Source organism: Lacticaseibacillus suihuaensis, assembly GCF_054785075.1.
Genome location: NZ_BAAGBJ010000011.1, coordinates 1 through 57164, shown reverse-complemented (window position 1 = coordinate 57164; position 57164 = coordinate 1). Strand labels below are relative to the sequence as shown.

The 57164-nt window shown below is 62.3% G+C and carries 52 protein-coding genes and 2 tRNA genes (1 of these 54 running past the window's edge); 42 read left to right on the top strand and 12 right to left on the bottom strand.

Annotated features, from left to right (window positions below):
• Positions 1-450: the beginning of a cation-translocating P-type ATPase gene (locus tag ACYVRZ_RS10160; protein ID WP_461226581.1), read on the bottom strand. The gene continues 2337 nt to the left of window position 1, outside the view; 450 of the gene's 2787 nt are visible here — the first part of the coding sequence; the start codon lies at positions 448-450; its stop codon lies off the left edge, out of view.
• A 300-nt stretch (positions 451-750) separates the two neighbouring features.
• Here ACYVRZ_RS10160 and ACYVRZ_RS10155 point away from each other — a divergent pair, with 300 nt between their 5' ends.
• From ACYVRZ_RS10155 to glmS, 5 genes are all read left to right on the top strand, one after another.
• Positions 751-1212, top strand: a complete 462-nt coding sequence (locus ACYVRZ_RS10155; protein WP_461226579.1) for a hypothetical protein — start codon at positions 751-753, stop codon at positions 1210-1212.
• A gap of 179 nt (positions 1213-1391) precedes the next feature.
• Positions 1392-2237, top strand: coding sequence for a diadenylate cyclase CdaA (gene cdaA, locus ACYVRZ_RS10150; protein ID WP_461226577.1), 846 nt, complete (start codon positions 1392-1394; stop codon positions 2235-2237).
• Entirely contained in the window at positions 2234-3313 is a 1080-nt protein-coding gene (locus ACYVRZ_RS10145) for a CdaR family protein (RefSeq protein WP_461226575.1), read from the top strand. The genes cdaA and ACYVRZ_RS10145 overlap by 4 nt, the downstream gene beginning before the upstream one ends.
• A 27-nt stretch (positions 3314-3340) precedes the next feature.
• Positions 3341-4696, top strand: a complete 1356-nt coding sequence (gene glmM / locus ACYVRZ_RS10140; RefSeq protein ID WP_461226573.1) for a phosphoglucosamine mutase — start codon at positions 3341-3343, stop codon at positions 4694-4696.
• Between the two features lie 214 nt (positions 4697-4910).
• A complete protein-coding gene (glmS, locus tag ACYVRZ_RS10135) occupies positions 4911-6722 on the top strand; it encodes a glutamine--fructose-6-phosphate transaminase (isomerizing) (RefSeq protein WP_461226571.1) in 1812 nt (603 codons plus the stop codon).
• Between the two features lie 95 nt (positions 6723-6817).
• Here the strand turns inward: glmS and ACYVRZ_RS10130 are convergent, their stop codons facing one another.
• Together ACYVRZ_RS10130 and ACYVRZ_RS10125 are read right to left on the bottom strand one after the other, a co-directional pair.
• Complete coding sequence (locus tag ACYVRZ_RS10130) at positions 6818-7558, bottom strand: YebC/PmpR family DNA-binding transcriptional regulator (RefSeq protein ID WP_461226569.1); 741 nt, start codon at positions 7556-7558, stop codon at positions 6818-6820.
• Between the two features lie 78 nt (positions 7559-7636).
• Complete coding sequence (locus ACYVRZ_RS10125) at positions 7637-8131, bottom strand: VanZ family protein (RefSeq protein WP_461226567.1); 495 nt, start codon at positions 8129-8131, stop codon at positions 7637-7639.
• A gap of 89 nt (positions 8132-8220) precedes the next feature.
• Between ACYVRZ_RS10125 and ACYVRZ_RS10120 the strand changes: the two genes are divergently transcribed.
• Positions 8221-10017 carry a M3 family oligoendopeptidase gene (locus ACYVRZ_RS10120; protein ID WP_461226565.1) on the top strand — a complete coding sequence of 599 codons (1797 nt, stop codon included), beginning with the start codon at positions 8221-8223 and terminating at the stop codon, positions 10015-10017.
• A gap of 86 nt (positions 10018-10103) precedes the next feature.
• Here the strand turns inward: ACYVRZ_RS10120 and ACYVRZ_RS10115 are convergent, their stop codons facing one another.
• The gene (locus tag ACYVRZ_RS10115) at positions 10104-10697 is read right to left on the bottom strand and encodes an ECF transporter S component (RefSeq protein ID WP_262316051.1); all 594 of its coding nucleotides are present in this window, start codon (positions 10695-10697) and stop codon (positions 10104-10106) included.
• A 107-nt stretch (positions 10698-10804) separates the two neighbouring features.
• Here ACYVRZ_RS10115 and ACYVRZ_RS10110 point away from each other — a divergent pair, with 107 nt between their 5' ends.
• The 14 genes from ACYVRZ_RS10110 to ACYVRZ_RS10045 all read left to right on the top strand — a co-directional run bounded on the left by ACYVRZ_RS10110 (position 10805) and on the right by ACYVRZ_RS10045 (position 26365).
• Positions 10805-11401 carry a TetR/AcrR family transcriptional regulator gene (locus ACYVRZ_RS10110; RefSeq protein ID WP_461226563.1) on the top strand — a complete coding sequence of 199 codons (597 nt, stop codon included), beginning with the start codon at positions 10805-10807 and terminating at the stop codon, positions 11399-11401.
• A 283-nt stretch (positions 11402-11684) separates the two neighbouring features.
• Complete coding sequence (locus ACYVRZ_RS10105; protein WP_461226561.1) at positions 11685-13163, top strand: peptide MFS transporter; 1479 nt, start codon at positions 11685-11687, stop codon at positions 13161-13163.
• Between the two features lie 234 nt (positions 13164-13397).
• Complete coding sequence (locus ACYVRZ_RS10100; RefSeq protein ID WP_461226559.1) at positions 13398-14210, top strand: metallophosphoesterase; 813 nt, start codon at positions 13398-13400, stop codon at positions 14208-14210.
• Between the two features lie 84 nt (positions 14211-14294).
• Positions 14295-14375: transfer RNA gene (locus ACYVRZ_RS10095), tRNA-Tyr, on the top strand.
• 257 nt (positions 14376-14632) lie between these two features.
• Positions 14633-15430, top strand: a complete 798-nt coding sequence (gene proC / locus ACYVRZ_RS10090) for a pyrroline-5-carboxylate reductase (RefSeq protein ID WP_461226557.1) — start codon at positions 14633-14635, stop codon at positions 15428-15430.
• 83 nt (positions 15431-15513) lie between these two features.
• Complete coding sequence (locus tag ACYVRZ_RS10085; RefSeq protein ID WP_461226555.1) at positions 15514-16215, top strand: GntR family transcriptional regulator; 702 nt, start codon at positions 15514-15516, stop codon at positions 16213-16215.
• A 282-nt stretch (positions 16216-16497) separates the two neighbouring features.
• Positions 16498-17958, top strand: a complete 1461-nt coding sequence (locus ACYVRZ_RS10080) for a nicotinate phosphoribosyltransferase (RefSeq protein ID WP_461226553.1) — start codon at positions 16498-16500, stop codon at positions 17956-17958.
• 58 nt (positions 17959-18016) lie between these two features.
• Positions 18017-18847: an ammonia-dependent NAD(+) synthetase gene (nadE, locus tag ACYVRZ_RS10075; RefSeq protein ID WP_461226551.1), complete on the top strand. Its 831-nt coding sequence runs from the start codon at positions 18017-18019 to the stop codon at positions 18845-18847.
• Between the two features lie 363 nt (positions 18848-19210).
• A complete protein-coding gene (locus tag ACYVRZ_RS10070; protein ID WP_461226549.1) occupies positions 19211-21868 on the top strand; it encodes a cation-translocating P-type ATPase in 2658 nt (885 codons plus the stop codon).
• 55 nt (positions 21869-21923) lie between these two features.
• Positions 21924-22361, top strand: coding sequence for a hypothetical protein (locus ACYVRZ_RS10065; protein ID WP_461226547.1), 438 nt, complete (start codon positions 21924-21926; stop codon positions 22359-22361).
• A gap of 825 nt (positions 22362-23186) precedes the next feature.
• Entirely contained in the window at positions 23187-24191 is a 1005-nt protein-coding gene (gene trpX, locus ACYVRZ_RS10060; RefSeq protein WP_461226546.1) for a tryptophan ABC transporter substrate-binding protein, read from the top strand.
• Positions 24188-25087 carry an ABC transporter permease gene (locus ACYVRZ_RS10055; RefSeq protein WP_461226544.1) on the top strand — a complete coding sequence of 300 codons (900 nt, stop codon included), beginning with the start codon at positions 24188-24190 and terminating at the stop codon, positions 25085-25087. Before trpX ends, ACYVRZ_RS10055 begins: the two co-directional genes overlap by 4 nt.
• Positions 25080-25838: an ABC transporter ATP-binding protein gene (locus tag ACYVRZ_RS10050; RefSeq protein WP_461226542.1), complete on the top strand. Its 759-nt coding sequence runs from the start codon at positions 25080-25082 to the stop codon at positions 25836-25838. Before ACYVRZ_RS10055 ends, ACYVRZ_RS10050 begins: the two co-directional genes overlap by 8 nt.
• A gap of 68 nt (positions 25839-25906) precedes the next feature.
• On the top strand, positions 25907-26365 hold the full coding sequence (locus ACYVRZ_RS10045; RefSeq protein ID WP_461226540.1) for a SprT family protein: 459 nt from the start codon (positions 25907-25909) through the stop codon (positions 26363-26365).
• 147 nt (positions 26366-26512) lie between these two features.
• Here the strand turns inward: ACYVRZ_RS10045 and ACYVRZ_RS10040 are convergent, their stop codons facing one another.
• Together ACYVRZ_RS10040 and ACYVRZ_RS10035 are read right to left on the bottom strand one after the other, a co-directional pair.
• Positions 26513-26974 carry a GNAT family N-acetyltransferase gene (locus tag ACYVRZ_RS10040; protein ID WP_461226538.1) on the bottom strand — a complete coding sequence of 154 codons (462 nt, stop codon included), beginning with the start codon at positions 26972-26974 and terminating at the stop codon, positions 26513-26515.
• 9 nt (positions 26975-26983) lie between these two features.
• Positions 26984-27598, bottom strand: coding sequence for an ECF transporter S component (locus ACYVRZ_RS10035; protein WP_461226536.1), 615 nt, complete (start codon positions 27596-27598; stop codon positions 26984-26986).
• Positions 27599-27732: 134 nt separating this feature from the next.
• Here ACYVRZ_RS10035 and ACYVRZ_RS10030 point away from each other — a divergent pair.
• Positions 27733-27817, top strand: a tRNA-Leu gene (locus tag ACYVRZ_RS10030).
• Between the two features lie 150 nt (positions 27818-27967).
• On the opposite strand, the gene ACYVRZ_RS10025 is transcribed toward ACYVRZ_RS10030, so the two are convergent.
• Both ACYVRZ_RS10025 and ACYVRZ_RS10020 read right to left on the bottom strand, forming a co-directional pair.
• Positions 27968-29194 (bottom strand): MFS transporter, encoded by a 1227-nt coding sequence (locus ACYVRZ_RS10025; RefSeq protein ID WP_461226534.1) that lies wholly within the window; start codon positions 29192-29194, stop codon positions 27968-27970.
• 215 nt (positions 29195-29409) lie between these two features.
• Positions 29410-30039, bottom strand: a complete 630-nt coding sequence (locus ACYVRZ_RS10020; RefSeq protein ID WP_461226532.1) for a YkyA family protein — start codon at positions 30037-30039, stop codon at positions 29410-29412.
• Between the two features lie 321 nt (positions 30040-30360).
• On the opposite strand from ACYVRZ_RS10020, the gene ACYVRZ_RS10015 reads away from it, so the two are divergent.
• From ACYVRZ_RS10015 to ACYVRZ_RS10005, 3 genes are all read left to right on the top strand, one after another.
• Positions 30361-30561: a cold-shock protein gene (locus ACYVRZ_RS10015; protein WP_225047708.1), complete on the top strand. Its 201-nt coding sequence runs from the start codon at positions 30361-30363 to the stop codon at positions 30559-30561.
• 142 nt (positions 30562-30703) lie between these two features.
• Positions 30704-32068 carry a DUF2252 domain-containing protein gene (locus tag ACYVRZ_RS10010; RefSeq protein WP_461226530.1) on the top strand — a complete coding sequence of 455 codons (1365 nt, stop codon included), beginning with the start codon at positions 30704-30706 and terminating at the stop codon, positions 32066-32068.
• Positions 32069-32306: 238 nt separating this feature from the next.
• Complete coding sequence (locus tag ACYVRZ_RS10005) at positions 32307-32705, top strand: hypothetical protein (RefSeq protein ID WP_461226528.1); 399 nt, start codon at positions 32307-32309, stop codon at positions 32703-32705.
• A gap of 69 nt (positions 32706-32774) precedes the next feature.
• On the opposite strand, the gene ACYVRZ_RS10000 is transcribed toward ACYVRZ_RS10005, so the two are convergent.
• Both ACYVRZ_RS10000 and ACYVRZ_RS09995 read right to left on the bottom strand, forming a co-directional pair.
• Entirely contained in the window at positions 32775-33830 is a 1056-nt protein-coding gene (locus ACYVRZ_RS10000) for an LCP family protein (RefSeq protein WP_461226526.1), read from the bottom strand.
• A gap of 162 nt (positions 33831-33992) precedes the next feature.
• Complete coding sequence (locus ACYVRZ_RS09995) at positions 33993-34742, bottom strand: ion channel (RefSeq protein ID WP_461226524.1); 750 nt, start codon at positions 34740-34742, stop codon at positions 33993-33995.
• A 158-nt stretch (positions 34743-34900) separates the two neighbouring features.
• Here ACYVRZ_RS09995 and ACYVRZ_RS09990 point away from each other — a divergent pair, with 158 nt between their 5' ends.
• The 17 genes from ACYVRZ_RS09990 to ACYVRZ_RS09910 all read left to right on the top strand — a co-directional run bounded on the left by ACYVRZ_RS09990 (position 34901) and on the right by ACYVRZ_RS09910 (position 54282).
• Complete coding sequence (locus ACYVRZ_RS09990) at positions 34901-35896, top strand: YihY/virulence factor BrkB family protein (RefSeq protein ID WP_461226522.1); 996 nt, start codon at positions 34901-34903, stop codon at positions 35894-35896.
• The gene (locus ACYVRZ_RS09985; RefSeq protein ID WP_461226520.1) at positions 35883-36293 is read left to right on the top strand and encodes a GtrA family protein; all 411 of its coding nucleotides are present in this window, start codon (positions 35883-35885) and stop codon (positions 36291-36293) included. Before ACYVRZ_RS09990 ends, ACYVRZ_RS09985 begins: the two co-directional genes overlap by 14 nt.
• Before the next feature lie 100 nt (positions 36294-36393).
• The gene (locus tag ACYVRZ_RS09980) at positions 36394-37347 is read left to right on the top strand and encodes an NAD-dependent epimerase/dehydratase family protein (protein ID WP_461226518.1); all 954 of its coding nucleotides are present in this window, start codon (positions 36394-36396) and stop codon (positions 37345-37347) included.
• A gap of 65 nt (positions 37348-37412) precedes the next feature.
• Positions 37413-38207: a type I methionyl aminopeptidase gene (gene map / locus ACYVRZ_RS09975; RefSeq protein WP_262316075.1), complete on the top strand. Its 795-nt coding sequence runs from the start codon at positions 37413-37415 to the stop codon at positions 38205-38207.
• Positions 38208-38467: 260 nt separating this feature from the next.
• On the top strand, positions 38468-39415 hold the full coding sequence (locus tag ACYVRZ_RS09970; RefSeq protein WP_461226516.1) for a glycosyltransferase family 2 protein: 948 nt from the start codon (positions 38468-38470) through the stop codon (positions 39413-39415).
• Positions 39403-40140: a WecB/TagA/CpsF family glycosyltransferase gene (locus tag ACYVRZ_RS09965; RefSeq protein ID WP_461226514.1), complete on the top strand. Its 738-nt coding sequence runs from the start codon at positions 39403-39405 to the stop codon at positions 40138-40140. The genes ACYVRZ_RS09970 and ACYVRZ_RS09965 overlap by 13 nt, the downstream gene beginning before the upstream one ends.
• Positions 40137-41255: a CDP-glycerol glycerophosphotransferase family protein gene (locus tag ACYVRZ_RS09960; RefSeq protein ID WP_461226512.1), complete on the top strand. Its 1119-nt coding sequence runs from the start codon at positions 40137-40139 to the stop codon at positions 41253-41255. Before ACYVRZ_RS09965 ends, ACYVRZ_RS09960 begins: the two co-directional genes overlap by 4 nt.
• Before the next feature lie 75 nt (positions 41256-41330).
• Positions 41331-43685, top strand: a complete 2355-nt coding sequence (locus ACYVRZ_RS09955) for a CDP-glycerol glycerophosphotransferase family protein (RefSeq protein ID WP_461226510.1) — start codon at positions 41331-41333, stop codon at positions 43683-43685.
• Between the two features lie 163 nt (positions 43686-43848).
• On the top strand, positions 43849-44892 hold the full coding sequence (locus tag ACYVRZ_RS09950; RefSeq protein WP_461226508.1) for an ABC transporter ATP-binding protein: 1044 nt from the start codon (positions 43849-43851) through the stop codon (positions 44890-44892).
• Positions 44885-45703, top strand: coding sequence for an ABC transporter permease (locus ACYVRZ_RS09945; protein WP_262316081.1), 819 nt, complete (start codon positions 44885-44887; stop codon positions 45701-45703). Before ACYVRZ_RS09950 ends, ACYVRZ_RS09945 begins: the two co-directional genes overlap by 8 nt.
• 164 nt (positions 45704-45867) lie before the next feature.
• On the top strand, positions 45868-48573 hold the full coding sequence (locus ACYVRZ_RS09940) for a CDP-glycerol glycerophosphotransferase family protein (protein WP_461226506.1): 2706 nt from the start codon (positions 45868-45870) through the stop codon (positions 48571-48573).
• Positions 48574-48611: 38 nt separating this feature from the next.
• Positions 48612-49007, top strand: a complete 396-nt coding sequence (gene tagD, locus ACYVRZ_RS09935; protein ID WP_461226504.1) for a glycerol-3-phosphate cytidylyltransferase — start codon at positions 48612-48614, stop codon at positions 49005-49007.
• 65 nt (positions 49008-49072) lie between these two features.
• Positions 49073-50065: a hypothetical protein gene (locus ACYVRZ_RS09930; protein ID WP_461226502.1), complete on the top strand. Its 993-nt coding sequence runs from the start codon at positions 49073-49075 to the stop codon at positions 50063-50065.
• Positions 50066-50191: 126 nt separating this feature from the next.
• Entirely contained in the window at positions 50192-51277 is a 1086-nt protein-coding gene (locus ACYVRZ_RS09925) for an acyltransferase family protein (RefSeq protein ID WP_461226500.1), read from the top strand.
• A gap of 90 nt (positions 51278-51367) precedes the next feature.
• Positions 51368-53446: a C39 family peptidase gene (locus ACYVRZ_RS09920; protein WP_461226499.1), complete on the top strand. Its 2079-nt coding sequence runs from the start codon at positions 51368-51370 to the stop codon at positions 53444-53446.
• 167 nt (positions 53447-53613) lie between these two features.
• On the top strand, positions 53614-53895 hold the full coding sequence (locus tag ACYVRZ_RS09915) for a hypothetical protein (RefSeq protein WP_461226497.1): 282 nt from the start codon (positions 53614-53616) through the stop codon (positions 53893-53895).
• Between the two features lie 18 nt (positions 53896-53913).
• Positions 53914-54282 (top strand): C39 family peptidase, encoded by a 369-nt coding sequence (locus tag ACYVRZ_RS09910; protein ID WP_461226618.1) that lies wholly within the window; start codon positions 53914-53916, stop codon positions 54280-54282.
• A gap of 590 nt (positions 54283-54872) precedes the next feature.
• On the opposite strand, the gene ACYVRZ_RS09905 is transcribed toward ACYVRZ_RS09910, so the two are convergent.
• Together ACYVRZ_RS09905 and ACYVRZ_RS09900 are read right to left on the bottom strand one after the other, a co-directional pair.
• Positions 54873-55967, bottom strand: coding sequence for a phosphomevalonate kinase (locus ACYVRZ_RS09905; protein ID WP_461226616.1), 1095 nt, complete (start codon positions 55965-55967; stop codon positions 54873-54875).
• A 38-nt stretch (positions 55968-56005) separates the two neighbouring features.
• Positions 56006-56680, bottom strand: a complete 675-nt coding sequence (locus tag ACYVRZ_RS09900) for a sugar transferase (RefSeq protein ID WP_461226495.1) — start codon at positions 56678-56680, stop codon at positions 56006-56008.
• A gap of 372 nt (positions 56681-57052) precedes the next feature.
• Between ACYVRZ_RS09900 and ACYVRZ_RS09895 the strand changes: the two genes are divergently transcribed.
• Positions 57053-57164 (top strand): sugar phosphate nucleotidyltransferase (locus tag ACYVRZ_RS09895; protein ID WP_461226614.1); only part of this gene is annotated, 112 nt, incomplete at its 3' end.

The following is a 57164-nucleotide window of genomic DNA, read 5'->3' as shown; positions in this document are numbered from 1 at the left end:
GTTGCCGGCCTGCAGCGCAAAGACGTCGCCCGGCACCAGAAGCGTCGCGTCGAGCTGCTGGAGCTTGCCGTTGCGGTAGACTTGAACATAGGTCGGCAGCATCGCCATCAGCGAGTCGGTCGCCTTTTTGGCCGCGCGTTCCTGCCAGTAGCTGAACAGGCCGTTGATCACATTGACCAGCCAGATGGCGATGCCCAGCTCGACGGTCCCGGACAGCATCGCGATGATGCCGGAGACCCACAGCAGGATGGCCATCAGGCTGGCGAAGTTCTTCAAAAAAACGCGCCACTGCGGCTGGCTTTGGCCCTTTCGAATCGTGTTGTGGCCAAAGCGGGCCAGCCGCGTCTGCGCCGCCTGATCGCTCAGCCCGGTCGCCTGGGTACCCAGGTTGTGCAGCACCGTGGCGGCATCCGCCTTGGCGAATTGCGTTCGCTTGTCTGTTTCGTCCATTCGTCACACTTTCCTTTCGAGACGCCCCACTGGGTCGCGGCCGTGCGTGTCGCACAGTTGTCTGTTTACCCGTATTCTAACGCATTGGGGTATCGGCAGCACAATCTTTAGGATAATTTCGCGCGGTTGTCGCCGATTTTGGGCGTCACGACTCCTGTGGCGGCCGGTGAAAAGAAGTCGAATCATGTTATAAATTTAGGGAATAAAAAATCACAAGCTAAATTCTCGTTTTTTATGTGTTCTGCCGTTATTCTTGAGGCATGGCCTATCGGTTCCCCGATGGGCATTGGAGGTGAAGGCATGACGAATTTATGGGTGGCACACCGCGAGATTCCGGTGACGCTGACTTACCAGGGCCTGGCGTGGCCGACCAGCATCGCCCCCGGGGTGGTGTTCACCACGGCCGCTCAAGAAGCGCTGGAGGCGCCGCAGCACATCCTCACGCCTTGGGCCGGCAGCGCGGAGGTGACCTGGCAAAAGCTGGCCGCCGGGGCCCGGCTGGTGGACAGCCAGCGCTTTTTGGCCCAGCCGTGCTGGATCTACCCGCACTGGCAGCTACTGCGGCCGCTCGGGGCCAAGGTCGGCGGGGTGAAGCCGCGGCTGTTGCCAAGCGGTGCGGTGATCGAGATTCAGCAGGCCCGGCGCCTGGACCAGGAGCTTTACTTGTACGTGATCCGCGCTGCGGAGCAGGAGCTGACGGTCAAGCTGTTGGTCAGTGAGTTCAACGCCCGGGCCAAGCCGCTGGGGCCGCCCGGACTGTGAGCGATTAGATGACGTGAAAGACGCGGCACCGCCTTCCCGTGCGGGAGGCGGCGCCGTTTTGGCGTGGCGTCAGATTAATCCGTCGCGCCTCAATTCCGCTGGGTCGGCGTGGTATAATAATTAGTAACACGAGTTTGGCTGCCGCATCTGCGGCAGGCATTGGAATTGGAGGCAAGGCTATGCAGGATTTTTGGACCAATCTACTTCATTGGTCGACGCTCGCCAACCTGCTTGACGTTTTGGTCGTCTGGTACGTGGTCTACCGACTGATCGTGCTGATTCGCGGGACCAAGGCCGTTCAGCTGCTCAAGGGGGTCTTTGTGATCGCCGTCATCAAGCTGGTGGCCGTGATCTTGCACCTGCAGACGGTCGGCTACATCATCGACTTGATCATCACTTGGTCGGTGCCGGCGTTGGTCATCATTTTTCAGCCCGAGATTCGGCGTGGCCTGGAACACTTGGGACGCGGCTCGGTGCTGCCATGGACCCGCAACGACCAGCACGACGTCGAGACGCGCATGGTCAAGGAGCTGGACAAGGCGATTCAGTACATGAGCAAGCGCCGCATCGGGGCGCTGATCTCGATTCAGCAAAACACCGGGCTTGAGGACTACATCGAAACCGGGATTCCGCTGGACGCGGATGTGTCCGGCGAGCTGTTGATCAACATTTTCATTCCCAACACGCCGCTGCACGACGGCGCGGTGATCATCCGCGACAACCGCATCGCGGTGGCGGCGGCCTACCTGCCGCTGTCCGAAAGCAACCTGATTCCCAAGGAGCTTGGGACCAGACACCGCGCGGCGGTCGGCATCTCCGAGGTGACCGACGCGTTGACCATCGTGGTGTCCGAGGAAACCGGCGGGGTGACGGTGACCAACAACAACCACCTGATTCGCGACCTCACCCGCGAGGATTACCTCAAGCTGTTGACGGCGCAGCTGGTGCCGGCGCCTGAGGCCAAGGTCAACCCGCTCAACAGCTTCTTGGCCGGCCTGACGCGCAAAAAGGGGGGCAAGCGATGAAACTCAGCAAATTTTGGGAGAGCGCTTGGTTTTACCGGCTCCTAGCGCTGCTGTTGGCCGTCGGGCTGTTCGCCTACGTCCACGCCGAGGACCTCAACGACCTGACGCCGACCACCAGCCGTCACAACGCGATCACGGCCACCACCAAGCGAACCTTGAACGTGACCTTGCAGCTGAACGTCGATTCGGACAAGTACTTCATCACCGGCTACCCCAAGAAGGTGGCACTGACGCTTGAAGGCAGCACCAGCCTGGTGACGATGACGGCCAACACCATGAACTTCCAGGTAATCGCCAACTTGCGCAAGCTCGGTCCGGGCAAGCACACGGTCACGCTGACCACCAAGGGCCTGAACAAGGATCTGACTTACAGCATCAAGCCCAAGACCATTCAGGTGACCATTTCGGACCGCAAGACCAAGACCATGCCGATTCAGGTCAAGTACAACCAAGACAGCCTGGCGCCGGGCTACAGCGTCGACACGCCGCAGCTGAGTGCCGAAACCGTCTCGGTAACCGGCAGCAAGGGCGAAATCGACCGGGTCAACCAGATTGTGGCCAGCGTGCCGCTGACCCGCAACACCAAGAAAACCGTCGATCAAACCGTGCTGCTTCAGGCGCTGGACAAGAATGGCAACACCGTCAACGTCGTGTTGACGCCGGAGACGGTGCAAGTCAAGCTGCCGATTAGCCTGCCGAGCAAGAAGGTGCCGCTAGCGCTAACGCAGGAGGGCAAGGGCACCAGTGGTTTGGCCTACACGCTGAGCACCACCACCAAGACCGTGACGGTCTACGGCGCCAAGGAGACGCTGGCAAAGCTGGATAAGCTGACCGTGCCGGTGACCGTGGCCGACATCGGTCAAACGACGACCAAGACCATTAACTTGGTGGAGGTGGAGCCCAAGCTGGTCGCCACGGCCCCGCAAACCGTGAAGGTGAAAGTCACGGTGGCGCCGACCGCCACGACCAACGCTGGGGCCGAGAGTGCCAGCAGCGCGGCCAGTTCCAGCAGCGCAAGCAGCGCCGACAGTTCTTCAGATAGCAGCAGCGACAGCGCCGCGGACGCCGCCAAATAGACCCGATAAGAAATGAGGAAATGAACGATGACGAAGTATTTTGGTACCGATGGGGTTCGCGGGATTGCGAACCAGGAACTGAGCCCCGAGCTCGCGTTTCGGCTGGGCCGCTGCGGCGGCTACGTGCTGACGCAGCACAGCCAAGACCGGGCCAAAAAGCCCAAGGTCCTGGTTGCTCGGGACACGCGGGCATCGGGGGAGATGCTTGCGCAGGCGCTGACGGCCGGGCTGTTGTCCGTCGGCATCGAGGTGCTGTCCTTGGGCGTGATCACGACGCCGGCCGTGGCCTACCTGATTAAGGTGCAAAGCGCGGCCGCCGGCATTCAGATCTCGGCGTCGCACAACCCGGCCGCCGACAACGGCATCAAGTTCTTCGGCCCGGATGGCTACAAGCTGTCCGATGACACCGAGCTTGAAATCGAAGCGCTGCTGGACGCCCCGGAGGACACCCTGCCGCGGCCGGCCGCCGAAGGGCTGGGCAGCGTCGCCGACTACCCGGAAGGCGCCTTGAAGTACACCCAGTTTTTGGAGCAGACGCTGGCCGATGACCTGTCCGGCATTCACGTCTGCCTGGACGCGGCCAACGGTGCGACCTCGAACCTGGTGTCTCGGCTCTTCGCGGATCTCGACACCGATTTTGACCTGATGGCGACCCACCCGGACGGCTTGAACATCAACAAGGGCGTCGGCTCGACGCACCCAGAGGCCCTGGCCAAGCTGGTGGTTGAAAAAGGCGCCCAGGTCGGCTTGGCCTTCGACGGCGACGGCGACCGCTGCATCGCGGTGGATGAAAAGGGGCAGATCGTCGACGGCGACAAGATCATGTTCGTGCTGGGCAATTACATGAAGTCCCGCGGCCGGCTCAAGCAAGACACCGTGGTGACCACGGTGATGAGCAACCTCGGCATGTACAAGGCGCTGACGGCCAACGGCATGAAGTCGGTGCAAACCGCGGTCGGTGACCGCCACGTGGTCGAGGAAATGCGCGAGCACGGCTACAACATCGGCGGCGAGCAGTCGGGTCACGTGGTGCTGTTCGACTACCACAACACCGGCGACGGGATGCTGACCGGCATTCAGCTGCTCAACGTGATGAAGCAAACCGGCAAGCCGTTGTCCGAGCTCGCCGCCCCGGTGACGACCTACCCGCAAAAGCTGGTCAACATCAAGGTGACCGACAAGAACAACTGGCAGTCCTACCCGGCGATCCAGCAGGCCATCGACACCGTCGAGGCCCAAATGGCCGGCGACGGTCGGGTGCTGGTTCGCCCCAGCGGCACCGAGGCCCTGCTGCGCGTGATGGCAGAGGCGAAGACGCAGGCCTTGGTCGACCAGTACGTCGATTCAATTGCCGCGGTGGTGGAACAGGAAATGGGCTGCTAAGCCAGCCACCAGAAGACCCGGGAAACCGGGCCTTTTTTTAGCCGGCGGCGAGCCGCGGCAGGCGCCTTCGCTCGCAGTACCGATACAAAAATTTAAGTAATACCAATTAATCCAAAAATGTTGACATCCGCCTATTTCTAGACTTATAGTTGGTCATACCGTTAGAACCAATTTATCTGAAACGGAATATACCAATAAAGGATGTTGAGCGTTTATGTGTGGAATCGTCGGTGTGATCGGCAGGCAGGATGCGACCCAAGTGTTGTTGAAGGGGCTGGAGAAGCTGGAGTACCGCGGCTACGACTCGGCCGGGCTGTACGTCAATGACCAGCAGGGGCACGACCACCTGGTGCGGCGGGTCGGGCGGATTGCGGCACTTGAGGCCGCAATCACGCCGGCCGTCACCGGCACCATGGGCATCGGGCACACGCGCTGGGCGACCAACGGCAAGCCGACCGAAGCCAACGCCCATCCGCAGCGCTCAAGCGACGACCGCTTCTACCTGGTTCACAACGGCGTGATCACCAACGCCCAGGCGCTGGCCGCGCAGTACCTGCCCAACGTCACCATGGCGTCGGACACCGACACCGAGGTCTTGGTGCAGCTGGTCGCGGCCTTTGTTCAATCCGGAACCGCGACGGCGGCGGCCTTCAAGCGGGCGCTGAGCCTTTGCGAGGGCTCCTACGCCTGCTGCCTGGTGGATCGCCTGGACCCGTCACACCTGTACGTCGGCAAAAACAAGAGTCCGCTTTTGATCGGGCAGGGGGATGGCTTTCACGTGGTCGCTTCAGACGCCTTGGCGATGCTTGATGTGACCGATCAGTTCATCGAGCTCAAGGACGGCGAGGTGGTGACGCTGACGGCCACCACCTGCCGGATCGAAACGTTGACCGGCGAGCAACGCTATCGCGAGCCGATTACCGTGACCATCGCCGACGGGGCCGCCGACAAGGGGCCGTACCCCTATTACATGCTCAAGGAAATCAACGAGCAGCCGGCGGTGATGCGGCGGCTGGTGACGGCCTACGCCCCTGACGCGGCGGCGCCGGTAGTCGATCCGGCGCTGCTCAAGCTGCTTTCGGCGGCCGATCGCCTGTACATTGTGGCGGCCGGCACCAGCTACCACGCCGGGCTGGTCGGCAAGCCGCTGTTCGAGCGGCTGGCCAACGTGCCGACCGAGGTGCATCTGGCCTCGGAGTTCGGGTACCACCAGCCGCTGCTGTCGGCCAATCCCGTGTTCATTTTCCTGAGCCAAAGCGGCGAAACCGCCGACAGCCGCCAGGTGCTGGTGGCGATTCAAAAGCAGGGCTTCAAGAGCCTGACCATCACCAACGTCGCCACCTCGACGCTGGCGCGGGAGGCGGATTTTGCGATGGGGCTTCACGCCGGGCCGGAAATCGCGGTGGCCTCGACCAAGGCCTACACCGCCCAGATTGCCGTTGAGGCCCTGCTGGCCACGGCGCTGGGGCAAGCCAAGCGGGTGCCGGCCGCCGCCAGCTTCGACGTCGCGCATCAGCTCGGCTTGGCGGCGGCGGGGCAACAGGCGGTGCTTGACGCAACCGACCGCATTCACGCGTTGGCCACCGCGATGTTTGAAGATACGCGCGACGCCTTTTTCATCGGTCGCGGGGTCGACCACGCGGTGAGCCTGGAGGCGGCCCTCAAGCTCAAGGAAATCTCCTACGTGCAGGCCGAGGGCTTTGCGGCCGGGGAGCTCAAGCACGGCACCATCGCCTTGATCACGCCGGGGACGCCGGTCACGGCCTTCATCAGCGACCCGGTGACGGCCGCCCATACCCGCAGCAATGCCCAGGAGGTCGAAGCCCGAGGCGGCCACGTGCTGCGCGTGGCGACCCAAAGCCTGGCCCAGCCGGGCGATGACCTGGTGGTGGCCGACCTCGACTCGGCCCTGACGCCGTTGGTGACCATCGTGGTCGGCCAGCTGCTGGCCTACTTCACGAGCTTTGATCGCGGCTACGACGTCGACCGGCCGCGCAACCTGGCCAAGTCCGTCACGGTGGAGTAACAACATGGCCCGGTCCCTCGCAGTTCGCTGCGAAGGGCCGGGCCTTTTGGGTGGTCTGAGGGACAAAAAAACACCGCCTGGGCGGTGTTTGGTGGTTAGTCTTCGTCGTCATCGGGCCATTCGGCGCTGGTGTAGACGTTTTGGACATCATCGTCGTCTTCGAGGGCGTCGATCATGTTCTGCATGGTCTCAAGCTTCTCGGCTGGCACCGGCACCGTGTTTTGCGGCACCATGGTCAGCTCGGCGGTGGTGAACTTGAAGCCCTGGCCTTCCAAGGAATCACGCACGGTGGCGAAGTCCTTCGGGTCGGTGTAGATGGTGAATTCGTCGTCGGTGGATTGGAGATCCTCGGCGCCGGCTTCGAGCACGGCCTCAAACATCTGGTCTTCATCCACGTCGAGGTCCTCGCGGTCGATCACGAACATCCCGCGGCGGTCGAACATGTAGGAAACCGCGCCGGCACCGGCCATCGTGCCACCGTGGCGGGTGATGGCCACGCGAACGTTGGAGGAGGTGCGGTTCTTGTTGTCGGTCAGTGCTTCGACCAAAATGGCAATCCCGGCGGCGCCGTAACCTTCGTAGGTCACTTCGTCGTAGCGGGTGGTGTCGCCGCCTTCAGCTTTATCTAAGGCACGCTTGATGTTGTCTTTTGGCATGTTGGCAGCACGTGCCTTATCCATGACTAACCGAAGCGCTGGGTTGTTGTTGGGGTCAGAACCACCTTGCTTTGCTGCCATGAAAAGCTCACGGGAGATTTTCTGGAAAATTTTGCCGCGCTTAGCATCCTGGGCGTTCTTGCGGCCCTGGATGTTATGCCATTTACTGTGTCCTGACATCGTAAACCCTCTTTTCAAAATTATTGATGCACATAAGCGGTCCTATTATACCAAATTTGGTAAGGTCACACAACGCTTTTAGCGCCGCGAACGGTGCCTTCGCCACAGCCCAAAGGCTAGCAGGGCGCCGACCGCCGCCCCGCAGGTGTCCAAGATGACGTCTTGAAACAACGGCGAGCGACCGTGGGTCAAGGACTGGTGGAACTCGTCGCCGGCCGCCAGCACGAAGCTCACCGCCACGCCGGCCAGGCTGTGCCAGCCCGGGCGGTGGGCCAGCCGGGTGAGGCCGTGGCTCAAGGCGAAGCTGAACACCAGAAAAATCGAGAAGTGGGCGGCCTTTCTGATGAAGAACTCGACGAAGGCGGGAAAGCCCATCGCTTCAGTGCTGATCGGCGCGTTGGCGTAGGTGAAGTGAATGCCGGAAAGCCACGACCACGGGGCCTGCTCCGGCAGCCAGCGGCTCAAAAGCGGCACCACGGTTTGCTGCTGATAGGACATGCTGGAGCTGATGAACAGGGTCAGCACAATGGCGCCGGCCAGAATCAGCCAGCCGTATTTTCGAATGACGCGCATGAGGGCCTCCACTGGAATCAATTTGTTCTCAATCATAGCACACTGGGCCATGCTATAATAAACGCAATCATTTGTTGGAGGTAATTTTAATGAAATATCCCATCACCTGGCAGCTGGACTCGATCTTTCCCGGCGGCATCGCCTCCCCGCAGCTGAAGGCGCGGATTGCCGACGTGGCGGCCAAGCTACCGCGGCTCACCGACCGCATCGCGGCCTGGGACGCGGCCAACGACCCGAGCTACGCCGGCTTCACCGCCATCCTGGCGCTGTACGAAGATGTCCAAAGCGGTCTGGCCACCACGGCGACCTTCGCCAACATGATCCAATCCGCCGACACCGCCAACCAGCAGGCCGGCGTGGTCGCGGCCAAGATCCAGACGCTCAGCACCGATTTTGGCGCCGCACTGACCCCCTTGATCAAGAAGCTGACCGCCATGCCCGACGCTGACTTCGCCAAGCTGATCGCGGTGCCGGCGCTGGCCCCAATCGCCTTTGGCCTCGGCGAGATGCGCCGCGACGGCCGTGAGCTGCTGGACGACGCCACCGAGGCCCTGATCGACCGGCTGGCGCTTGACGGCTTCAACGGCTGGTCCAGCCACTACGACCACCTCAGCGCCGACCTGCACTTTGCCATCGACGACGAGGCGCCGGCGCTGTCGGCGGGGCAGGCACAAAACCGCTTCGAAGGGGCGCCTGCCGCGGCCGACCGGGCCCACGCCTTTGCCGTCTGGGAGAAGACTTGGGCCGCCCACGCGCAGCCCTTCGCCGACACCTTGAACCACCTAGCCGGGTTCCGCTTGAGCAACTACCGCGCCCATGGCATCACGGATTACCTGCAAAAGCCGCTGGAGCTCAACCGCCTGAGCCGCGCCAGCCTCGATTCGATGTGGGCGACCGTCGCCGCCAACAAGGCGCCGTTCGTCGCCTACCTGGACGAAAAGGCGCGGCTGGCCGGCCAACCGAAGATGGCCTGGCAGGATCAGTGGGCCCCGGTGGTGGTCGGCGATTACGTCCCGAAGACTTACACCTTCGATGAGGCCGCCGAGTTCATCATCGCCAACTTCGCGAAGTTCTCCAAGAAGATGGCGGCCTTCGCCCAACACGCTTTTGAAAGCGGCTGGATTGAGGCCGAGGACCGGCCAGGCAAAATCGCCGGCGGCTACATGACCTCGGTGCCGGATGTCAAGGAGGCGCGGATCTTCATGACCTTCGACGGCTCAGCCGCCGGCGTCTCGACCATCGCCCACGAGCTCGGCCACGCCTTTCACAGCAGCATCCTCAAGGACTTCCCGGCGATGCGCCGCGATTACGCGATGAACGTGGCCGAAACCGCGTCGACCTTCGCGGAGCTGATCGTCGCCGACGCGACGGTCAAGGCCGCGACCAGCCCGGCCGAAAAGCTCAACCTGCTGGACGCCAAGATGAGCAACCCGTTGGCGATGTTTTTGAACATCCACGCGCGGTACCTGTTCGAACGCAGCTTCTACGACCGGCGCGAGCACGGGCTGGTGACGGCAAGCGAGCTGTCTGAGCTGATGCAGGCGGCGCAGGCGCAGGCCTACGCCGGTGGCCTGAGCAGCTTTGATCCGATGTACTGGGCCAACAAACTGCACTTTTTCATCGACGACGTGCCGTTTTACAACTTCCCGTACACCTTCGGCTACCTCTTCTCAAGCGGCATCTACGCCAAGGCCCAGGCCCAAGGCGGCGACTTCGAGGACGCCTACATCGCGCTGCTGCAAGACACGGCCAACATGTCGACCGAAGACCTCGCCCAAAAGCACCTGGGCGTCGACCTGACGCAGCCGGCCTTTTGGCAGCAAGGCATCGACCTGGCGGCCAAGGACGCCCAGGCCTTCATCGACTTGAGTCACACGCTTCACTAGCACGCAAAAAGGCGAGCATCGGCCGATGCTCGCCTTTGGTGTTCAGTGAAATTGGTCACGGCCGCACCGCTGGCGGGGCGGCCCGGCTAGTCGCGGCGCAGGTGCAACCGGCGAACGGAGAACAGGGCCGACACAATGATCGGCGTCAAGATGACGGCGCCGAGGACCTCGGGTACCCCATTGGCGGCGATCACGCCCATCAAGACCTTGAGCAGGCCGCTTGAGGTGACCCCGTAGGCCTTGGCGACCGTGCCAGTGTATAATGTTCCCATGAGGGCGATCACCAAGATCGTATTGGTCAGGGTGCCCAGCGCCGCGGCCACGATGCTGGCGCCGACGGTGTGGAGCCGCTTGCGTAGCGCGTTGAAGGTGACGCCTGCGACCAGGCCGACCAAGACCCGGGGCACCACCGCCACAATGGGGTTGGTGAAAATGATCGGGTCAAGCGGCGTCGTCGGCGCCGTCAGCGCCCGAATGATGGTGAACAGGCCCCACATCAGGCCGATGAACATGCCGTCCCAAGGCCCCAAGACGATGGCCGCGACGATCACGGTGATGTGGATCACGGTCAGCGAGGTGAAGCCCAGCGGGATAAAGCCGATCGTCATGGTTTGGACGATGATCAAGGCGGTGAGCAGCGCCCGAATGGTCAGGCGGTAGACGGATTGTCGGTTGTGCATGGTTGGCCTCCATGGCGTGTATGATTATGACACGCGTGTCATTTTGTGCCAATTAAACCACAATGTGTGAGCGCTGTCACGCATTTTTGACGAAAAGGAGAAATTCGATGTCAGATCAGCTCAGGAAAAAAAAACGCGCCGCGATTCTCCAGGCGGCGCGTGGGGTTTTCAGCCAAAAGGGCCTGATCGGCGTGACCATGAGCGACCTGGTGGCGGCCAGCGGCATCAGCCGCGGGGGGCTGTACCTGTACTACAAGTCGGTCGACGAGGTCTTCACCGCCGTGGTGCAGGCCAAGGCCAGCCACCGCTTCGCCGGGGTGAAGGCCGCCGCGGCGCGGAACGTGCCGTTTGCCGTCTTGTTCAACGCCTACCTAGCCGGCCACAAGAATCGGCTTTTGCACCAGATGAACGATTCGATGCTTCTCGCGATGTACGAGTATGCCTTCACGCACAAGCGTCCGGCGGACCACGCCTTCCAACGCGCCCAATACGCGACCACCGAGGAGACGATCCTCTCGATTCTGCGGCTGGGGGTGGCCCAAGGGGTGCTTTTGGACGTGGCGCTGGCGCCGGTGGCCGAACACGTGATGTTCACCATTGAGGGGATGAACGTGCTGGCCCTGACCTCCGGGCTGACGCCGGAGCAGATCGAAAGCCAGTGGCGGCTGCTGAAGGCCGGCCTGCCCTGGGTGGCACCGCGCTGAGCGGGAGTTGAGAACGGCGACGGGGTTTTTAATAAGAATTAGTGTAATTTCATATCTTCCTCATTATCTAAAATTTGGCTCTCATTTTTGAGCCAGGGTGTCTCGGCATCGTGAACGCCTGCCACGCCCTCATGGACAAGGATTGACCGCAAGCGGCCGGGCCGGACTGAATGAGAAGTCCATGGCACCGGCCGTTTCCGATTTGTGGGCGGTTTGAGCCCGGCGTATAATCGAGACTTGTGCTTGGCTGCCGGTCTCGGCCGTGCAAAGCCCGAATGAGGAGATGCAGATAATCTTGAAACAAAATTCGCAAAAAACGTTCCTGGGTCACCCGCGGGGGCTTTTGACGCTGTCCATGACCGAGTTCTGGGAGCGGTTCAGCTACTACGGGATGCGGGCCATCCTGATCTACTACATGTACTACGCCGTGGCCAAGGGCGGCCTGGGCTTTGACAAGCCGACCGCGCTGTCGATCATGTCGATTTACGGCTCGCTGGTTTACCTCAGCAGCACCATCGGCGGCTTCATTTCCGATCGCCTGCTGGGCAGCCGCAAAACCGTGTTCTGGGGCGGCATTTTGATCATGCTCGGCCACATCGTGCTGAGCCTGCCGATGGGCGCCGGCGCCTTGTTCGCCTCGATCGGCCTGATTGTCTTGGGTACCGGGCTTTTGAAGCCCAACGTGTCCGAGATGGTCGGCTCGCTGTACCCGGAAAACGACCTGCGGCGCGACGCCGGCTTCAGCATTTTCGTCATGGGCATCAACTTCGGTTCGCTGATTGCGCCGCTGGTGGTGCCGTGGCTGCAGGACCGCTACAACTTCCACGTCGGCTTCTCCGTGGCCGCCATCGGCATGGCGATTGGGCTGGTCTTCTACGTGGTCGATGGTCGCAAGTACATCAACCCGACCGACAATGTGGCGCCGGATCCACTGCAGCCCGGTGAGGTGCGGCCGCTTTTGATCAAGGTCGGGCTGGGCATCGCGGCGCTTGCCGTCGTGTTCGCCGTCATGGCCGGTTTTGGCGCCTTCAGCATCGCCAATGTGATCACGGTGATCACGGTGATTGCCTTGGCCGTGCCGATCACCTACTTCATCATGATGCTGAAGAGCCCCAAGGTTTCCAAGGTGGAACGCTCCCGGGTTTGGGCCTACATTCCGCTGTTCATCGCCGCCGTGTTGTTTTGGGCGATCGAGGAGCAGGGGTCCGTGGTGCTGGCGGTCTTTGCCGCCGACCAGACGCAGCTGAACTTCGGCGGCTTCCACATCCTGCCGGGGTGGTTCCAGACGCTGAACCCGCTGTTCATCCTATTGTACGGGCCGATTTTTGCGACCCTGTGGGTGCGGCTGGGCAAAAGGCAGCCGAGCTCGCCCAAGAAGTTCGCCTATGGCTTGGTGTTCACCGGCCTGTCGTACCTGGTGATGGTGATTCCGGTGCTGCTGTTTGGCACTAACACCCGGGTGTCGCCGCTGTGGCTGGTCCTGTCTTGGGCGATTGTCGAAATCGCCGAGATGCTGATCTCGCCGGTGGGGCTGTCGGTCACCACCAAGCTCGCCCCCAAGGCCTTTGCCAGCCAGATGATGAGCATGTGGTTTTTGGCCGACGCCGCGGCCCAGGCGATCAACGCCCAGATTGTGAAGCTCTACACGCCAGCCACCGAGGTCGCCTACTTCACGGTGGTCGGGGTGGTCACCATCGGCTTTGCGGTGCTTTTGTGGTTCCTGATTCCGCGAATTGAAAAATTGATGCAAGGCATCAACTGAAGACCCAATAGACGAGTGAGGCGGTTGCGCAGCTGGCGTGACCGTCTTTGTTGTGGCGATGACCGGGTCAAGGACGGTCACACGGTTTCCGCGGCGCGGCCGGCGACTGGCGTCTGCTGGCAGTGGCGGTGCGTGAAGCTAGGACCGCGGTGGTTCGGGTGACTTGGCCGAGCCGCTGTGGCCGGCACCGCCGCTTTGGCCTTCGCGATGGTATACTGAACAGGGAGGTGCGGCATGAAACTAGCCTTTAGCGTGGATAACCACATCGATGTCAACAAGCTGGATCCGGCGGCCGTGGCGGCCAGGCAGGCGGCTTACCTGAGTCAGCAGCGCGTCGGCGTTTACGTCAACGCCGGGGACACCTTCAACGACTTTCGCCGCAGCCAGGTGTTTTTCCACCACCTCGCCGCCCTTGCCCCACAGACGCAGGTGCGGTTTTTGGCCGGCAACCACGACTTGGTCAACGGTATCAGCTACCAGGCGGCGCAGGGGCCGGCCGACCCCTTGTACCTGCACGAGCGGGTGATGGCGATTCCCGGCACCAACACCGTGATCGTCGGCAACAACGGCTGGTACGATTACAGCCTGGCGCCGGGCGACCTGCGCCAGACGGCGGCCCAGTTCGCCCGGTGGAAAAAGGCCTACTGGATCGACGGCGCGATCGACCAGCCGGTGTCCGATGCCCAGCGCATGAATCGGGTGCTGGCGACCACGGCGGCGGCGCTTGACGCCGTTGGGCGGCGGCGGGTGATCTACGCGACGCATTTTGTGCCGACGCCGCTTTTGATGATGTACGCCCCAGACCACCCGCGCTGGCAGATGGCCACGGCGGTGATGGGTTCCGCTCGCCTAGGGGCGCTGCTGGAAAGCCGGCGGGTGGCGGATGTGGTGTTCGGCCACCTGCACCGCCGCGACGCCCCGCTGACGGTGGGGGCGACCACGTACTGGCACCGGCCGATGGGCTACGGCATCAAGCGGCTGCACGAGTGGCAAGGGTCGGATTGGTTCGCGGAATGGCGCGACACCCTGGTGGTGCTTCAGGCGTGAGGCGGGGGCCGCGTGGCGCAAAAAAACGTTGCAAATGCCGCGGCTTTCTTGTATATTATTAAACGTTGATTCGTTCAGCGTTTCGGAGGATTAGCGAAGAGGCTAAACGCGACGGACTGTAAATCCGTTCCTTCGGGTTCCTAGGTTCGAATCCTAGATCCTCCATCACGACGGCTTGCTGCGGCAGGCCGTTTTTTTGTGACCAAGGCAGCGGCCGGCGGAGTTAGCGGGAAGGAGAGCCTAGCTCCGGAACCGAGACGCGGCACTTGACGAGGCCGGAGCCAAAGCGGCTTTCGGGTAGTGCCACTGGCCGAGCCGGCGGGTTGTCAACGGGCATGTACCGGCCGCCAACTTCGGTCACGGCGGTGTTGACCTGGCGTCTTGCATCGGCTAGGCTATAGGAAACACAAGGGAGCGAGACTATGAAAATTGGGTTCATCGGCGCCGGCAACATGGCGCAGGCCATCATCGACGGCTTGATCAAAACCGGCACCGTCGCCGCCACGGACATTGTGATTCACGGCGGGACCCCGGCCCATTACGAGGCCTACGCGGCGACCAGCGGCGTGGCGACGGCCCCGGACAACGCGAGCGTCGTCGCCCAAAGCGACGTGGTGGTGCTGGCGGTCAAGCCAAGGTTGGCCAGCGATATCATCGCGGAGATTCACGCGCCGCTGTTTGACCGGCGGCCGGTTTTGGTGTCGTTGATGACTGGGGTGTCGATTCTTCAGATCGAGGGTTACCTGGGCACCAAGGATTACCCGCTGGTGCGCACGATGCCCAACCTGAACGTGGCAATCGGTGCCGGGATGACCGCCTACGCCGCCAACCCGGCGGCCCAGACGGCGCTGGCCGCGGTGGTCGGGTTGTTCAAGGCCCTGGGGGAGACGATTCCCTTGGCCGAGGCGCATTTTTCCACCTTCGTGGCGCTGGCCGGCTCGAGCCCGGCGTTCGTGTACTTGTTCATCGACGCGCTGAGCCGCGCCGGGGTCAAGTACGGGCTGACCAAGGCGGAGGCGACCAAGATTGCCGCCCAGGCGGTGCTGGGCTCCGGGGCGATGGTGCTGCAAAGCCCGGACAGTCCCTTCGATCTGATCGACAAGGTCTCAAGCCCGGGTGGCACCACGGTGGCGGGGTTGTTGGCGATGGAGGCGGCCGGCTTCATGGGTGCGGTCGTGACCGGGGTCGATGCCACTATCGCCAAGGATCAAGAAGACTAGCGAAAAATTGGCGTCAGGGGTTGCTTTTTCGGTCTATACCAGTTAAGGTGATAGGGAAACGGTAATTAGGAAGGACGACGACTTTGGAATCTCCAATTTATATTCAAATTCACAACCAGATTCGACAGGAAATCGAGGCGGGTAAGTGGCAAATCGGCGATCGCATTCCCAGCGAGCGCGACCTGGCGCTGACCTTCAACGTCTCCCGCATGACGCTGCGCCAGGCGATTCAGACCTTGGTCGACGAAGGTATCCTCGAGCGGCGCATCGGGGCCGGCACCTTCGTGGCCAACCAGAAGGTGCAAGAGAAGGTCAGCGGCGTGACCAGCTTCACCGATATCATGCTGGCCCAAGGCAAGACGCCGTCCAGCAAGACCATTTCCTACCACATCGCCAAGCCCTCGCTGTCCGAAAGCGAGAAGCTACAGCTGGCCGATGGGGCCCAGGTGCTGCGCATGGAGCGGATTCGCTACGCCGACGCGGTGCCGATCAGCTTCGAGGTGGCGACCGTGCCTTACGAGCTGGTGAAGGACTTCTCCAAGGGTGAGGTGACCAAGTCCTTCTACCACACGCTGGAGAAAAAAGGCGGCTACCACCTCGGCGGCGCGACCCAAACCGTCAGCGCCCAGGTCGCGTCCGAACGCATCGCCGACTTTCTGGACATCAAGCGTGGCTCCGCGATTTTGCGGCTGCGTCAGGTGTCGCTGCTGCAAGACGGCCGCCCGTTCGAGTACGTTCGCACCCAGTACGTCGGTGAACGCTTCGAGTTTTACCTGGAACGCTAAGTCACGCAAGCCCCGCAGCCGATTCGGCCGCGGGGTTTTTTGTCTGCGCCGCGGTTCCAGAAAACGGCGGTTGCCTCGGGTGGCTGAGGTAAGCGGCAACCGGGAGTGATGGCGGCTCCGGGCGGTGGTCCGGCCGGCCAGCGGCCCTGGTAGCCGGGGATTGGCGCCTGTCCTGACACGGATTCGGCAAATAACGCGCGTTCTTGCTGAAAGTCTGGTATAATTCAACGTAATTGGTGAAATCATTCACGCAAAAAGGCACCGACAAAGGAGAATTTTGGCATGACTTATGAAGACGACAGTTTGGTCCTTCATACAGATTTTTACGAGCTGAACATGATGTACACGTACTGGCAGCAGGGCATCGCGGAGAAGAACGCGGTGTTTGAAGTCTACTTCCGCGACTTACCGTTCGGCAGCGGCTTTGCCGTGTTCGCCGGGCTGGAGCACGTGGTTGACTACCTCAACCAGCTGACCTTCACCCAAAGTGACCTGGCCTACCTGAAGGAGACCACGGACTACCCGGCGGCGTTCTTGGATTACCTGCGCGACTTCAAGTTCACCTGCAGCGTGCGCTCGGCCGTCGAAGGCGACCTGGTCTTCAACAACGAGCCGATCCTGCAGGTCGAAGGGCCGCTGGCGCAGGGCCAGCTGGTCGAAACCGCCGTGCTGAACATGATCAACTACCAGACGCTGGTGGCGACCAAGGCGGCGCGGATCCGCGCCGTGGTCGGCACCGACCCTTTGATGGAGTTTGGCACCCGTCGCGCCCAGGAAACCGAGGCGGCGATCTGGGGCACCCGGGCGGCCTTCATCGGCGGCTTCAACGCGACGTCCAACGTCCGCGCCGGCAAGCTGTTCGGCATCCCGATCTCCGGCACCCACGCCCATGCGCTGGTGCAGGCCTACCGCGATGATTACACCGCCTTCAAGGCCTACGCCGAGGCCAACCGTGACGTCGTGTTCCTGGTGGACACCTACGACACGCTGAAATCCGGGGTGCCGGCGGCGATTCGCGTGGCCAAGGAAATGGGCGACCGCATCAACTTCCAGGGCGTTCGCATCGACTCCGGCGACATGGCCTACATCTCCAAGCGCGTTCGCCAGCAGCTCGACGAGGCCGGCTTCACTGAGACCAAGATCGTGGCCTCCAACGACCTGGACGAGCACACCATCCAAAACCTCAAGATGCAAGGCGCCAAGATTGACACTTGGGGCGTCGGCACCAAGGTGATCACCGCCTACGACCACCCGGCCTTGGGCGCGGTGTACAAGCTGGTCGCCATCGAAGACGAGAACGGTGCGATGGTCGACACCATCAAGCTGTCCAGCAACGCCGAGAAGGTCTCGACCCCGGGCAAAAAGCAGGTGTGGCGCATCACGCGGCGCAGCAACGGCAAGTCCGAAGGGGATTACATCTCGCTGTTCGACGAGGACATCAAGGACTTAGACGAGCTGTACATGTTCCACCCAAGCTACACCTACATCAACAAGACCGTGACGGACTTCAACGCCCGGCCGGTGCTGCGTGACATTTTCGACCACGGCGAGCAGGTCTACGAGCTGCCGACGCTCGACGCGATTCGCGCGTTTTGCATGCAAAGCGTCGACTCGCTGTGGGACGAGTACACCCGCGTCTTGAACCCGCAGGAGTACCCGGTCGACTTGTCGCAGGCGCTTTGGGACAACAAGATGAACCTGATTAAGCACATTCGCACCAAGGTCGCCAAGGGCAAGCTGTAAAAAACTGTGGTCTGCCTGCCGGGCAGGCCACTTTGCGTTGACAAAAGGAGCCAAAACCATGAACGAACAACAAGCAGAGATTATCCAGGCGCTGCACGTGGCGCCGACCATCGACGCACAGGCGGAGATTCGCCGCAGCGTCGATTTCCTGAAGCGCTACTTGCGCCACTACCCGTTCCTGAAAACTTACGTGCTGGGTATTTCCGGTGGTCAGGACTCGACGTTGGCCGGGGCCTTGACCCAAATGGCGGTCAGCGAGCTGCGGGCTGAAACCGGCGACGCCGACTACCGTTTCATCGCGGTGCGGCTGCCTTACGGCGAGCAGGCCGATGAGGCGGATGCGATGGCCGCAATTGCTTTCATGAAGGCCGACGAAACCGCGCGGGTGAACATCAAGGACTCAGTCGACGCGATGGTCGCCGCCGTGGCGGCCAACGGCGTTGACGTGACCGACTTCAACAAGGGCAACATCAAGGCCCGGGCCCGGATGATCGCGCAGTACGCGATCGCCGCGGCTCGCCACGGGGCGGTGATCGGCACCGACCACGCCGCCGAGGCCGTCACCGGCTTTTACACCAAGTTCGGCGACGGCGGGGCCGACCTGACGCCGCTGGCTCGCCTGGACAAGCGCCAAGGCGCGGCGATGCTACGGACGCTTGGGGCCCCGGCTCACCTGTACCAAAAGGCGCCGACCGCCGACCTTGAGGAGGACCGCCCGGCGTTGCCGGACGAGGTTGCGTTGGGGGTTTCCTACCGCGACATCGACGACTACCTCGAGGGCAAGACCGTTGACGCCAAGGCCGCGGCCACCATCGAGTCCTGGTACCGCAAGTCCGCCCACAAGCGCCACCTGCCGATCACGGTGTTCGACGACTTTTGGGCAAAGTAGCGGCCGAAACCGGTGGATCGCCGCGTGAACCCGCACCGACGCAACGCCGGCTCGGGCTCGGTTCGCCACGCGTCGCAGCAGGCAACCTTGTGCTGGCGGCCACGCGGCGGGACCCCGGGCCGGTCTGGCGACCAAGTTTGCCGCAAGTTGGCAAAGCCTCTTGCCAGTTGACGGTTGAGCCCGTATACTGATAGTAGACATAAGGGAGTAACGCGCGGCCTCGGCCGTGGCAGCGCCACCAGCTAGGCGAATATTCTGGCGCTGCCTTAATCTGTGAGACTTATGACCAGCCTGTTTGGGCGGCCATAAGTCTCTTTTTTTCCAGACGCGCGAGCTCATGTCCCACTACGAGGAGGAATTCAATTGACGCAACGACCTGTCTACGCCCAGACCCCAGAAGAGGTGCTGGCGGCCACCGCCACTGACGCGACCACCGGCCTGAGCCCCCAAGACGCCGCCAAGCGCCTGGCCGACAACGGCCCCAACGCCTTGGCCAAGGGGGAGAAAAAGACGCTGCTGCAGCGCTTTTTGGCCCAGTTCAAGGATTTCATGATCATCGTGCTGTTGGTCGCCGCCTTGGTGGCCGGCGTGGTGGTCCACGAATGGGCCGACGCCGGCATCATCTTGGCCGTGGTGCTGCTCAACGCGGTGTTCGGCGTGTTCCAGGAAAGCAAGGCCGAAGAGGCGATCGACGCACTGGCGCAGATGGCCACCCCCAACGCCCATGTGCGGCGCGGCGGGGCGGTGGAAACCGTGCCGAGCCCGGACCTGGTGATCGGCGACATCGTGCTGCTGGAGGCCGGCGACGTCGTGCCGGCCGACCTGCGGCTGCTGGAATCCGCCAACCTGAAGGCCGAGGAATCCGCCTTGACCGGCGAATCGGTGCCGGTGGAGAAAACCACCGCGGCGCTTGACGGCACCGAAGTCGGCATCGGCGACCGCACCAACATGGTCTTCATGAACGCCAACATCACTTACGGCCGCGGGGTCGGGGTGGTGGTCGCGACGGGGATGCAAACCGAAGTCGGCCGCATCGCCGGTATGATCAACGCGGCGGAGGAGACCACGACGCCGCTGCAGGAGAACCTCAAGCAGCTGGGCAAGTCGCTGACGCTGATGATCCTGGTGATCGCGGCCATCGTCTTTGCCGTCGGCCTGTGGCGCCAGGCGGCCAGCCTGCCCGAAATGTTTTTGACCGCAATTTCCCTGGCCGTCGCCGCGATTCCCGAGGGGCTGCCGGCCATCGTCACCATCATCTTGGCGCTGGGCACTCAGAAAATGGCCAAGCGCAACGCCTTGGTGCGCAAGCTGCCGGCCGTTGAGACGCTGGGCTCCACCGACATTATCGCCTCGGACAAAACCGGGACCCTGACGCAAAACAAGATGACCGTCGAAAAGGTCTACTACGACGGCGCCTTGCACGATGCGGCTGCGGGTGTCCAAGGCGGCAACCTGATGCTGACCATCATGAACTTCGCCAACGACACCAAGATTCAAGAGGACGGCGAGATGCTCGGCGACCCGACCGAAACCGCGCTGGTCGCCTATGGACAGACCCAAGGCTTCGACCTGACGGCGCAGCTGACCGCCGCGCCGCGGGTGGCCGAGGTGCCGTTCGACTCCGAACGCAAGCTGATGACCACCATTCACCAGCTTGACGACGGCCGCTTCCTGGTTGCAACCAAGGGGGCCCCGGATCAGCTGCTGCGCCGGGTGACCGGCATCGCCACCGGCGACGCCGTGGCACCGATCACGGAAGCCGATCGCGCCACGATTCTCGCGGCCAACACCGGCATGGCCAAGCAGGCGCTGCGCGTGTTGATGATGGCCTACAAGCTGGTGGATTCGCTGCCGACCACCATCGACTCGACCAGCGTCGAAACCGACTTGATTTTCGCCGGGCTGGTCGGCATGATCGACCCCGAGCGGCCGGAAGCCGCCAAGGCGGTGGCCGAAGCCAAGGCCGCCGGCATTCGCCCGATGATGATCACCGGCGACCACCAAGACACCGCCGAGGCGATTGCGGTGCGGCTGGGCATCATCGACGAAGGCGATGATGACGCCGTGATCACCGGCGCTCAGCTTGACGCGCAGTCCGATGAGGAATTCGCTAAGAACGTGACCAAGTACAGCGTCTACGCCAGAGTCGCGCCGGAGCACAAGGTTCGCATCGTCAACGCCTGGCAAAAGCGCGGCAAGGTCGTCGCAATGACCGGCGACGGCGTCAACGACGCGCCGGCGCTCAAGGCCGCCGACATCGGCATCGGCATGGGCATCACCGGCACGGAGGTCTCTAAGGGGGCCTCGGACATGGTGCTGGCCGACGACAACTTCTCGACCATCGTGATTGCGGTGGAAGAGGGCCGCAAGGTGTTCTCCAACATTCAAAAAAGCATTCAGTACCTGCTGTCGGCCAACCTGGGCGAGGTCTTAACCCTGTTCATGATGACGATGCTGGGCTGGGACCTGCTGGCGCCGGTGCATATCCTGTGGATTAACCTGGTCACCGACACCTTCCCGGCCATCGCGCTGGGCGTCGAGCCGACCGAGCCGGGCATCATGAAGCAAAAACCGCGCGGCCGCAAGTCCAACTTCTTCTCCGGTGGCGTCGGCCAGGCGGTGGTCTGGCAGGGGCTGCTCGAAGGGGCGCTAACGCTTGGCGTCTACTTCATCGGCATCACCTGGCCGGTGCATAGCGGCAACGCCGCGATTCACGCCGACGCCTTGACCATGGCCTACGCGACGCTGGGGTTGATTCAGCTGTTCCACGCCTTCAACGTCAAGTCGATCCACCAAAGCCTGTTCACCGTCGGGGCCTTCCGCAACAAGGCCTTCAACTGGGCGATTCTCGCGTCGTTCCTGCTGCTTGCCGTGACCATTCTGGTGCCGGGCTTCAACGGCCTGTTCCACGTGACCAGCCTCGACTGGCACCAGTGGGCGACCGTGCTCGGCGCCGGCGTTGCGATCATCGTGATCGTCGAGCTGGTGAAATTGGCTTTACGTCTGCGCAAAAACAAGTAAACTAGAACTAGCTTGCCCCGCGGTTTGCCGCGGGGCTTTATTATTGGAGGTTACCATGAACAAGAATCAAGTGAAAATGGTCCGTTACGGTCAGCTGGTCAACAAGGTGATCGAAGACACCGAAGCCGTTCAGGAGACGATGAGCCCGAAGTTCCAGGCCCTCAAGGACGCGATCGTCGCCGGCACCGTCGCCGACGTGGCGGAGGGCGATTACGCCAACACGCTGCAAAGCTTCACCGCAGGCACCGCCCAGTACCAGGGCTTTTTGGCCCAGCTGCAGGGCGTTGCCGCCCCGGCGCGGTTGATGGGCAACCACAAGCTGCTCTGCGGCGCCTACGCCGAGTTCGTCGCCGGCTGTGAGGCGATGGTGGCCGCGCTGCACAACGCGCCGGCCCAGCTGGACGAGGCCGCCTTCAGCGCCGCCGAGGCCGACCAAGACGTCGCCACCGACAAGCTGATGAAGTACCTGCAAAAAATTTCGGCCTTGATCTGAGCTTAGCCGCCAAGGCCAGCGGTGGTGCGGCCAATCGCCGAGTCACATTGCTTGACGGCACATTGGTCTGGTGTTAAGCTATCCACGAATGATTGTTCTTGCACGGGGAGGCAGCAAAAGGCCACAGCTGCTTTGTTATCCACCGCGCGGGGCACATCCTGCGGCTCGCACCGCAGCCCCCACCCATGACAAGCCGCAGTGTATTGCCACACGGCTTTTAGCTCGAGAGTTTTAGTGCAACCCCGGAATCAAACGAGGGGAAACCAGGGACCCGGATTCGCACCACCCCACCGGCTGCAGGCCGGCCACCGCCACTCCCAAGCGAGTTAGCCGCGCGGATGACCGAAACCGTTGGGCGCAATGGCACCACAAGGGTAAGCAGAAGCCAGCAACGTAACCAAATAAGCTGAGGCCACCGGATTCACTGAGTCCGGTGGCTTCGGCGCGGCTGCCGCAACGAGCCGGGTTGCGGCGGCTTTTTTTTGCGCCGCGGGTCGAGGCGGCGCCGGATCGAAGTTTTTTGGCCGCTGGGGTTGACAACGCTTGCGTCAGGCCTTATCGTTAGACACAAGAAATCAACGAGGAGGAAGCAGACATGACTCAATTATCTACTGTCATCAAGAGCTGGCAAAGCCAACAGTAGGTAGGTTGTGAGGACACAACCTGCCAGACGCGCAGGTTGTGTCTATGTTGGCTTCCGTTTTGTCCGCATAGACACCCACAGACTGGGGCTATGCGGACTTTTGTGTTTTTCGGCAGATCTTCGCAATGGCGGGGACCTGCCGTTTTTTGTCACCGGAGCCAAGGATTAGGGAGAATAAAACCATGAAAAGAATGATTGCATTAGTTGTTGCCTTGCTCGCCTTCATCGGCATCGCCTACGCGGTGACCAGCCACAACGACGCCCAACCCGCTGCCAAAAAAGCCGCGGTGCCGACCGTCGGCATCCTGCAGATGATGAGCCACCCGGCGCTGGATCAGATCCACAAGGGCATCCTGCAGGGCCTCAAGGATGAGGGCTACACCGTCGGCAAGGACGTCAAAATCGACTTCCAAAACGCCGAAAACGACCAGAGCAACATGAAGACGATGTCCGAGCGCTTCATCAACGAGAAGGCTAACGTCGTCGTCGGCATCGCGACGCCGGCCGCCCAGGCGCTGGCCAACGCGACTAAGAAGACGCCGATCATCCTCGGTGCGATTACCGACCCCAAGGGCGCCAAGCTGGTCAAGAGCAACACCAAGCCCGGTGGCAACATCACCGGCGTCTCCGACCAGGCCCCGATCGACGCGCAGTTGAAGTTGATCCGGCAGCTGATGCCCAAGGCCAAGGTGCTGGGCGTGATTGCGACCTCCAGCGACGACTCCGCGCAGACGCAGGCCAAGATGGTCGATGAGAAGGCCGCCAAGTACGGCTTCACCGTCAAGGACTTCGGCATCAGTTCGACCAACGACCTGAACCAGGTCGCCGGCGAAATGGCCAGCCAGGTCGATGCCGTATTCGTCCCGACCGACAACACCATCGCCAGCGCCATGCAGACGCTGGTCGCCGCGACCAACGCCAAGAAGATTCCGGTTTTCCCAACCGTTGACACGATGGTCAAGGACGGCGGCTTGGCCACGATCGGCCTGAACCAGTTCCACCTCGGCGTCTCAACTGGTAAAATGGTAGCGGCCGCGCTCAAGGGTAAGAAGCCGGCCGCCACGCCGATCCACTTCGAAACCACCGGTGACCTGGTCGTCAACCTCAAGGTGGCCGAGAAGCTGGGCATCACGATTCCCGACAGCGTGGTTACGAAGGCAGAAAAGAACGGAGAAGTGATCAAATGAGTTTAGGCGTTTCCGCAATCGGGCAGGGCCTCTTGTACGGGCTGCTCGGCGTCGGGTTGTTCCTGACGTTTCGCATCCTGGATTTTCCGGATATGACGGTTGAAGGGACCTTTCCCTTCGGCGCCGCCGTCGCGGTGTCGGCCATCACCCACGGGATTCACCCGGTTGTGGCGACGCTGTTGGCGATGCTGGCCGGGATGCTGGCCGGGCTGACCACCGGGCTTTTGTCCACCAAGGGCCACATTCCGGTGCTTTTGGCCGGCATTCTGGTGATGACCGGGCTGTTTTCGATCAACTTACGCGTGATGGGCCGGGCGAACCTGTCTTTGCTCAATCAGCGCAACCTGTTTGACAACCCGTTTCTCAAGTCGCTGCCGGTTTACGCCGACAGCGTGGTGGTCGGCGCCGTGGTCTGCGCGGTGGTGGTCGCGCTGTTGATCGCCTTTTTGAACACGCAGCTCGGCCAGGGCTTCATCGCCGCCGGGGATAACCCGACGATGGCGCGGAGCCTGGGCATCAACCCGGCCCATCAGCAGGTGCTGGGGCTGACCATCGGCAACGGGCTGATCGGCCTGTCCGGCGGCCTGATCGCCCAAAACAACGGCTATGCCGACGTCAACATGGGCATCGGCGTGATCGTCATCGGCCTGGCCGCCATCATCATCGGCGAGGTGGTCTTCGGCCAGCTCAGCCTGAGCCAGCGGCTGGTCGCCACGGTGCTCGGCAGCGTGCTGTACCGCTTCGTGCTGTTGATCGTGTTGAAGCTCGGGTTCGCCCCGGACGATCTGAAGGTGATTTCCGCCGTTGTTTTGGCCGTGGCGATCGCCGTGCCGCAAGTCGAGTCGCGCCTGCGCATTCGCCGGGTGCTGAGAAACGGGGTGACCAACAATGGCTGAGGTGCAGCTGCAACTGCAACACGTACAGGTCAACGTCGCGGTCGGTGAGGCCGTGCGACCGCTACTCAACGACATCTCGCTTGACGTCGCGCCCGGCGATTTTGTCACGGTGCTGGGCAACAACGGCGCCGGCAAGTCGACGCTGTTCAACGCGATCACCGGCGACAAGCCGCTGGCCGGCGGCACCGTCACCTTGGCCGGCACCGACATCTCCCGCCTGGCCCCGGAAAAACGGGCCAGGCTGATCGCCCGGGTCTTCCAGGATCCGAAGATGGGCACCGCACCGCGCATGAGCGTCGCCGAGAACCTCGCGCTGGCCACGCGCCGCGGGGCTCGCCTGACGCTGGCGCCGCGCAACCTGCGAGGGCAGCTCGCCGCCTTCAAGCGGCTGGCCGCCGAAACCGGCAACGGCCTGGACGCCGCGCTGGACAAGCCGACCGAGCAGCTGTCCGGCGGCCAGCGCCAGGCGCTGAGCCTCTTGATGGCCACGATGCGCCGCCCCGAGCTGTTGCTGCTCGACGAACACACCGCGGCGCTTGACCCCCGCACCAGCGCCGCCATCATGGCGCTGACGTCACAGATTGTCGCCCGTGAGCACCTGACCTGCTTGATGATCACCCACCAGCTGGAGGACGCGCTGAAATACGGCAACCGCCTGATCGTCCTGGACGCCGGCCGCATCGTCGCCGATTACGACCAGGCGGCCAAGGCCAAGCTGACCCAGGCCGACCTGCTGCAGTACTTCGGCTGAGGGTCACCCAGTCACGCCCAAAGCGGCCGCGTCGTGCGGTCGCTTTTTGGTGGCCAGAAAGGAGCAGTATGACTCAAGACGAGTTGCAAGCGCTGGTGGAAAACATTTCGCAAACCTGGTTTCACCGGCCGTTCGTCAACCGCGCCACGTTCAACCGCCGGCTCAAAACCACCGGCGGCCGCTTCATGCTGGCCAGCTCCGACCTGGAGTTCAACCCCACGCTGTTTGCCGCGGCCGACCCCACGGTGCAGGCTGGCATCATCAAACACGAGCTGTGCCACTACCACCTGTACCGGCTGCACCGCGGGTACCGGCACCAGGACGCCGACTTCAAGGCGCTTTTGGCGGCCGTGTCCGGGCTGCGCTACGCCCCGCGGCTGACGCCGCCGTCTGCGCCGCGCTACGTCTACGCCTGCACGGCCTGTGGCCTGCGCTACCCGCGGCAGCGCCGCATCGACCTGCGCCGCCTGCGCTGCGGCCGCTGCGGGGCCCGGCTGCGGCTGGTCAGCGGTCCCACCCCAGCGTGATTCGAAGTGGTTGCGGGGGTCATGGACCGCGGCCGCCGGCGACGTGAGACCGCGACCAGCCAGCCGAGACCCGCGACCAAGCCAAACGAAGACCCGACCGCGGGTGCTGATGCAGCCGCGGTCGGGTCTTCTTGAGTTCGGTGTCCATCACGGCCGCTTGCGCAACGTCAGGTTCTCCGTGGCGTAGCCCAGGCTCGCGTAGAACTGCCGTGCGGCCTGGTTGGCACCCAAGACGTCCAGCTGGATGAAGTCGAGGCGCTGGGCCTGTTGCCAGGCCGCCACCGCCGCCATCAGCTGGCGACCGAAGCCGCGGTGGCGAGCCGCCGGGGTGACGTAAAGCGCGGCGACATAGGCGAAGCGGTGTGGCATGGCCTCCGGCTCTACGCCGGTTTCGGCCGTGACCACCAAGGCAAAACCCTGCAGCCGCTCGGCTTCAGCCGCCACCAGCACGGTGCTGGCTGGGTCTTGGCTGTAGTCGCGAAACATCGCGGGGTCCGGCACACTCAACGGCTGCAGGACCTGCGGCGCAAGGCTTGCCATCTCTGTAGTCAGTGCCTGGTACATGGCGGCGACGGTCGCCGCCTCGCCGACAGTTGCGGGTCGAATCATGAGGGCCTCCTAACGCCGGCGCCGGCGCTTGGCATCGGTCAGCACCAGCCCGAGCAGTGGGGTGACCACCGCGGCCATGGCGGCCTCGGCGACCGCGTTGATCGCAAACGCGGTGATCAGCAGCCACCCGAGGTTTTGGGCGTTAGCACCGGGTACCACCGCGTTGGCCCTGCCGGCGAAAAACAGCCAGGTGAAGGCGATGACCAAAAGGGTGTTGGTCAAGGCCCCGCAGATGCCGGCCAGGCTCATTTTGAGACCGGCCGAACGGCGGTTGTCGGCCGCTTGGCTCAGCGCGGCGAACACCAAGGCGGCGACGACGCCGACCGCCACGCGCGGCACAATCGCGATGACGGGGTTTTGGAAGAGCAGGAGGGTCATCGGGTCGGTGGCGCCGGTGTAGGCCTTGATCAGGCTGACAACGCCCCACAGCAGCCCGAGGCCGGCGCCGCCGCGAACGCCCAGCAGGACGCCGCCGAGGATCACGGTGAGGTGAATGGTGGAAATCGCCGGCCACATCGGAAACAGCCGGATGTAGCCGATCATCGGGATGTAGGCCTGCAGGATGATCAAGGCGCCGAACACGCCCATGACGCTGATCATGTAAGATGAGTTCTTGTGTGTCATGATGCACCTCCGTGTGCCAAAATTGTAGCAGACCGCACCGCGTTTGGCGAGCGTTGCGTCCACCCGAAATATTACAAAAGTCGTTGACATTAGTCCGCACACCTAATATACTATTTCTTGTGCTTATGAGTCATGCGGGCATGGCGGAACTGGTAGACGCGCAAGATTAAGGATCTTGTGGGCATTGCGCCCGTGGAAGTTCGAGTCTTCTTGCCCGCAGCGCAGGTCGCAACCGATTATGGTTGCGACTTTTTTTGTGTCCTGGCGCTGGCCTGGGCCTTGCGGCGGGGTGGGGTGTGAGCCGCGGCTCACGCCAAAAAAATTCCCGCCAGTCAGGCTGGCGGGACAAGGTTTTCGGCGGGAAGGCAGTCAGGCCTCGCCGGGCAGCTTCAGCACCGTGGCCATCAGGCTGGCGGCCGCGAACACGAGGCCGATGACGACCAGGACGGCCTGGCTGCTGATGCCGATGAACAGCGAGACAATCGCCGGCCCCAAAAGGTTGCTCAGGCCGGAGCCCAAGTTCAGCGCGGTGACGCCGGTTTCCAGGTCCGAAGGCAGCAGGCTGGGGATAATCGCCGACAGGGGGCAAAAGCCGGCCATGCCGATTGCGTAGGCCAAAAACGGCAGGTACAGGGCCAGCGCGTTGTGGCCCAAAAGTGGCGGCAACAAAAGCAGGCCGAACGCCCCCAGCGAGCAGAAGGTGCCGGCGAAGGCCACGACCGTTTTGCGCCAGCCGATGCGGTCGCCGATCCAGCCGAACAGGTAATCCAGCGGAATATTGACCGCGTTGGCGACGCTCCAGGCGATCAGCCACTCGCTCAAAGAAAAGCCGAACTGGGCGAGGTAAACCGGCACCACGATCACGAAGCCGAACTTGCCGATGTCGTTGGTGCCCTTGACCAAGACCCCGACGGCCACGCGCCAAGACGTCGCGATGGTGCGTAGCTGGTGCCACAGCACGGCAAACAGGTTGGTGGCCGGGCCGTGTACCGGCAGTCGGTCGCGGTTGACGACCAGCGCTAGCACCGCGCCGAGCCCGACCCCCAGCAGGCCGGCCCAGATCACATTGACCTCACCGATCAGGGGAATCAGCGCGTTGGCCAACAGCGGCCCGACGATGACGAAGCCGAGGGCAAAAAAAATCCAAAACCAAGACACCGCCTGGCCCAGCGTGGCCTTTTGGGCGCGGTAGTTGACCCACACCAAAAACGAGTAGGCGAACAGCGGATAGGCGGCACCGCGCAGCGCGTAAAGCACCAAGAGCCCCCAGGCGCTGTGCGTCGGCAGGGCCCACCAAAGCAGCGGGACGGTGGCCGCCACCGACACGCCGGTACCCAGCCACATCATGCCGCGAACGCCGAGCAGCCGGGTGCCGACGCCGCTCATGCAGGCGGCGATGGTGACCACCAGGCCGTAGCAGGTGAAAACGGTGCTGGCAAACCCGGCGCCGAAGCCTTGGTGAATCAGGTAGGTCGAAAACCAGCTTTGCTCGATCGACGTGCCGAGGATGAAAAAGAACAGGCCGGCAAAGCCCCAGGCAATCTGGTGGGGTAGCCCCACGCGGTCGAGGCGAGCGGCAAATGTTGAGTCAGTCATGGTAAGCGGGATCTCCAGTTTCTTGGATTTCGTAAACGCTTCCTAATGTAGCAAAAAAGCCTCGCAGATTCAAGCGAGGCTTGCGGGTTGGGCAGGTTGATTGGGGGTTGGCCGTCGAGGCGGCGCGGCGGTTGGCAGCGGGTCCCGGTTTGGCGCCGCGGGGCCCCGGCCGCCAGCGGTCGCGGCCGGGCCGTGTGACCGGGGTGGGTTACCGGTCAGTCCATTTTGGCGATTGCCTTGGCCAGGGCCTTAGCCTGAACGGTGACCGTCTGTAAGTTGGCCGTGACGATTTCGGCCTGCTGGGCCAGCGAGCTGTCGTACTGGTTCAGCCGCGTCAGCGCCGTGTCGATGTCGCCTTGGGTCTGGCTTTGCGCAACGGCGGTGAAAAAGTCGCTTTCCGCGGCGCCAAGTTCCTTGTAGTACGCGTCGAAGGTCTTGTGGTCGAGCTTGGCCAGCTTCAGGCCGTTCAAGGCGTCGCTCAACGCGGCGGTCGGCAGGTTCGCGTTGGTCTGGGTCCGGGCCTTGATCAACGTCGTGGTCGCGTCCTCAATCTCCTTTTGCGCCGCCTCCAGCTTCTGGTAGGCCGCATCCCGCCTTGCGATCAGCCGAGAGACGCCGCCTGCGTTTTTGAAGTCCTGCTTCGGGGCCTTTTGGTAGGCCTTTTGGAACGTGGAAGGGAAGGCGCTGGCGGCGGTCGTGATCGCGTCTAGCGCCTGATTCTCCTTGGCCACCTGGGTGATGACCGTCTGCGTGGCGTCTTTCATCTGCGCCTTTTGGTCGAACACCTTGGCCGAACAGCCCACCAGAATGCACAAGCTGGCGACAAGAACCGCGATTTTCTTCATGATGAGCCCCCCTTGATTGCTTTAATCGTAGCCGATTTTGCGCGGAATTGCTAGCGCCTGTGCCGCAAAATAAAAACGCCACCATTTTGGCAATATTTATTCACAAATATTAACATAGACACATCGTATCCAGTTGGGGACCGAAACAGGGGTGGTATCCCCAAAAATTGCTATCGGTTCGCCAAACTTGAATGGTTTCTTAGATGGTGCTAGAATCTAAGAGTACTTTTGAGCGGCGCGGCTTGGGGCAGTCTTCGACGCGGCCGCGCCGCTCGATTGGGCAAGACGATCATGCGCATGGCGCAAGGAGGATGTTCACTCATGGAACACGGCACAGTAAAATGGTTCAACGCAGAAAAAGGTTACGGCTTCATCACCCGCGAGGACGGGTCCGATGTGTTCGTTCACTTCTCTGCGATTCAAGGGGACGGCTACAAGACGCTTGACGAAGGTCAGGCCGTGACGTTCGAAGTCGAACAAAGCGACCGTGGGCCACAGGCGGTCAACGTCAACAAAGCCTAATTGCCGTTAACGGCCTTGGCCGGGGGGAAACCTCCGGCCATTTTTGTGTGGCGGCGCGATCCGAGCGCAAAACCGGTTGCGCCGCCGGCCGCGATGCGGTAGCGTGGAGACACATGCGGGACAAGCAGACGGGAGGGTCATGATGCGCAAAGAAATGATTCAGGAATTAGGCAAACTGGCGGGGCAGTCGGCCAATCAAAACATCGCGGCGCTTGCGGCAGAGGGCCGCAAGCGGCGGGCGGTCGTGCCGCTGGCTGGGTTGGGGCGGCGGCCGGTAATCGAGCGGGATCCGGTCGCCTTCATCGACGCCACGGAATCCAAGCTGATTCCCGCGCTATTGCCGCAGCGCCACGCCCGAATGGCGCAAAGCCCGGCCGCCTTTTTCCGCGGCACCGCCGAGCTAATGGCCTACGACCTCAGCCACGAGGTCGCCTCGGGCATTCGGGTGCTGTGCTCTGGGGATGCGCATCTGCAAAACTTCGGCTTCTACGCGTCGCCCGAGCGCAACCTCTTGTTTGACCTCAACGACTTCGACGAGGCCGCGCCGAACCCCTTCGAGTTCGATGTCAAGCGGCTGGTGACCTCGGTCTACCTGCTGGGGGCCCAGAACCACTACGACGAAGCCGCGCTCGACCACCTGGCCGTTAGGGTGGCCAAGACCTACCGCAAGACGCTCAAAAAGGCCTTCAAAACCGGCGCCTTGACGCGCTTTTACGCCTCAAGCGCCGTGCGGGACCTGACCGCGGCCCTGCCGGATCAGGCGGATGTGGCCTTTGTCGAGCGCATCAGCGACAAGGCGCAGGGGCGCGACAACGAATCCGTGGTGGCCAAGTACACCGAGGTGGTCAACGGCCAGCTGCGCTTCAAGGTGGCGCCGCCGCGCTCCGCTCGCGTCTCCGCCGCGACTCAGGCGGCCCTGGTCGCCGCGATTGGCGACTACCAACACACCACCCGGGCCGACGTCGCGCTGCTGTTGGCCCAGTACCGCGTCACCGACCTGATTCGCCACAGCGTGGGCATCGGCAGCTTCGGCACCACCTGCTACCTGGTGTTGATGACCGGGCTGGGTGGCTCGCACCTAGTGTTGCAGGTGAAAGAGGCGCTGCCGCGCAGGCGCGAGCTGACTGCCGGACCGCGCGTCGACTTGGCCCGTGAGGTCAGCGAGGGCCAGCGCATCATCGCCTCCCAGCAGATTTTGCAAAAGGCCTCAGATCCCTTCCTGGGCTGGCTCAGCCTGGGCGACAAGAGCTTCTACGTTCGCCAGTTCCGCGACATGAAGGAATCGATCGACGTGACCGCGCTGAGCTTCTCCCAGTTCACCGCGTATTGCCGCATCACCGGCTACCTGCTGGCGATGGCCCACGCCCAAAGCCCGACCGCGGCGATCGCCGACGGTTACCTGAACCACGACTTCGACGCCGCCATTCAGCACTGGGCCAAGGGTTACCTGGGGCAGGTGATCGACGACTACGCGGCCTTCATCGCCCGTTACGCCCCGGCCAAGTGAGCCGGCTCGCCAGCGGTGCGGTCGCGACCCGGTTCTCGGCCGAAGGAGAGGGCGCCAGCCAGTGCCTCGGCGGTCGGCCGCTGAGTCGACCGCGGCCATCGAGCCACGGTATTTTTCGTGCGGCCATCGGGTCGGGTGTTTTTCACAAGCGCCAGATTTGGCAACGCAGGGCTTGGCTCGTAGACTGAGCGTTGGGGCCGGCGTGGGTCGGCCGAGACCGAGTTGGGGAGGCCAAACAATGGCACAAGTCGAGTTGATGACGCTGAACGCGCGGCTGGCGGCCTACACGCCGCGGCTGGTGGTGACGGAGCCGGCGGTGGTGGCGCTGGTGTTTGCACTGTCGAACCGGTGGCGCGGTGACGTGGTGTACGAGGATCGCGGCGGCGGGTTGGCGACCGCGCAGCTGACGGCCACCGCCTTTCACCAGGCCCTGGCCGCGCAGCTGGCGGTTGCGGCGCCAGGGGAGCTGACCCTTGAGGTGAATCAGGTCAAAAACGCGGCCTACTTCACCCAAGACGGCGAGGGGTTGCGCGAGCTGTTTCGCCTGGCGCCGGTGTACCGCCTGACGCTGGCACGGCCGCAGGCGCTTGAGCTGACCTGGCGTGGTCTGGCGGCGCGGCCGGGCGGCTGGCTGTAGGCGGTGACGCTTGGCGGTTCGGGAGACACAACAGGGGCGGCAATCGGATGATTGCCGCCCCTGTTGGCGTCACTGCGCGGTGTCGTAAATGGTGTAGGTCGGATTGTTTTGATCTTTCCAGTTGAAGCCATGGGCAGTGTTTTGCGCGTTTTGTTTGGTGTTGTAGTTATCAAGCACCACCGGCGAGAGCCCGAGCTCCTGCCGCGCGGCGTCTGAGACCTTCTGCAGGTCGGCCGTGGCCGGTACCTGGTAGGAGCCGCCGTTGATGTAGGCGCCGAGGCCTTGCAGAATCTGCTTGCGGATCGTGCCGGCCGCGCCGCGGTAGTTCTCGGCAATCGTGACCATTTCGTCGAAGGTCAGGTCGGTTCGCATGCTGGTGGTCAAGGAGGCCATCACGGACTTGTAGTTGGTCAAGGAGCTGGTGGACAAAAGCTTCTTCACAATCTGCGTGATCACTTCCTGCTGGCGCTGCTGGCGGCCGTAGTCACCCAGCGGATCCTCGTGGCGCATCCGGGCGTAGGCCAGCGCCTGGGTACCGTTGAGGTGAGCCGGGCCCTTTTTGAACGAGCCATGGGCGTCGGCGTCGGTCCAGGAGAACTTGACGTTGACGTCGATGCCGCCGACCGCGTCGACGATTTTCGACAGCCCGGCCATGTTGACCAGCACGTAGTAGTTGATCGGCACCTCGATCAGGTCCTTGACGGCCTTGATGGCGGTATCGACTTTGCCGAAGGTGTAAGCGGCGTTGATCTTGGTGAAGCCACTGTACATGGCCGTGTTGACGCTCACCAAGGTGTCGCGCGGAATGCTGTACATCGTGGTGCGTTTCTTTTGGGGGTTGATGGTGACCACGATCATCGAATCGGTGCGGCCGGTGTCGGTACGGCCGAACGCGCCGGTGTCCGTCCCCATGAGCAAAATGCTGATGGGCTTGCGGTCGGCGAGGTGAACGGTGGCCTTTTTGGTCTCTTTGGTTTTGACGTACGTTGAATCCACCGCGGTTTTGGTCTGCGAGTACAGGCGCAAAGCGTAGCCGCCAACCAGCGCAAGCGCGGTCAGCGCCACCAAAAGCACGAGTTTAACGACCCGCCGGCGTGGCGGTGTCGGGGTGTTGCTCCTACTCATACGGAAAGTCCTCCCACTGTAAGCTTCCTGTATTTTACTAGATTAACGCCTAAAAAGCTTCATTAAAGCGGTAAAGTAACGTAAATGTTAAGAAGTGATGCCGTCGCGCTTGGCTCGCACCGTCACGCCACCCGGCAGTGCGGCCCGTCGCGACGGCGCCGCCTAAGGCAGCAGTCGCCTTTTTTGCGCCTGGAGCTCGGGCTTGGTAATCACGCCGGCGCGGTAGAGCTGGTCGTACTTGAGCAGCTCGTCGGCGGGGCTTGCCGTCGGCGCTCGGGCTTGGGTGAAGTAGGCGGTAATCGAACTGGTCAGGGTACCGATCAAGCCGATCCCGGTGAACATCAAGATCACGGCGACGGTGCGGCCGAGCAGGGTGTGCGGCGCGATGTCGCCGTACCCCACGGTGGTCGCGGTGACAATCGCCCACCACAGGCCATTGGCAAAGTCGGTGTGTTCCGCGTAGGCGTAGACGCAAGTCGCGACCAGAATCAGCCCGGCGGAGAGGCCGAGGTAGTAGATCAGGCCACCGCCGCGCAAAAAGCGCATCAGCCGCCGGCGAAATTTGGCCGTCGCGCGGTGGACCCGCCCGGCCAGGGTGGCCTGGGCGGTGCGAACGCTGTGGGCCAGCCGGCTGAGGTGAGCCGGCGACATCACGCGGTCGGTGGGTACCAAGGCCGACAGGCGAAAGGTGTTGGTGGCCAGCATCGTCGCCTTGGCGTGGGCCATCGCCAGTCGCACCAGGTAGTCGCTGGCGAACACCAGTAGGATCACGGTCAGCAGGATGCGCCCCGGCACCGCGTTGAGGTGGATCCAGTTCAGCCAATCCAGGCCGATCAAGGCTAGCGCGACCACCGAGGCGATCGTCAGGGCGAGGTTGTACAGGCGAAAGAAGCGAGTGAGTGTTGGGTGCATGGTTTCACCTCCCAATTTTATCGAGTCTAGCATAGTCCCATTCCCCAGGCGGCGCCATTTTGAGCGCGGGGCTTAAGGAAAAAGCAAACGGCCGCCGCCAATCTGGTATAATGAAAACAACTATGAAAGGCGACCACACGAACGGAAGGGGTGATTCGGTGACCAAAGAAAGTGACGCACTGCGGCTGGTCCGGCCGACCAAGCCGGTCAAGGCCGTCCCGGTGAGCGACCGCGCCAGCCTGCCGCTGGCCGCCCAAAAGCTCTCCGCCAAGGCCAAGGCCAAGGCGGTGTTGCGCCTGATCGTCCAGCGCGTGTTTGCCGCCGAGCTGGGGCCGACCTCGGCCTCTTTGGCCTACTACACGCTGCTGTCGCTGTTTCCCATGCTGATCACGCTGGGGAACCTGCTGCCGGTGTTTGGGCTCAACTACGACGGCGTGTCCTCGTACTTGGCGCAGGTGATCCCAGAAGACATCATGGCCTTCATCAACCCGGTGATTCACAACCTGCTGGTGTCGACCAGCGGTGGGGTGCTGTCGATCGGGGCGGTGGCCACCCTGTGGGCGGCCAGCCTCGGCGTCGACGGGCTGAAGAACGGCTTCAACAAGGCTTACGGCGTGACGCCGCCGCAGAACTTTCTGATTCAGCGGCTGCTGTCGATGGGGCTGTTCATCATCTTGATTGTGGCGCTGGGAGCCGTGATGGTCGCCTTCACCTTCGGCCGCCAGTTCCTGGAGTGGCTGGTGCCGCTGCTGGGGCTGTCCGACGCGTGGCTTGAGACCTTCAACACCTGGCGCTGGCCTGTGACCCTGGTGGCGCTGGTTGTGGTGATCTCAAGCATCGACTACTTTTTGCCCAACGCCAAAATCAAGTTTCGTACCATCATCCCCGGGACGATTTTCACCATCGTCGCCTGGCTGGCGCTGTCGCAGCTGTTCGCCATTTACATGCGGTACTTTGGCACCCGCTTCAACTCCTACGGCACCATCGGCACGTTCATGGTGCTGCTGTTGTGGCTGAACTTCAGCGCGATGATGTGGTTGTTCGGCGCCGTGATCAACGCGGTGGTCGCCGAGTACTACACCGGGCGGCTGCACCACTCGCGCGGCAAGGTGCGAGACTTCGTCAAAAGGCGGCGAGCCCATGTGGCGCCGTAGCTGGGCGTGGGGCGTGGCCCATCGCGAGCCCTTGCTTTACCTGTGGTTCGGCGCCTGGACGACGGTGGTCAACATCTTGGTGTTCTGGGTGGCGCAACACGGGTTGGGCTGGCGCTGGGCGGCGGCGAACTTTTGGGCGTGGAGTGCGGCCGTGCTGTTCGCCTTTGCCACCAATCGCCGCTACGTCTTCACGGTATCGAGTCGTGGCGCCTGGGCCGTGGGGCGTGAGCTGGCCCGGTTCGTTATGGCCCGGCTGGCGACGCTGGCGCTTGATTACGCCTGCATGTGGGGGCTGATCGCGGGGCTTCGCGTCGGCGACCTGGGGGCGAAGCTCGTGACGCAGGTGGTGGTCATCTTGGCCAATTACGCCTTGAGCAAGTGGCTGGTTTTCAGGTGAAAACGGTTGGCGGAAGCGTTCCGCCGGCCGTTTTTTGGCGTTGGGTGGGGCGAGGCTGGTACGATGGAGGAGAGTCCCTTAACCCGACAAGGAGGTCCAGATGCCAACTTACCTGATTACCGGTGGCGCCGGCTTCATCGGCGGCCACTTGGTTGCGCGACTGCTGCTTGACCCACAGGCCCAAGTGACGGTGGTCGATAATCTGTCGACCGGCGCTTGCGCCAACCTGCCACTAGACCCACGCGTCACCATGTTGATTCACGACGTTTGCGACGCCGCGTTCATGGTGGAATTACTCGACCGCGAGCGCTTCGATTACGTGGTGCTGCTGGCGGCCGTGGCCGATGTCTCGGCCACTTGCAGTGATCCGCTGGGCACCGCGGCGGTCAACCAATGGGCCAACCTGACGCTGCTGGATGTGCTACGCCGCCGGCCGTGGCCGCTTGCTAAGCTGTTTTTCGCCAGCTCCGCGGCGGTGTACGGCGACCGCACCGCCACCGCGCTGCGGGAGGCCGGACCGGTGGCGCCGCAAAGCCCCTACGCCGTCGATAAGTACGCCAGCGAACGCGCGGTGCAAAACGCCGGGCGGTTGTGCGGGCTGCCCGTGGTCTGCGGCCGGCTGTTCAACGTCTACGGCCCGACCGCGGCGCAAACGCTGGCCAGCGGCGGGGTGATCACCCAGGCCGCCCGGCAGCTGGCGGCCGGATCGGCGTTCACGCTTCACGGCGACGGCGAGCAGACCCGTGATTTCGTGTACGTCGCGGATGTGGCGGCGGTGATCGCCGCGCTGCTGCACGGGCCGGCCACCGGGTTGACCGTGAACATCGGCACCGGCCGGGCGAGCAGCCTGAACCAGGTGTTGGTCGGCCTGGCCCAGGCGCTGGGCCAACCCTTGACGCTGAGCCCGGGTGCGGCGCGGCCCGGCGACGTGCGGCATTCGCAGGCCGATGTGTCTCGGCTGGCGGCGCTTGGGTTGCGCTGCCAGACGCCCTTGGCCCAAGGCCTGGCCGCCGTGGCCCAGGCGGCGCCGGTGGCGTTGGTGCCAACGCCTTGACAGTGTGGTAAGATGGTTTTTGGAAACAGCGAACTAGACGACTAGAAGTAGGAGATGCAAGTTTTTTGATTACATTAAAATCACAACGCGAAATCGAAGGCATGGCCAAGTCCGGTGCGATTCTCGCCGGCATGCACAAGGCCGTGGCGGCCATCATCCGGCCGGGAATCTCCAGCTGGGAGATTGAAAAAGTCGGCCGCGAGTACATCGAAAGCCACGGCGCGATTCCCGCGGAGCTGGGCTTTGAGGGCTACAAGTACGCGACTTGCGTGTCCATCAACGACGAGGTCGCGCATGCGACGCCGCGCAAGGGCCTTTTTCTCAAGGAAGGCGACATTGTGGCCGTCGACACCGTGGTCAACTGGCAGGGCTATATGTCCGATTCCTGCTGGACCTACGCGGTGGGGCAGATTTCCCCTGAACGCCAGAAGCTGATGGACGTGACCAAAAAGGCCCTGTACCTGGGCATCGACGCCGCCGTCGTCGGCAACCGCCTGGGCGACATCGGCTACGCCATTCAGCACTACACCGAAGACGAGAACGGCTACGGCGACGTGCGTGAGCTGATCGGCCACGGCATTCAGCCGACCATGCACGAAAGCCCGAACGTGCCGCACTACGGCGAGCCGGGTCACGGCCTGCGCCTGAAGGCCGGCATGACCATCACCATCGAGCCGATGATCACCACCGGCACCTGGAAAATCAAGGCGCATGACCTGCCAGGCGACGACTGGGAGTACTACGTGACCGCCGATGGTTCCGATTGCGCCCAGTACGAGCACACGATTGTGATCACCGATGCGGGGCCGAAGATCCTGACTAGTCAAGACCCGGTGGCCGACGCCAAGTACTTGTTGTAATCGGAAGGCTGCGCAAAGGCGCAGCCTTTTTGGGATACCGGACGAAACCAGGGCGAAGCAAGGCGCCTTTAGCGGGACGCATAGCGTGGCACTGGTGCGTGGGGCGCAGTTGGCCCCGCGCAACGGTGCAAGCAGTGCGCTCCCGCGTTGCCTTGCGTAACCCGACGAAACCAGGGCCGCTTGCGCGCCAGTGCGGACTGGTCGCACCGGCGCCCGAACTTTACCCAATTGAATGACCGCCACAGAAGGGAGGAAACGCCATGCTTTCGATCATCGTGCCGTGCTTCAACGAGGAGGAGACGGTGCCGCGGTTCTTTGAGGCCGTGGAGGCGCAGCGCAACGCTTTGGCCGAGGCCTTGGAGTACGTCTTTGTCAACGACGGCTCGACGGATCAGACGCTGTTTCGGTTGCGCGAGCTGGCCGCCGCGCATGAGAACGTGCATTACGTCTCCTTTTCCCGCAACTTCGGCAAGGAGGCGGCCTTGTACGCCGGCCTGAAGCAGGCCAAGGGGCAGCTGGTGGTGGTGATGGACGCCGACCTCCAGGACCCGCCGGCGCTGTTGCCGAAGATGCAGGCGATGCTGCGGCAAAATCCCGACCTAGACTGCGTCGGCACCCGTCGCACCGACCGCAAAAGTGAGCCGCCGGTGCGAAGCTTTTTTGCCCGGGCGTTCTACCGGCTGATCAACCGCATCAGCCAGACGCCGATGGTCGACGGGGTGCGGGACTTTCGCATGATGACGCGGCCGATGGTCGACGCCGTCTTGGCCCTGACCGAGTACAACCGCTTTTCCAAGGGGCTGTTCAGCTGGGTCGGCTTCAACGTCGCCTACATCAGCTACGAGAACCAAGCCCGGGTGGCGGGGAAGAGCTCCTGGTCGTTTTGGAAGCTGTTCAACTACTCGATTGAAGGCATCGTGAACTTCTCGGAGCTGCCGCTGAACCTCGCGTCGGTGGTCGGGGCCCTGTCTTGCGTCGGCTCGGGCATCGCAATGCTGTTCATCATCGGCCGGGCGCTACTTTACGGCGACCCGACCGCCGGCTGGCCGTCCCTGGTGTCGATCGTGCTGTTCATCGGTGGCATTCAGCTGCTGTGTCTGGGCATCATCGGCAAGTACATCGGCAAAATTTTCCTGGAAACCAAGAACCGACCGCTTTACATTATCAAAGAGACAGACGAAAGTGAGGCCCATCAATGGCACGTCTGACCATTCTCGGCACCCCGTTCGACGACGGCACCGAGGCCCAGTTCCTAACCCGCTTCCAAACCCGCCTTGCAAAAGGCGTCGGCACCTTCGTGGTGACCGCTAACCCGGAAATCGTGATGTACGCCAGAACCCACCCCGACTACCAGGCGCTGATTGCCAACCGGGCCGATTTTGTGACCGCAGATGGCATCGGCATCCTGCTGGGCGCCCGCATTTTGGGCAGCCGCCTGGCCGCTCGCGTCACCGGCTACGACCTGATGCAGGCGCTGCTACAAGCGGCCGCGGCCAAGGGGTTGCGGGTGGCTTTGATCGGCGCCAGGGCGGCGGTGCTCAGCCAAGCGGTGGTTCGGCTGACCGCGCAGCACCCCGGGCTGAATGTGTGCTACCAGCACGACGGCTACTTTGATCTGGCCGACGCCAGCGTGGCCGACGCCGTGGTCGCGGCCAAGCCGGATCTGATTTTTGCGGCGCTGGGATTTCCTAAGCAGGAGCATTTTTTGGCCGGGCTGCAAAAGCGGCTGCCGCACGCCTTCATGATGGGCGTCGGCGGCAGCTTCGACGTCGCCGCCGGCGTGGTCAGCCGGGCGCCGCGCTGGATGCAACGGGTACATCTTGAGTGGTTCTACCGGCTGCTCAAGGAGCCCAGTCGCATCGGCCGCATGATGGTGCTGCCGCAGTTCGTCTGGGTGGTGTGGCGAACCCGCCACCAAAAGGGGCAGCGATGACAGAAACGCTCAAGGAATGGATCAAGGCCTTCTATCTCGGGCTGCTGCGGCTGCTGCCGCAAAGCCCTAACCGTCAGGCAAAAGTGGTGTATTACGCCACCTTCGCCAACAACGATGCCGGCACGATTCTCGCTTTGCACAAGCGCTACGGGCGGGATTTGGTGGTGCTGGCCACCGCCAAGGCCCAGGCCCAGGTGCCGGCGCTTTTGGCCGCCGGCGTCAACGTCTCGGTGCTGGGTCGCACCAAGCTGCTCACCCAAAACTGGATCAGTTACCTCAAGTCGGCGCGGGTGATCATCGTGGATGACTACCTGCCGGAGCTGGCGCTGGTTCGCCACCCGCGGGTGATCATGCTGTGGCATGCCAACGGCGCAATCAAGCGCTTCGGCTGGGGCGACCCGGCCACCAGCCAGCGGCCGCGCGGCGACCGGCGGCGCTTTGCCAAGGTTTACGGCAAGTACACCGACATTCTCACGGGCTCCGACCAGATGGGTCGGATTTTTGTTGAGAGCTTCAAGGTGGCGCCGGGCGTGATTCGACCGCTGGGCTTTTTGCGCTCGGATCTGCTGGTGGGGCAGCCGCAAGCCACGGCCCCGGTGGTGCCGGTGCTATACGCGCCGACTTACCGCAGCGACGCCCAGGCGATGCAGGCGGTGTTGCGGCAGGCCTTCGCCGCCTTTGCCACGCTTGGTGTCCCGGTGGTGGTCAAACTGCACCCCGCGGTTGCCGCCGAGTTGGTGCCGGCGCGGCCGGCCAACGTCACGGTGACCGAGGCGGCGCTTGAGACGCTTTACGGCCGCACCCAGACCTTGGTGACGGACTACTCCTCGGCGGTGTTTGATTACGCGCTGTGCCAAAAGCAACCGCGCGTGGTGTTCTTCACCCCGGACCTTGCGGACTACGCCGCGGTGCCGGGGCTTCAGCCGGGCTTTGCGGCCGGTCGCCTCGGGCCGCTGGTGCAAGACGTTGAGGGCCTGGTGAAGGCGCTGCGACAGACCGCGGCGCAGGCGCCTGGCGACCAGGCGAACGCTGGGGGGGTGACCGGTTGGAACCAGTACAACGACGGGCACGTGCAGGAGCGGCTGTTGGCCCTGGTGGCCGACGCGTTGCGCTGAGCCGCGGTGTGGTATGATGAGTGGCAATGACGAGACCGGGCTGGCGTAAGCCGGGTCAGATAGTGGGAAGACAACATGAAGACAATTGCAATTCTAGGCTTTAACATCTTTGCCGTGGGGGGGACCTCGCGCAGCAACATCAACTTGCTGACCGAATTTGGCCAAGCGGATTACCAGATCACCTTCTACAACTTCCGGGGCTTCACCGACCACGACGTCAAGGTGTTGCGCCAAGCCGAGCCGGCGGCCCAAAACGTCACGTTCAAGTACGTCGAGGCGCTGAAGGAGGACGCGCTGGACTACGACGTGTTTTTCATCACGCGTGAAAGCTTCTTTTGCGTCGCGCCGTACATCCGGGCCAACAGCCAGGCCCTGGTGGTCGGCGAGATCCACGCGCCGCTGGCGCTGGTGGAAGACAGCAACCTGACGCATTACCTGAAGTACTTCAGCACGGTGCGGGTCGCGACGCCTTCGATTCAAGCCGCGGTGGCGCGGCGCTTCCACTTCGATCGCACCTATGTCCAAACCGTCAGCCTCGCCCACATCGCCACCACGCCGCAGCCGTTCGAACCGGCACTTGTCGATGCGGCCGGGCACGTCAACTTGATCATCCGGGCTCGCTTCGACACGGAAAAGGATTTCCCGTCGGCCCTCAAGCTGATGGACTACCTGATTCACGCCTTGCACCGCACCGAATTTCGGTTGTACATCACAGGCTACGGCGCCGGCCAGGGCATCATCGATAACCTGATCGCCTACTACAAGCTGGGGGATTACGTGACGATCAATCCGGCCACGGTACCGGCTTGCCACTTGTACCTGTCGACGTCCAACTACGAGACGCTGGGGTATTCGATCATCGAGGAATTCGCCCAGGGCCACGCGGTTGTGATGTACGGCGGTCGCGACCACGTGGTTCACGAGAACTTCGGGGCCTTTGCAGACTGCCTCTGGATTCAAAAACGCGCCGACGTGGATGCGCCGGCCCTGCTCGACTTTCTGGCGCAGCCGCGAACCCAAGCCGCTTACCAGCACAACCTGGCGTTACTCAAGCAGATGAAGGCGGATTACGTGCCGCGCTTCGAGGCCAACACCGCGCCGTTCGCCCAGGCGGTGGGGCCGATCAACTCGGCAGCCGTGACCTACGCCAAGATGTGGGCGAATTTGCAAGAGGCGACGCAAGCCGGCGAAACCGGCCGAATTCGCAAGCTCTACACGGCGCTGCGTCAGATTCCGGGCTTTCGCTGGATTTTGAAGCACGAAGGGGTGCGTAAGGTCGGCCGCCGGCTGGTTCAGCTGGTGATGCGCCGCGGCCTTTACCAAATCACGGACGAGCCGATCAGCTCACACAAGGTCTTTCTCGAGTCGTTCCACGGTAACAACCTGTCCGGTGACCCCAAGTACTTCGGCCTCAAAATCAAGGCGCTGCACCCGGACACGGAGGTTTACGTCAGCTCGATGGGCGACCTGGTCGACGCCGAGGCGGTCAGCCTCGGCTTCACCCCGGTGCGGGTCGGCAGCCTGAAATACCTGCAGTCCTTCCAGCAGTCCAAATACGTGTTCATCAACGGCAACAGCCTGGACAAGGCCGGCAAGCGCGACGGCCAGGTGTTCGTGCAGACCTGGCACGGGTTTCCGATGAAGCAGATGGTCAACGACCTCGCCGACCCCAAGCAGCGCCGCAAGGAGGCCAAGGCCTTCGCCCCGCGGATGAAAAAGTGGGACTACCTGACGACCTCGTCCAGCTACAACGTGACGCTGCTGCAGTCGGCCTTTCGCCTAGCGGATAACCCCGAGCTGAAGATTCTGCACGAAGGGACCCCCAAGAACGATTACCTGCTGACCCACGCCGAAGACGCCGCCGAGAAGAAGCGCATCTACGAGAAGTACTTCAACCGCACCTACGATCCGACCACCAAGATCGTGCTGTTTTGCCCGACTTGGCGCAAGGGCAACCGCAAGCGCGTCTCCAACCTCGATTTGAAGCAGGTCGCAGACCGGCTGCCGGCCGACTACCAGATCATCGTCAAGCTGCACCCGCTTGAGGGCCAGCTGCGCGATCAGTACGCGGCGCTGAGTCCCAAGATCTCGTGCTTTTACAACGAAATGGTCGACATTCAGGAGCTTTACGTGATTGCCACGGTGTTGATTTCGGATTACTCCTCGGCGATTTACGATTACGCCTTGCTGAACAAGCCGATCATCGTGCTGCAAGAGGACGAGGCGGCCTACGCCAAGCAGATCGGCTGGTACTTCGACAACGAAGAAGAAACCGGGCTCAAGGGTCGCGCCTACACGACGGCTCAGCTGACCGAGGCCATCTTGCACCCGCAAGACACCAGCGCCTCCAGCGCGTTGATCAAGTCGCGGCTGATGACCGACGAGCAAAGCGGGGCGACGGAACGCATGATCAAGCAGATCATGGCGTAGTCAACTAGTTGTGCTTTGGTAAAATTTCAGTTAAGGGCGCCGCGCTGACGTTAATTCAACGTATAATACGAGAAGTTATGTGACTATTTCCGTGGAAGGAGCTGCCAGCAGCTTGGAGAAGCAACTCAAAATCAGTGCTCGTTACCTTACCAAAGAGTACGACATGATGAAAACCAAGAGCGATATGCTCAAGACCCTGATGCCATTTGGCAACACAAAGATCGAACAGTTCTGGGCCCTCAAGGGGGTCAGCTTTGATGTCTACGAAGGCGATAGTGTCGGCATTGTCGGCCTGAACGGCGGCGGGAAGTCGACGCTTTTGAACATCGTGTCCCAGATTATCCCGCCGACCTCCGGCGAGCTGACCGTCAACGGCACGACCAACATCATCTCGGTCGGGGCGGGACTCAACTTGAACCTGACCGGTCGCGAGAACATCATCATGAAGTGTGAGATGCTCGGCATGTCCAGCGCAGAGATCGACGCGAAGATGGCCGACATCATCAACTTCGCCGGCGATCAGGTGATCGGTAAGATCGACCAGCCGGTCAAGACCTACTCAAGCGGGATGAAGAGTCGCCTCGGCTTCAGTGTGCTGGTTCACCAAGACCCAGACATTTTGATCATCGACGAGGCCTTGAGCGTCGGGGATGCGCCGTTCTTTGAAAAGGGCGTCGCGCGGATGAAGCAGTTCAAGGCGGAGGGCAAGACCATCTTGTTCGTCAGCCACAGCCTGTCTCAGGTTCAAACGCTGTGCGACAAGGTAATCTGGATCGATCACGGCCGGGTGGTCATGGAAGGGTCAGCCGAAACAGTGCTGCCGCAGTTTGAAAAGTTTCAGCGCGAGTACAACAAGCAGAGCAAGGCAGAACGGGCGCGGATCACCCACGAGTCCGGTCGTTCCTTTGACCTCGAGGCGCTGCGCCAGGAACACCCGACGGAGCCGGCCAGCTACTTCCAGCGCCGCCTGTACGATCAGCCCTTCACCTGGGCGACCAAGCTGGTGCTAACAGTGTTGACCTTCCTGCTGGCGTTCACCGTCGCCGCATCCATCAAGGACATTCCGTTCAGGACGGCCGTGATGGAGCCACTCACCGTGGTCAGCCTGCGCAGCTGGATCGTTTTGATTGTGGTCATCGTCGCGATGGTCGTCGGCGGGGTCTTGATTCACAACCACAAGGAAAGGCAGGTGCGTTCTGATGACTGAGGCCTGGCTTGTCTTACGTGAGCAGTTTCGTAACTGGAAAATTATCAACCGGCTGGCCAAGTACGACGAGAAGTCGACGTTTCAGGCCCACATCCTGGGGAACATCTGGCAGATTCTGGATCCGTTAATCAACATCGCGATTTACTGGCTGGTGTTCGGCATGATCCTCTACGGCAACAAGCCGATGGATGGTTACGCCTACATCGCCTGGCTTTTGCCCGGCTACATCGCGTGGCAGTTCATGCGCTCCGAGGTGCTCGGTGCCAGCCGCAGCATGGTCAAGCGCGTGTCGATGGTCAGCAAAATGCAGTTTCCGGTGTCGACGATCCCCAGCATGACCCTGGCCAACCAGCTGATCAACTACTGGTGGATGCTGGCCATCAGCATGGTCATCATGTTCCTCTACGGGGTGCGGCCGTCGTTGTACTGGATTCAGTTCATCTACTACTTCATCTGCATGATCGCCTTCTTGTACGCGATGGGGCTGGTCACCTCGACCATCACCGTGGTGGTTCGTGACTTCCACACGCTTCTGAACTCGATGATGCAGCTGATGTTTTGGATCAGCGGTACTGTCTTCAACTTCGGCGCCAACGCCGTCATCGAGCAGCACCCGGTGATCATTCGCATCATTGAGATCAATCCCTTCTATTACATCATCATGGGGATGCGCGAGACCTTCCTTGGCACCGGCTGGTTCTTCCACGACGTCAAGGCGGTCATCATTTTTTGGAGCATCATCGGCCTGCTGCTGATTCTCGGCAGCCACATCCACCTGAAGTTCCGAAGCCGCTTCATCGACTACATCTAGCGTGAGCCGGTCGGCTTGAGTCGAGAGGGACTCTTGCTGGACCGGTTTTTGTGGTAATCTATTCTGGGAATGCAATGCTTGGGTGTGGACTCAAACGCGCGTTGCAGGACGAGCGGGTAGTCGGCCGACACCGGCTAAAAATTGAGTGAGGTGTGAAACACAGGATGAATTTAGTGAATCGCGTCAGCAGGGTGCTGAAGCAACGAGAAGATCAGGCGTATCAGTATACCTACCTGAAGGCATACAAGAAGCACACGCTAATGCGCGACGTGGCGCTGATTGAGTCGACCCACGGCGACAACTTTTACGGCCACATGTACTACGTCACCCGCGAGCTTGCGCGGCAGTACCCCAACTTGACCATCAACGTGGCGGTGGCGCCCGAGCTGGTGGCCGCGGTGCAAGACATTTTGACCCGCGACGGGCTGAGCGGCGTGACCTTGGTGCCGTACCTCAGCGACCGTTACTGCCAGCTTCTGGCCGGCGCCGAGTACCTGTTCAACGACACGTCTTATTACTCGTTTTTTATCAAGCAGGACTTTCAAAAGTACTTCAACATCTGGCACGGGACGCCTTTGAAGTGCCTCGGCAAGGACGACGGGGACGTCGCGCGAATGGGCAACGTCCAGCGCAACTTCTACTCCGCAGACGCCTTGGTGGTCAGCAACGACTACACGCGCGACAAAATGATCGGCTCGTTCAACCTGGACCGCGTGATGCGCGGGGATGTGGTGGTCGGCCCAAGCCCCCGCAACAGCGTGCTGAGTGATGCCACGGTGCGAGCGGCCGTTCGCAAGCGCTACAACCTGGGAGAGCGCGAGGCGCTGGTCTACATGCCGACCTGGCGGGAGAACGACGGCGAGGTTGACGCCGATGCCACGTTCACCACGCGGCTGTTGGCCAAGCTGGATGCGGCCCTCAGCGATTCACAGGTGCTCTTCGTGAAGCTGCACCCGTTTCAGGCCAAGCTCACCCAGCTGGACTTCGCGGATTACCGGCACATCGATGCCTTCCCCGGTGACATCGAGAGTTACCAGTTCCTGGCCGGCACCGACGGGCTGATTACCGACTACTCGTCCATCATGTATGACTACATGAACACGGGCAAGCCGGTGGTGCTGTTCGCTTACGACAAGGCGGCCTACTACGCCAGCCGCGGCTGCTACGAAGACATCGACGATTACCCGTTCACGCAGGTTCATTCGACCAAGCGGCTGATCGACTGGCTGCAGGCGGAGACTCACGCGGTGGATTACGATGCGGCCTTTGCCAAGCGCTACGTCGGCGTTGACAGCACCGCGGGGACCCGCGAGCTGGTCGATTACCTGATGTCTCACTACGGCCAGGCCAAGGCGCAGGGGAAACAGCCGCATGTGTCGGCGAAGTCGCTGTACAACGGGCTGCCCACCGTCGCCATCTATTCCGGGGGGTTGTGGAACAACGGCATCACCTCGGCCTTGCTCAACACCTTGGATCAAGTGGATCTGACTAAGCACAATTACGTGGTGTTCTTCCCCAAGGCGACGGTCAAGCCGGCCTTTCGCTTCCTGCTGTTCAACCTGCCCAAGGGCGTCGTGTTCTTCCCGTTCGATGGTGGCAGCACCGGTAGCACCTTCGAGCGCTTCATGATGCGGCGCTACATCCGCAGCGAGCACTTCAACTTCGCGCCGTTTCGCACGGCGACCGATGCGGTTTACCGCCGCGAGTACGACCGCATCCTGGGGGCCCTCAAGCCGGCCTACTTCATTCACTACACCGGCTTTGAGCGGGCCTACTCCGAGATGATCGCAAGCCTTGCCAAGCGGCCGGTCAAAACCATGGTGTACGTTCACACGGACATTTTCCAGGAACGGCAGCTGCGCGGCAGCGCGATGAACTGGAAAATGACCAAGCGGGCCTATCAGTACGCGGATCGCATCGTGCTGGTCAGCGACCAGCTCAAGGCCGACTTCATCCACCACTTCCCAAGCTTTGCGCCGCGGGTGCGGATCATGAACAACTTCCTGGGCTCGCAGAAGGTTAAGCAGATGGGCGACGAAAGTGTGTTCACCACCATTCTCAACACCCCGGTGACCGCCAGCAACGACTACGCGGTCAAGCGCCAGGCGATCAACGCGATCGGCTCGCGCAAGATCGACTTCGCGGTGCCACCGGCCGACGAGTTCGTCACCAACGCCTTGCTGACGCGCTACCACGAGCTTGATACTTTCCCGTTCGTTGAAAAGGCGCTGCCCGACATCGTGGCGGCGTGGAACGAGAAGCTGGCCGATTACGTCAACGTCTCACACCCCTTGCAGCCGGATGTCAGCCAGATTTTCACCATGTACGGCACCAGCAAGCTGCGCCTCTTGGACGACTTGCTGAACCCGGCCATCAAGGTCTTCGTCAACGTCGGCCGCATGGCGGCGCAAAAGGGCCAGGACCGCCTGATCCAAAGCTTCGCGGAGGTCCACCGCCGCTACCCGAACACCCGGCTGGTCATCATCGCCCCGCACGGCACGTTGCGCCGCCAGACGCTGGGGTGGATTCGCGATTCCGGCTGCTCGAGCAGCATCTACCTGCTCGGCGGCATGGATAACCCGTACGCGCTGATGAAGCTGACCGATGCGTTCGTGTTCACTTCGCGGTACGAGGGGCTGGGGCTGGTCGTCTTCGAGGCGCTGGCGCTTGACCTTGACGTCATCACCGTGGAGATTCCGGCGACGGTGGCGATGCTCAAGCCGGGCAACGCACTGGTCGCCAAGAACACCGACGCCGACATCACGGCCAAGTGGCTGGCTTACATGGCCAAGGGCTTCAAGCGAACGCCTTACGACTTCGCCGTTCAAGATGCCCGGTCCAAGCAGGAATTTGAGTCTCTGTTCGAGTAGCCACCGGCACTCGGCAGTCTAAAAAAGGAGAATGAATTATGAAGCGTGTGATTACTTACGGAACCTTTGACTTACTGCACTACGGCCACATCGAGCTGCTCAAACGCGCCAAGGCGCTGGGCGATTACCTGGTCGTCGCCTTGTCCACTGATGAATTCAACTGGGACAGCAAGCAGAAGAAGGCTTACTTCCCGTACGAGAAGCGCAAGGCGCTGCTCGAGGCGATTCGCTACGTCGACCTGGTGATTCCGGAAAACAACTGGGATCAAAAGGTCAGCGATGTGAAGCTCTACCAAATCGACACCTTCGTCATGGGTGACGACTGGGCCGGCAAGTTCGATTACGTCGGCGAGCAGACCGACGCCGAGGTGATTTACCTGCCACGGACGCCGGAAATCTCCACCACCAAGATCAAAAAAGACCTCAAGTTCTAGTGGCCGCGCGGTAGGGCGCGTGGCAAGCCTGGTTTCGTCACTGAAGTTTTTTAGGGAGAACGCTTATGAAGAAAGTTAACACACTGATCAAGGCCTTGATTGGGGCCGGTATGTTGCTGGGGGCGACGCAGGCTGCGGGGGCGGCGACCGCCACGCCCGTCAGCGCCGCGGCCAAGCCGGCGTATGTGACCATCACCAAGAAGAACTACAGCATTTGGCAGGACTCCAGCTGGCAAAAGAGCCTACATAGCTCGACGAACTGGTACCACCACAGCTTCAAGGCCAGCTCGCAGGTGACCTACAACGGGACCCTGTACTATCGCCTATCCAAGGCTGGCAAGTACTTCGGCATGATTAACGCGGCGGCCACGCAAACCGGCACCGGGGCCCAAGGGGCGGCCATCGCCACCAGCAAGTACGTGTCCTTGAACAAGAAGGGCTACACCATCTGGGGTGATTTTGGCTGGAAGACCAAGCGCAACACCACGTCTGCACTTTACCAAAACACCTACCAGGTCAAGGCGACCTACTTCCACAGCAACGGCTCGACTTACTACTCCATGTACCGCGGCAAGACTTGGGTCGGCTACTTGAGCAGCGCCGCCGCGAAGACGGCCAAGGGGGCCCAGGGTAACGCCATCAGCACCAACCGCTACGTCAATCTCACCAAGAAGGGCTACACCGTGTGGGGGGACTTCGGCTGGCAGAGCAAGCGCCACAACACCAGCAACTACTACAACAAGGTTTTCCAGGTGAAGACCCTGTACAAACACGCCAACGGTACCACCTACTACTCGCTGTACAGCGGCAGCAGCTGGTTCGGCTACCTGAGTGCCGGCGCGACGACGGCGACCAGCAAGCCGGTCACGCAGCCCAGCAAGCCGAGCAACCCGGTGATCAGCAACGATAGCCGGACGGTCTACATTGCGGCTTCCGGGAATGGTGACCACTACCACTTTGATCCCCACTGCCGCGGCTTGAACCATGCGGCGACCATCAAGACCACCGTCGCCAAGGCCAAGGCGATGGGCTACACGCTGTGCGGCTGGGAAGATTAGCCACTTGCAATCGCATTCATTCGTGAAACTCGCACGGCCTCCTGTCAGGAGGCCGTGTTTTGTTGTATGCTGAAACCACCACCGCTTCGTGGCAAACTGACTTTCAGAAAGGCTTGGATCATACTCATGGACCTCATCTTACTTGCAATCGGCGCGTTGTTCGTACTCAGCTGGCGCTGGGCCCCGGGTACGCAGGACCGCGACTACCTCGATCACCGCACGACTATGACGATCAACGGCTTCTTCCTGTTTCTAGTGTTTTTCAGCCACTTTGCGACCTACCTGCCGGTGCAGACCCAGCTGTTTCGGCTCAGCGGCATCTGGCTGCACATTCAACGCCAGGTGATCGTCACGCCGTTCCTGTTTTTCTCCGGCTACGGTATCATGACCCAGCTGATTCGCCGCGGTCACCGCTACGTCGACTCGTTCCCGGTGCGGCGCTTCTTTTTCGTGTGGTTCCGCTTCTTCGTTGCCGTCAGCCTGTTTTGGCTGGTAGCTGTGATTATGCACGTCGGCTATCCGCTGAGCTGGATTGCCCTGGCCTACACCGGGGTGGTGTCGATCGGCAACAGCAACTGGTACATATTCGCGGTGCTGGTGCTGTACATTCTGACCTACGTGGCGTTCAAGCTGTTCGGGCGGCGCCAGCAGGTCGCGCTGGCCGTGATGGGGCTGTTGCTTTTGGGCTACACGGTCGTGGCCTATCAGCACCTGGTGCCGGCCTTTTACAACACGATTTTCTGCTACTACGCCGGCATGCTGTTCGCCGTTCACAAGGACCGCATCACCGCCGCGGTGGCCGGCAGCTGGCCGCGCTACCTGCTGGCTGGGGTGCTGGTGGCCGCGGTGTTTGCCGCGTCGTACCTGCTGGTCAGCCGCACTCAGGCGGGATGGCGGGTGCTGTGGTACGAGCTGATGAGCGTCAGCTTTGCGTTGGGCGTGACCTGGTTTGCGATGCGGGTGCGGGTCGTCAATCCGCTTTTGGCCTACATGGGCGGTGGGGCGATGTTCTCGCTGTACATGCTGCAGCGCCTGCCGATGATCGTCGGCAGTAAGCTGGGGCTTGCGGCGCAGCCGATTCCGTACTTCCTGCTTGTGGTGGTCAGCACCTTCGCGATTTCCTGGGTGTTCGAGTACGTCGTCAATGCCCTGCTACAGGTTTTGATTCACAAGCAGACAGCGATGCCCGGGGTCGCAGAGCACAAGAAGTGAGCGGCGGAACTGCCATGAGCATTTTTGCGACCGATGTGGTACGCTAGTCGGGTGCCATTGCGGTACAGTACGGGCAAGTTGGAGGAACAGATGAAAACATTCAAAGCACGTTGTGAACTTATCGTTGCGCTGATCGCCATGGGGGTGGCGATCGGCACCGTCGGCAGTCAGGCGGTGGAGGCAACCACAACCACCGCGCAGCCGGCAATCACGCGCAGCCGCACGGCCGGCGCGGCCACGGCGACGCTGACAACGGCGCAGGCAGGGACCAGCGCTGAGGCAACCGCCGCGACGCCAAAAGCCGCCGCCGAGCCAGACGCCAAGGCGGCTTCAACCAAGGCGCCAGACGCAGGTGCTGGGGTTGTGGCCAAGACCAACACCACCGCCACGACTGCACCGGGGCCGAAGGTGGCGGTGCCGTTGGCCGGCCATTACGCCACGGTCACGGACAAGGCCTACACCTTTTGGCAGAGCCTGAACTGGGAAGACACCGGCCGAACCAGCACCGATTACTACCACCAGACCCTGGTGGCGGTCGCCACGGCCACCATTGCCAACGGCAAGCGGTACTACCAGCTGGCCACGACCGCCGGCACCGTTGTCGGCTACATCAGCGCAACGGCGGTGGCGGTGGGGACGCAGCCGGACGGGGTTGCCCAGCCGTTCAATCAGTATGCGACCATCACCAGCGCGGCTAACTACACAATCTGGCGCGACCTCAACTTTGAGGCCGTGGCAGCGCAGTCGCCAAGCGTTTTTCACAAGACCTTCCTAGCCAAAACGGTCAGCTACCACCGCAACGGCGCGGTCTACTACGCGCTGTATCAAGGCGACCAGTTCTTCGGCTACATCAACGCCACCGCGGTGCAGACCGCGACCGGCCCGGCCGGGGCGGCCGTGGCGATGAACCAGTACGCGACCGTCACCGCGCCTTCGGTATACACCATCTGGGCCAACTTCGACTGGACCAAGGTACAAAGCCGCACCAAGCCGAGTTCTCCTGAGACCTACCAAGTGCGTGAGGCCTACTACCACACCAACGGTGCGACGTATTACAGCCTTTACCAAAACGGCACCTGGAAGGGCTACATCAACGCGGCGGCCACGACGCTTGCGACCACTAGCCGCGGGGCGGCGCTGCCGAGCAGCCGGGTCGTGACCGCCACGGCCAAGGGCTACACAATCTGGCAAAACCTCGCGATGACGGCGGCACAGACCAGCACCACGGCCAAGTACCACGAGACCTTCCAAACCAGCCAAGCCTTCGTCGCCGAGTACGGCGATCGCTACTACCTGCTGCTGGACGCCGAAAACCGGCAGGTGGGTTACGTCAACGCAGCGGCCGTCAGCGTCGCCGATGGTCGCCAAGGCGTGGCCATCGCCGACACCCGCACGGTGACGCTCAAGGCCGGCTACACGCTGTGGAATGATTTTGACTGGCATGCCAGGGCTAAGCAGGCTGGGAGCTACAAGGGCCAGACGCTTGAGGTGCGGCGCCACTACAACCACCTTAACGGCAGCCGTTACGATTCCGTCTACACCGCCGGCGGCAGCTGGCTGGGTTACGTCAACGACGCCGGTGTCCAGACGGCCAGTGAGTGGCGGACCACCAACGGCCAGCTGCGGTACTACGACGGCAAGAAGGCGGCCTACACCAAGACCTTCACCGTGAAGTACTACAGCCAGTTGGACGCTCGCTGGGCCGGTAAGTCCTACGGCGGCTACAACTTCGGCGCCACCGGCTGCGGGATGACCTCGATTGCGATGATTCTCTCGGGCTTGGGCAAAAACGTGACGCCGGTGACGGCGGCCAATTACGCCTACAAGTACGGGCACTTCGACCGCGGTGATGCCGGCTCCTGGGAGTCCGACCTGACCGATGTCGCCGGCCACTACGGCGTCGGCTACAAGGTCATGAGCTCGGCTTCCCAGCTGACCAGCTACCTCAAGCAGGGCTACCCGGCCACGGTGTGCCTGGACCTGGGCGGTGGGGTTCGCCACATCGTCGTGCTGCACGGCCTGGTGAACGGCCGGACCACGGTGTCCGATCCGTACAACCGCGCCTTGTTCAGCGGCCAGCGCACGATTTCTCAGATCTGGAGCCTGCTGTCTTGGCGTTCGGTCAACACCAACCGGGGGCAGTCTGCCGCGGTTGTGTACATGCCGTAAAGCACGGTGACCGGCTCGAACCTGGCCCGGTCGCTTGGTGAAAAAATGTGTCCTTTGCGCGACCCGCCGACGTCGGCGGGTCGCTTTTTTTGCGCCGACTGGGCCCAAGGCCGTGCGTTGTGGTAAGTTAGCTTGGTGATGGGGGCACGGAAGGAGAGGCGGAGTCGATGAACGAACGAGGAATTGCAAGTGGCGTCGGGGTGGCGCTCCTGGCGCTGGCGCTGGCCCTTGGGACCGCGCCAAGCAGCGAGGTCGGCGCGACCGGGCCCGGCGACCAAGCCGCACCGACGCAACAGGCGGCCGGGCAGGCGGCACAGCGACGTGAGGCCGCGGCGACCCGCCAGGCCAACGCGGCCGCGGCGCCAACTAAGGCAGTGGCTGCGACACCGACTCAGGCTGCGGCATGGCCTCTATCGCGATGGTGTTGGCCGGCTACGGTCGGGCCGTGACGCCGATCACGACCGCCGATCACGACCGCCGATTACGGCTACAAGTACGCCGACTTCGACCGCGACGGGGCCGGCACCTGCCAATCCACGCTGGTGACGGTGGCGTCGCGCTTCGGCCTCGACTGGCGGGTGATGGCCTCTGCCAGCGAGCTGATCAGCTACCTGAAGCAGGGCTACCCGGCGACGGTGTGCCTGGACCTCGGCGGCTACCGCCACATCGTCGTGCTTCACGGCTATGCCGCTGGCAAAACCACAGTGTCCGATCCCTACGCCAACCGGCTGTTCTCGGGTCAGCACACGGTGGCCGCAATCTGGGGCAAGCTATCTTGGCTGCAGGGCAACCGCGAGATGGGGGCTTCTGCGGCGGTGGTTTACTTCGCCAGGTAACACAAAAACGGGTTCCCGCTCGGCGCAGCTTCGTCTGCGCCGAGCGAGAACCCGTTTCGCGTCCGGCGGCGATTGCTGGCCGCCGGACGCGCCGAAGCCACCGCGGGTCCCAAACCCGCGGCAGCCTCGGTATTCTTGCTGATTCGTTGCAATCTTGCGGTGTTGACCGCAAAGCGGTGCTGCCTTCAAGGCCGAGTGGAACAAGCCACGCGCCGAGCCCCTCCGCAGCTACCTCGCAAGCGAGTAGGAGAGCCAGTGAAACTGCGCGTGGGTGGTGGCGTTCACCCTGGTATTCGGTCCCATCGAGGGGAGCCGTAACGCGAAAACACGTGTGTTGAAAGCCAGGTTCGGCTTGGTATGGGCGGGGGTACTGGGAATGCTTATCTCCCGGCCATTCCCCCTGGGGCAGTGGACGTAACAACGGCCAAGGCCTTTAGCCGCCTCCCTGTCCTAGAATAATCATCCAAGGCTAGTGTAAGCCCTGCCAACTTGGCCGTCAATTTTTTTGCTCACCGATTGCACCGCACCTGCTGAACTCAAAAATCCCGACAAACGCGGCTTCGCGCGTGTCGGGATTGGGTTGTCTATCGCTACGCCTCGGCGAAGGCCGTGGTGAGCTTGATTTCGTGAACCTTGAAGCGCAGCGGCTCGATTGACGCCGTCGCCCATTGCGCCAGCAGGGGATCGAGGCGCTGACGGCGGTCGATCAAGGCGATCCCACAGTCCCCGCCGCCGGCCCCGGAGGACTTGGCGGCGGCCCCGAAGGACTCGGCGATTTCGCACAGCTGTTGCAAAGCCGGGGTTTCGATGGCGACGCCCGAGCGGTGGCTCAGATCCGCCAGCAGGCGACGGTTGGCGCGGATGCCGGTTTGAATCGCGGCAATCGACCCGTGCCGGAATCCCGCAATCAGGTCTTCCAGCACCTGCCGGCTGGCCGCCAGGAAGTCGCGGTAGGCCGGCTGCTGTTCGGCCTTGAAGACGGCGATTTTGTCGACTAGGCGCGAGGTCGAGGCTGGCAGCCCGGTCCAGCCGATCAGCAAGGCGAGGTCTTCGGGCGCCTTGAGCAGCTCGACGGACAGCTGCGGCCAGTGCATCGCTAAGAGCGCCTTCAAGCTGTGGGTTCGCTGCATCTCGGCCAGCCACGCCTTGTCAAAGGAGCGGTAGGCGATCCAGCCGCCGTACACCGACGCGGCGATGTCGCCTAGCGACCCGTTGCCTTGGACGGCCAGGTGGGCGATGGCGGCGAGCTTGTAGACTTCATCGTTGGTCATCTGCAGGTGGTACAAGGCATCCAAGGCCCGAACGGTGGCGACGGTGATGGCCGCCGAGCTGCCCAGGCCGTACTTGCGGCCGCTGGTCGAATCCAGCTCCGAGTCGACTTTCAGGTCGTAGACGGCAAGGCTTCGCCCCAGCTCGTGGGCGTATTGCTCCGTGTAGCGAATCGCGCTGAGAATGTAGTGAAACGGGTTGTCGCGGTTGTCAAAAACCATCTCGTCGCCGTTGCGCTGCCACATCAAGGCGTTTTCTTGGTACTGTTCGGACACAATGCTGCCGACGTCTGTTGTCTCCGTCACGGTGACGGTGACGAATTGGTCCAAGGCCACAATAATCGCGGGGTAGCCCGTCTCCACGACCGCGTACTCTCCGGCAATGAACAGCTTGCCCGGTGCCTGCGCTGTTACCACATCATCAGTTCCCTTCACTCAAAAAATCGCCTCGCACCTTAGTGAGAGGTCGTGCTGTTAATGCCGCGCTGCGCGACGATGACGATCACGCTTTGCGCGAAAATCGCCAGGTCGCGGCGCAGCGAGTAAGTGGCCGCGTACTCGCCGTCGTAGGCCGCCTTGGTCGGATTGGCCAGCTCGTTGCGCCCGTTGATCTGGGCCAGCCCGGTGATGCCAGGCCGGACGCTATCCGCCCCGTTGACCCGGCGCAGCCGCAGCACCTCGGCGTCGGTGGCGGCCAGCGGCCGCGGCCCGACCATGCTCATTTTGCCGCTCAGCACGTTGAAAAACTGCGGCAGCTCGTCCAAAGACGACTTGCGCAAAAAGCGGCCGAGCGGGGTGACGAAGCTGGCCATCGACTCCTTGGTGAAGTCCTTGTTGGCCTTCACCGGCGCGTTTTGAACCATCGTGCGGTACTTGATGATGACGAACGGTTGGCTGTCTTGGCCGAAGCGCTGCTGGCGAAAGAAGATCGGCCCGGGGCTGGTCACCTTGACCAACAGGGCAATCAGAAGCATCGGAATCGCGGCGACCAGCAGGCCGGCGGTGGCCAGCAAAATATCGCACAGGCGCTTGCCACAGCGCCGATACACCGTCTTGGGCGGTGCCGGGGTCACAGGCGTAATGGCTTCAAGCGTGGCCTGTTCAGCCTGATCCCAATTTTCTTGACTCATTGCGCGTGTGGCCTCCCGACAGGTCGCCTCGACAGCGACGTGAATTGCGTATCATGACACATGTTACAAGTATAGCAAATTATGCGCCGCTGGCTGAGGGAACCATCAGAGTTTTAGTGGAATTTAAAAAGTTTTTGCGCGAACGCCACGGCTCTCAGGGTCGCACCGGGCGATTGGCTCGCGGGTTGACGTCTGGGTTCGCCGGAGAGGCGCGGTCACGCCCGGCGCCGGTGGCGAGTCAGCCGGTTGGCCACCCGGCGCATTTTGGCGCCCATGGCCGACTTGACGGCGGGGTGGCGGCAGTCGTTGCGGCTATCCTTTCGCCCCTGAATGCGGTATCTTAGAGGTATCTCAAGTATGGAGGGATTTCACATGAAAGTTCGCAAGGCCGTGATTCCGGCCGCGGGGCTCGGCACCCGCTTTTTGCCGGCCACCAAGGCGCTGGCCAAGGAGATGCTGCCGATTGTCGACAAGCCGACCATCC

Excerpts from the sequence above, each read along its gene's own strand:
- ACYVRZ_RS10155 (WP_461226579.1), top strand. The coding sequence starts at position 751 with ATGACGAATTTATGGGTGGCACACCGCGAGATTCCGGTGACGCTGACT.
- cdaA (WP_461226577.1), top strand. The coding sequence starts at position 1,392 with ATGCAGGATTTTTGGACCAATCTACTTCATTGGTCGACGCTCGCCAAC.
- ACYVRZ_RS10145 (WP_461226575.1), top strand. The coding sequence starts at position 2,234 with ATGAAACTCAGCAAATTTTGGGAGAGCGCTTGGTTTTACCGGCTCCTA.
- glmM (WP_461226573.1), top strand. The coding sequence starts at position 3,341 with ATGACGAAGTATTTTGGTACCGATGGGGTTCGCGGGATTGCGAACCAG.
- glmS (WP_461226571.1), top strand. The coding sequence starts at position 4,911 with ATGTGTGGAATCGTCGGTGTGATCGGCAGGCAGGATGCGACCCAAGTG.
- ACYVRZ_RS10130 (WP_461226569.1), bottom strand. The coding sequence starts at position 7,558 with ATGTCAGGACACAGTAAATGGCATAACATCCAGGGCCGCAAGAACGCC.
- ACYVRZ_RS10125 (WP_461226567.1), bottom strand. The coding sequence starts at position 8,131 with ATGCGCGTCATTCGAAAATACGGCTGGCTGATTCTGGCCGGCGCCATT.
- ACYVRZ_RS10120 (WP_461226565.1), top strand. The coding sequence starts at position 8,221 with ATGAAATATCCCATCACCTGGCAGCTGGACTCGATCTTTCCCGGCGGC.
- ACYVRZ_RS10115 (WP_262316051.1), bottom strand. The coding sequence starts at position 10,697 with ATGCACAACCGACAATCCGTCTACCGCCTGACCATTCGGGCGCTGCTC.
- ACYVRZ_RS10110 (WP_461226563.1), top strand. The coding sequence starts at position 10,805 with ATGTCAGATCAGCTCAGGAAAAAAAAACGCGCCGCGATTCTCCAGGCG.
- ACYVRZ_RS10105 (WP_461226561.1), top strand. The coding sequence starts at position 11,685 with ATGCAGATAATCTTGAAACAAAATTCGCAAAAAACGTTCCTGGGTCAC.
- ACYVRZ_RS10100 (WP_461226559.1), top strand. The coding sequence starts at position 13,398 with ATGAAACTAGCCTTTAGCGTGGATAACCACATCGATGTCAACAAGCTG.
- proC (WP_461226557.1), top strand. The coding sequence starts at position 14,633 with ATGAAAATTGGGTTCATCGGCGCCGGCAACATGGCGCAGGCCATCATC.
- ACYVRZ_RS10080 (WP_461226553.1), top strand. The coding sequence starts at position 16,498 with ATGACTTATGAAGACGACAGTTTGGTCCTTCATACAGATTTTTACGAG.
- nadE (WP_461226551.1), top strand. The coding sequence starts at position 18,017 with ATGAACGAACAACAAGCAGAGATTATCCAGGCGCTGCACGTGGCGCCG.
- ACYVRZ_RS10065 (WP_461226547.1), top strand. The coding sequence starts at position 21,924 with ATGAACAAGAATCAAGTGAAAATGGTCCGTTACGGTCAGCTGGTCAAC.
- trpX (WP_461226546.1), top strand. The coding sequence starts at position 23,187 with ATGAAAAGAATGATTGCATTAGTTGTTGCCTTGCTCGCCTTCATCGGC.
- ACYVRZ_RS10055 (WP_461226544.1), top strand. The coding sequence starts at position 24,188 with ATGAGTTTAGGCGTTTCCGCAATCGGGCAGGGCCTCTTGTACGGGCTG.
- ACYVRZ_RS10050 (WP_461226542.1), top strand. The coding sequence starts at position 25,080 with ATGGCTGAGGTGCAGCTGCAACTGCAACACGTACAGGTCAACGTCGCG.
- ACYVRZ_RS10045 (WP_461226540.1), top strand. The coding sequence starts at position 25,907 with ATGACTCAAGACGAGTTGCAAGCGCTGGTGGAAAACATTTCGCAAACC.
- ACYVRZ_RS10040 (WP_461226538.1), bottom strand. The coding sequence starts at position 26,974 with ATGATTCGACCCGCAACTGTCGGCGAGGCGGCGACCGTCGCCGCCATG.
- ACYVRZ_RS10035 (WP_461226536.1), bottom strand. The coding sequence starts at position 27,598 with ATGACACACAAGAACTCATCTTACATGATCAGCGTCATGGGCGTGTTC.
- ACYVRZ_RS10025 (WP_461226534.1), bottom strand. The coding sequence starts at position 29,194 with ATGACTGACTCAACATTTGCCGCTCGCCTCGACCGCGTGGGGCTACCC.
- ACYVRZ_RS10020 (WP_461226532.1), bottom strand. The coding sequence starts at position 30,039 with ATGAAGAAAATCGCGGTTCTTGTCGCCAGCTTGTGCATTCTGGTGGGC.
- ACYVRZ_RS10015 (WP_225047708.1), top strand. The coding sequence starts at position 30,361 with ATGGAACACGGCACAGTAAAATGGTTCAACGCAGAAAAAGGTTACGGC.
- ACYVRZ_RS10010 (WP_461226530.1), top strand. The coding sequence starts at position 30,704 with ATGCGCAAAGAAATGATTCAGGAATTAGGCAAACTGGCGGGGCAGTCG.
- ACYVRZ_RS10005 (WP_461226528.1), top strand. The coding sequence starts at position 32,307 with ATGGCACAAGTCGAGTTGATGACGCTGAACGCGCGGCTGGCGGCCTAC.
- ACYVRZ_RS10000 (WP_461226526.1), bottom strand. The coding sequence starts at position 33,830 with ATGAGTAGGAGCAACACCCCGACACCGCCACGCCGGCGGGTCGTTAAA.
- ACYVRZ_RS09995 (WP_461226524.1), bottom strand. The coding sequence starts at position 34,742 with ATGCACCCAACACTCACTCGCTTCTTTCGCCTGTACAACCTCGCCCTG.
- ACYVRZ_RS09985 (WP_461226520.1), top strand. The coding sequence starts at position 35,883 with ATGTGGCGCCGTAGCTGGGCGTGGGGCGTGGCCCATCGCGAGCCCTTG.
- ACYVRZ_RS09980 (WP_461226518.1), top strand. The coding sequence starts at position 36,394 with ATGCCAACTTACCTGATTACCGGTGGCGCCGGCTTCATCGGCGGCCAC.
- ACYVRZ_RS09970 (WP_461226516.1), top strand. The coding sequence starts at position 38,468 with ATGCTTTCGATCATCGTGCCGTGCTTCAACGAGGAGGAGACGGTGCCG.
- ACYVRZ_RS09965 (WP_461226514.1), top strand. The coding sequence starts at position 39,403 with ATGGCACGTCTGACCATTCTCGGCACCCCGTTCGACGACGGCACCGAG.
- ACYVRZ_RS09960 (WP_461226512.1), top strand. The coding sequence starts at position 40,137 with ATGACAGAAACGCTCAAGGAATGGATCAAGGCCTTCTATCTCGGGCTG.
- ACYVRZ_RS09955 (WP_461226510.1), top strand. The coding sequence starts at position 41,331 with ATGAAGACAATTGCAATTCTAGGCTTTAACATCTTTGCCGTGGGGGGG.
- ACYVRZ_RS09950 (WP_461226508.1), top strand. The coding sequence starts at position 43,849 with ATGATGAAAACCAAGAGCGATATGCTCAAGACCCTGATGCCATTTGGC.
- ACYVRZ_RS09945 (WP_262316081.1), top strand. The coding sequence starts at position 44,885 with ATGACTGAGGCCTGGCTTGTCTTACGTGAGCAGTTTCGTAACTGGAAA.
- ACYVRZ_RS09940 (WP_461226506.1), top strand. The coding sequence starts at position 45,868 with ATGAATTTAGTGAATCGCGTCAGCAGGGTGCTGAAGCAACGAGAAGAT.
- tagD (WP_461226504.1), top strand. The coding sequence starts at position 48,612 with ATGAAGCGTGTGATTACTTACGGAACCTTTGACTTACTGCACTACGGC.
- ACYVRZ_RS09930 (WP_461226502.1), top strand. The coding sequence starts at position 49,073 with ATGAAGAAAGTTAACACACTGATCAAGGCCTTGATTGGGGCCGGTATG.
- ACYVRZ_RS09925 (WP_461226500.1), top strand. The coding sequence starts at position 50,192 with ATGGACCTCATCTTACTTGCAATCGGCGCGTTGTTCGTACTCAGCTGG.
- ACYVRZ_RS09920 (WP_461226499.1), top strand. The coding sequence starts at position 51,368 with ATGAAAACATTCAAAGCACGTTGTGAACTTATCGTTGCGCTGATCGCC.
- ACYVRZ_RS09915 (WP_461226497.1), top strand. The coding sequence starts at position 53,614 with ATGAACGAACGAGGAATTGCAAGTGGCGTCGGGGTGGCGCTCCTGGCG.
- ACYVRZ_RS09900 (WP_461226495.1), bottom strand. The coding sequence starts at position 56,680 with ATGAGTCAAGAAAATTGGGATCAGGCTGAACAGGCCACGCTTGAAGCC.